Source organism: Buchananella sp. 103232, from assembly GCF_058725725.1.
This window is the reverse complement of the sequence record NZ_JBZXJM010000012.1, coordinates 1-57,671: the sequence shown is the minus strand read 5'-3', so window position 1 is coordinate 57,671 and position 57,671 is coordinate 1. Positions and strand designations below refer to the sequence as shown.

Sequence of the window (57,671 nt, the reverse complement as noted above, 5' to 3'; positions counted from 1 at the left end):
GGCTCGTCCATGAGGAAGACCTGCGGCTTGCGCACGATCGCGCGGCCCATGGCGACGCGCTGACGCTGACCACCGGAGAGGGCCTTCGGCTTGCGGTCCAGGTACTGGGTCAGGTCCAGGATCTCCGCAGCTTCCTTCACGCGGCGGGTGATCTCTTCCTTCGGGGTGCCGGCGATCTTCAGGGCGAAGCCCATGTTGTCGTGCACAGACATGTGCGGGTAGAGCGCGTAGTTCTGGAACACCATGGCGATGTCACGGTCCTTGGGCTGGACGTCAGTGACGTCGCGGTCGCCAATGAAGATGCGACCGGCGTTGACGTCCTCCAGGCCCGCGAGCATGCGCAGAGAGGTGGACTTACCACAGCCGGACGGGCCGACCAGCACTAGGAACTCGCCGTCGGCGATCTCCAGGTCCAGGGCGTCAACGGCGGGGCGCTCGGCGCCGGGGTAGACGCGCGTGGCCTTGTCATAAGTTACGGTTGCCATTTTTCGGTTTCCCTTCACGGGCAGGTACGTGCCCGACGATCCGAGTGAAGGTGTCAAACGTGTCCACGTTGACACTCGTGGCGGTTGCCACTTGAAGCAGTCTGCCACATCAGCCTGCCTGGAAGGTAGAGATTGTGTGAAAAATTGCTGGAATCTTTTCCGGCAGTGTTTGCCACGGGGTGTGGACCCACTTAGCCTGGCTCCATGTCGGGGCAAAGGGTGCGTGTGGTTGGCGGCTACCAACTGGGCGCCTGCTTGGGGTCCGGAGGAAGTGGCACTGTATACCGGGCGCTCGCTCCCAGCGGCCAAGAGGTCGCGTTGAAACTGTTGCATCCCCACGTCGCCAGTGACCCCGTGGCCCGGGAGCGGCTCAAGCGGGAAGCCCATATAACCCAGTTGGATGCCCGTTCCATCGCGGGAGTCTTGGATTTTGAGATTGACGGGGACGAGCCGTTCATTGTTTCCCGGCTGGTGGAGGGGCCCACTCTGGCCGCTTTCGTTGACACACATGGCCCGTTGGGGCCAGTGGAGTTGGCCAACCTGGCGGAGGATCTTGCTGCCGGGCTGCACCTGGTGCACGCCGCCGGGGCAGTTCACCGCGATGTCTCGCCGCGCAACGTGATCATGTCAGCGTCAGGTCCCGTACTGATCGACTTTGGTATTGCGCAGTGGGTGGGTTCAGAGCGCGTCACCGGAGCCGGCCTGGTAATAGGAACAGCCGGCTATTTCCCGCCCGAGTATTGGCGTGGTAGCGCGCAAGAGATGACGCCAGCTTTCGACTGGTGGGGTTGGGCTGGCGTGCTGACGTTTGCCGCTACGGGGAGGCCGCCGTTTGGATCTGGTAACCCGGTGGCGATTTTGGAGCGGGCTGAGCGCGGGCAGGTTGACGTGGCCGGGCTGGGCCACGACCTAGCCGAGCTGCTGCGCGCTGCCCTCCATCCTGACCCGGCACGCAGGGGGCAGCCGACGCAGACGCTGCAGGGTCTTTCTGACCTGGCAGATGCCGCGTTTGCACCCACCGAGGTTGTTCCCGCTGGCAGCCCTGTGGAGACCGACTGGTTGGTGCACGGCCAGGCGGCGGCCAACACCGAGATTCTGGGGGAGTGGCTGCCTGCCCAGGGCGCCCTGCCAACAGCGCCGGTCCCCGAGTTTTCAGCGGACGCCGGCCAGACGGATTTGCTCTCAAGTGCTGCCAGGGGAGAGTTGGCGCAGGAAGCGATTCCCACGGCCGTGCTGGGCAGCTGGGTAGGTGAGCAATTGCACGACGTCGCTCCCGCCACCTCGCCGCCGAAGGCCTGTGATCTACCCACCCAAGTTTTAGGCGTGGGCCGGGGGGACGACGTCGGCCACTACTACCAATCCGAAAACCGGCCGCAGTTTGACCAGGCGGCGCGCGACGGACTGACCGCCGCCATGCCCGCTGCCCCCGGCAGGTACGCGAACGCCGCGCCCTTCCCTCAGCAGGCCCAAGTGGAGCAGCCAACCAACCTACCTAACGCGTCTGCCTACTGGAATGGGCAGCCCATCGCCCCGGTTCCCGGTGCCCTGGGCGCCCCGCCGCCAATTCCTACCCCACCGGGCTTCCCACTGGGCGTGCCCAGTAAATCGGCACTGTTCCAAGCGGCTATGCAGCCGCCGTCTCACGCCACGCCGGGGCAGTACGCGCCGCAGCCGGGGGAGCAACTCGCGCAGTCGGTGCCCCCCGTGCACTGGGCGTCTCCAGCTCAGGCTGGCCAGTGGCAGGGAACGCAACCGGCGGCCTGGCAGGGCCCGGTAGGCACCTCCACCGGCCCGGCCCTGGCTCCCGCGTGGGTGCGCACGGTCTTTGCCCTGGCTGTGGGCGCAGTGCTGGCAGTCATGAGCCTAGGAGCGTATGCCGGCTACGCCGCCATATGCGCGGCCACCCTGGCCCTACTCACCGCAGTGGTGGGAGAAAGCGTGGCCCGCCAGCAGCCCTGGTGGCGCGCCGCGCTGAACGTCCCGCTCTACCTGGTGCGCCAAGCAGTAATGCTGGCGCCGGTCGGAGCAGCTATATGGCTCGCCTGGCGTGGCGGGGCGTGGCTGAGCGCCTCCACGCACCTCTCCCACGTGCAGCTGACGGCACTGGGAGAAAGCGGCGCGAAAGCAGCCCTCGTCTTCCTGGTGTGGGTGGGGCTGTGGCACACGCCCCTGGCCCGCCACTCGCGGGTGGGCACCGCCGCCCTGCTGGCAGAGCTTCCCCGCCGGGCGGTGGTCACCCTCAGCTTCCTCCTGGTCCTCCTGGCCGCCTACGCCCTAACGCAGAGCGGTACCAGCGCATAGCCGGCGCGAAAGGCGACAACGACAACGGGGCGGCGCCGGGGCGGCGTCGGCCACCAGTACATTCCCAGCCAAAGCCGCTAGAGTGATCGCGTTTGACCGCGAAATCGTAAGGGAAGAAAACATGGCGAAAGAGTCTCGACCCACAAGCAACGAGCGCCGCGAAGCAGCCCGCAACCAGGCTGCGCAGCGCAGGGCAGAACAGCTCAAGCGAGACTCGCGCAACCGCATGCTCATGATCATCGCCATCGCCACCAGCCTGGTGGTCGCGGTCGGTGCCATCGTGTTCGCCGTCTACAAGAAGAACGCCAACGCGGGCAAGGTGGACCAGCCCGCGATCGTCACCGACAACGGCGGCGTGTCCTTCGCCGGGCCGGCCAAGAAGGCCGGCACCAGCAGCGACGGCAAGCCGGTCCTGGACGTCTACTTCGACTACTCCTGCGGCGCCTGCGCCCACTTCGAGCTGGCCCAGCGCGAGACCCTCGCCAAGCTGCTGGACGACGATGCCGTGAACGTGGTGCTCCACCCCGTTTCCATCCTGGGCTCCACCTTCACCGACGCCGCCGCCAACGCCTTCTACGAGGTGGTGGACAAGAACCCGGAGCTGGCCTACCAGTTCCACGAGAAGCTGTTCACCGTGTTCCTGGAGGCCAACCAGGCCCAGGACGCCAGCAAGCTGAGCTTCGAGGCGATCCAGAACACCGCCAAGGAGCTGGGCGTGCCCCAGTCCACCATCGACGCGTTCTCCAAGAACACCTACGCCCCGCTGGTGTCCGCCTCCACCACTGACTTCGTTACCCGCTCCAACAGCGGCGAGCTCAGCGAGGACAAGCGCGCCGCCACGCCCACCGTGGTCAAGGACGGCAAGCCCTCTGACTTCGCGCTGATCATGCAGCCCGGCGGGCTGGACCAGTGGGTGCGCACCAACACATACCCGACCCCGGCGGCCACGGAGACCACCAAGTAAGGCGGTAAGGCTCCCTCCACCGCCGGGCCCGCCCGATGGGTGCAGGTCCGCCAAAGCACTGGGCCCGCAGCGCGTGCGCTGCGGGCCCTCCGCTATACTCGGCGCTGGCGTTTCAGCGCCGCGCCACCTTAGCTCAGTTGGTAGAGCGCCCGCCTTGTAAGCGGACGGTCGCGGGTTCGAGTCCCGCAGGTGGCTCCGCCCCCTAATTCCCCGGAGGAATTAGGGGGCTTTGTTTTCCGCTAGTCCAGGAACCCTGAGCTGGGCACCTCAACGTATTGTGCAAACTTGGGGGCGAGGCCGTCGCCGCTAGAGCGTCCGTTAATGTGGCGCCCAATCCAGGGCAGGACATCTCTTTGGAACCAGGCAATGTTTTGGCGCAGGGTCAGCTTTTTTACCGCCGACGCGGGCCGCGGAGCCCACTGAGTGCGGTCGGTGGGCATGCCGAGTGCCTCCAGTGCCGCCTGGGTGACGATCTGATGCCCAGAAGATGACAAGTGGATGTGGTCGGGGGCCCAGGCGTTCCAATCCTTCAACGAGGGAATGCGGAATTGATCGATTACTCGCGAGCCACGCCGCTGCGCGATCACGCGCACCCCCTCGTTGAACTCCATCATGCGCGGACTGATCGCCTTCAAGAGAGGGGAATCTGAGCAGTCGACAAAGGTGGAGGTGAGCACCTCTGCGCCCGTGTCGCGGGCGCGCGCAACGGCCTTGTCCAGCGCTTGTAGAAGCCCACGGACGTCGGCTTGCAGGCGCATGACGTCGTTTCCGCCGCCCCAAATGGAGATCAGGTTTGGGCGCATCGCCAACGCCTGCTCCAGTTGGTCACCCAGGATGTTGCCCAGCAACCGGCCGCGAATGGCGAGATTGGCATACCGCAGTGGCGCCATGCCGCCCTCCTGCCGGGCGGCAGAAAGCTCCACGGCTAGGCGGTCTGCCCACCCGATCATGCGGCCCGCACGGCGTGGATCTTCCAGCCCCTCACTGATTGAGTCACCCACCGCCACGTACCGCTCCACCGCAGACAGTTCCAAGGGGAGGGCGGTGCGGCCAAAGTGCTCCCGCCCCCCTCGCAGCGGAGCCCCCCAGTAGAGGTCTGGGTGGGACGACGCTCCTCCCGCCGGTGTGCTTGTGTGGGCGGATGAGGTGGAGCCGGGGTGAGCTGAGGGCATGAATCCTCCTTGCGCGATCAGAGCAGTCAAGCTTGCGTCTGCCCTCACACAGCATAGGGGGAGGAAGCCTCCGTTATGCGTGCCTACCGGCGGGTGTGGTTGAAACAGCGTGGGCCGCCCAGACCTATCGGTGCTCGGGCGACCCACGCTGTGCTTAACGGTCTTTCAGCAGCCTCTCCAATGCGCTTTGGACCGCCGGGTGCAGGGTGGTTGTGCCTCCCAGCAGCTCTACCCGCCGCACCGTGGAGGTGGCAGTCAGGTAGCTGGCCACCTCCGGGCTGAGAGCGGTCTGGCGGCTGAGTAGTAGCGGCGCACGCAGGTTTGCGGCCAACGCGGTCCCGGGGAGACCATCTGCAAAGGTGGCCCCGCTTGCTACCACCAGAGCAGAGGGAGCGGAGTGGAAACGTTGGGCTAGCAGCGCAGCGGTGGCGTATCGATCCGCCCCCACTACCGGCATGAGATTGATTCCCGACACGTAGTGAGAACCGCGCAAGGACTGCGCAGGCAGCCCACCTACGGCCACAACAGGCAGTGAGTCGTGAGCCGCCAGGTAGGCCCTAGTCGCAGGCGGAAGCTGGGCTGCCCGTGTCAGCAGCACGATGCCACCGTGACGGGCGGCAGTTGGTCCTGCCGCTAGAGAGTCCGCGTAGTCCATCCCGTTGGCCAGGAAGACTCGTTCCACCGTACTGATGCGGGCCACCTCTGCGGCCACAGCTGTGGCGGTGGAGAACCGATCCGGACCGGCCAAGCGGCGCACGGAGAAGCCCGCTCGGCGCAGCTGTGTTTCCTTCAGCGAGGACACCGTGCCGGTGCCGCCAACCAGGTAAACCTCCGTGACCTGCATGTTGTGCAGCTCGGCCAGGACTCCGGGTTCCACCGTGCTCGCCGTAGTTAGTAGCAGTGGACCGTCAATCGCGGCGGCCAACGGCCCTGCCGTGACTGCGTCCGCGAAACCCAGCCCGCTTGTTACTACCGCAGTAGTGCCACTAAAACGACCGGCACGCGCTGCCGCCAAGGCGGTTTCGACTCGGTCGGCTCCCCAAACGCGGTGCACGATAGCCGGGCCGGGAGAGGGGATGGCGGATATCGACGTGCTCGGTGTGGAGCTCGGCGTCTGCGTTGGGGGTGGTGCGACCGTTGGCGTCTGCGTCGGGGTCTGCGTCGGCGTCTGCGTTGGGGGTGGCGCGACCGTTGGCGTCTGCGTCGGCGTCTGCGTCGGGGGTGGCGCGACCGTTGGCGTCTGCGTCGGCGTCTGCGTCGGGGGTGGCGCGACCGTTGGCGTCTGCGTCGGCGTCTGCGTCGGGGTCTGCGTCGGGGGTGGCGCGACCGTTGGCGTCTGCGTCGGCGTCTGCGTCGGGGGTGGCGCGACCGTTGGCGTCTGCGTTGGGGTCTGCGTCGGGGTCTGCGTCGGGGGTGGCGCGACCGTTGGCGTCTGCGTCGGCGGCGTCGGAATCTGCTCAAGTTCGTGCAGCACAGCCACGGTGCGGGGCGGAATAATAACCGTGCCGCTATTCGCGTCCCACTTGGTCTGTTTGACTACTTGATCCACTCCCTCAGCCTGGATAGCGGAGAGCGCAAAGCGGCGGCCAGCAAGGGAATCAACCCGCTGAGTGAGCTGCTGTGGAGAAGCGTTAAATACCGTCAACACGCCGTCGAGCTTGGCATCGACGTCAGCGCCTGCGGTGTCGTCGATCAGCATCATCAGCAGACCGGGCTGGGCGTTAGGGCCACCGGCCGGGAAGGAGACCTTTTCCTGGATGGCCTGTGCGCTACCCAACCGCATCAGGGGTGTGGCGTAGCGCAACCGCACTAGCTCTAGGGAGAGCTGACGGGAGAACTCCAAGTCCGCCGGCTGAGCGCGTAACTCCGGGTTACGCAGTAGTGGAGCCTGCTGCTCCCACAGCTGTTGATTCTTCTCCGCCGGGGGAAGCCCCACTCCGAAGTTGTGCTGCTGCCCGCTCCAATCGATCGCGTTGAAGTGGTCGCCGGAGTTGTAGGAGTCACGGTCCAGGGACTTGGAACGCAACAGGTCCGTGCCGCCGTGCCAGAAGGCAGGTGACTGCCCAAGGGCAACGGTGGCTAGTTGCAGGTTGTTCATGCGCACACGGTCGGCACGCGAGGTGGAAACCGGCAGCTGCAAGACAGAGAGGTCATACAGTGTCTGGTTGTCGTGGGCGTCCACGTAGTTGACGCTCTCCCCTGGCTGGCTGGCATACCCGGCAGGCCCGGAACCGTAGCTGAGCTCGGCCCCGGATTTTACGCCGTCCTTGGTCTCAAAGGAGTAACTGGCCAGGTTGCCTGCCATGCCCAGGCGCACCAAGTCTGTGAGATAGCGCAGGTGCTCCACGCCCTGCTGTGGGTGGCCGTTTGGATCAGTCACCAGCCCGGTTCCAAAAGCCTGGGTGTGGCCCTCGTGGCCGTGTACCCCGTCGCGAAGGCGGTCGTTGAAGGTGGCGATGCCTGTGCCATTCAGCTGGCCCTGGGTGGCCTGGTAGAAGCGGGCGTTGTTGGCTACCTCGCCAAAGTTCCAGCCCTCGCCGTAGAGGTGGATGGTTGCTCCGTCTATTCCGTCCTTGTCTAGGGTGAGTTGACGCAGACCGGCCTGAACTGCCTCCAGGTTGGCCCGGGAGGAGTGCCCCATTAGATCGAAACGGAAGCCGGAAACCTTGTAGTCGCGTGCCCAGGTGGTGACTGCGTCCACCATTAGCTGCTCGGCCAAGGCGTTCTCCGTGGCCAGGTTCTCGCAGCAGGTGGAGTTCTCCACCTTTCCGTCAGCGTTTAGGCGGTGGTAGTAGCCCGGTACCACCTTATCCAGAACGCTTGTGCCGCCCTGCCCGGAGGATGCCGTGTGGTTGAAGACCTGATCCGCCACCACTCGCATGCCGGCATGGCCTATGGCGGCCACCATTTCACGGTATTCACGTACGCGTCCGGCGGCGCTGGGGTCGGAGGCGTAGGAGCCTTCCGGTGCGAAGTAGTGGTAGGGATCGTAGCCCCAGTTGAATCCGTCGAGGTCCTTCACGGCAGCCACTGCGGCCTGCTGCTCGGTAGAGTCCGGCGCAGCGGCAGGAATGCTAGCCACTGCCTGCTCGGAGGCAGGCTCCGGGATGGTGGCGATGTCGTTGGTGGGGAGCAAATGGATGGAGTTGACCCCGGCCTGCCCCAGTTCACGCAGATGGCGCATACCGGCGGAGTCGCTCACTGTGAAGGCCTTGTATGTGCCGCGTAGCGCAGCCGGGACGCTCTGGTCGGTGATCGAGAAGTCGCGCACGTGCAGCTCGTAGATCATCTGGTCCACCGAGCGCTTCACCTCCGGGACGCGTAGATCCTGCCACTGCGGCGGGGCGAGGGCCGGATCTGCCATGTCTAGCAGCACAGAGTGGGTTGAGGCCGTGGTTAGGCCCAACGAGTAGGGGTCGGTTACCGCGTTCGTGACTACCTTCGCCTCGCTGGGGACGTATACGTCCACCAGGTAGCGATACGCCCGGTTCTTCCACTCTCGGCTGCCCTCCACACTCCACGTTCCGCTCGCCTCGTCGCGCGTGGCGGAATATTGCGTGGGCTCGCCGGTGCCTTCGGGATTGTCCCAGAGCTGGAGGCGGACCTGCTTGGCGGTGGGTGCCCACAGGCGCAGGGTGGGCGAGGCCTGCTGGGTGCCGGGAGCGGTCCAGGTCACGCCTAGCCGGGTCTGTGCTGCAGCGGGTGCGTACAGCGCGTCGAGCGCGCCAGCAATCTGCACGCCGGTCAGAGTCAGTGGCGTCTGCCCCTGGGAAACGAGCACCGCCATGCTGCCGGTGAGCAGTTGCCCCAGCCTGGCAGCGTCTGCGTCACTGAGCGTGTAGATGGAGTATCCGCGCAGGTGCGGGTACTTGGCGAGCTGAGCGGCTGTGGGGGTGGCGCCTGCACGGGTCAATGGTAGGGACGACGCCTCGCCGTCCGCAGCGTGGGGACGCCCGCCGCGCAACTCAACCTGCGTGGTGGGGGAGACCAACAAAGCCACCTCGACCTGGGCGGGATTGTGGCCGTCGAATTGGCTGGTTGGTAGCGCCAAGGTGCGTCCGTCTACCCAGATGGCCCGGGCGGCGGTGGACTGCATGCTGCCCAGGTCGGTGAAGGTTATCTCCAGGCGGTGGGTGTCCGGGCTGTAGGTGAAGACCGGGGCCTGGCCGGCAGGAAGGGTAAAACGGTAGTTCTGCCCGCCGTCCCCGTAGTTCTCTGCCCAAGATAGGCCGTGGGCCACCTTGACCTCGTGCTCTCCGGCAGGAATCCGCTTGGAGGTGAAGTGGAATTTGCCGTCCTGCCCCGGCCACATTAGCCCTGCTAGGCAGGCCGGGGCCCAGTTTCCTTCCAGGTCCCCCTGCGTGCAGCCAAGCGCTGCACCGAAGGTACCGGGCAGGGTGACGAGCGGGAAGGGAGGAGAGGTGAAGAAGGCATGGGAGGAGTGATCGTAGATGAAGGTCACCTCCGTGGCTTGGGGCAAAGATAGGGAGACGTTTTCCCCGGTGGGCGTGCCATAGTTCTCTTCCCAAGATCCGCCCACGGCGATCTTGTATTGGTGCTCGCCTGCGGGGAGGGACAACTTGCCCACGTATAGTCCTGATTCTGGGTCTTTGCTTAGCTTCGTGTGCAGGCAGGCCGGATCCCAGTCCCCGTCCACGCCCCCGGTGCAGCCCAACTCGGAGTTGAAGGTTCCGGGAACTGTGACCAGCACTCCGGTTTGTTGCACCTGTGTCCCTGTAGTCAGGTCAACGCCCACCACGCCGTAGCCAGCAGAGGCATGCCGGTTCCCGTTGGCGTCCACAGTTACAGTTCGGTATTCCACAACGGTGCCCGCGCTAAGCGCGGAGACGTCGTGAAAGACACGCGCGTCCTGTCCGGTGTCTACCCCGAGAGGGTGCCATTGTTCCTCGCCTGCCAGCCGGTATGAGAAGGAGGTCTCAGACCACTCTAGGCCGCTCATGTCTGTGCCTACCGGAGCCAGCCCGGTCAGGCGGTGGCCTGCGAGTGTAAGACCACCTGTGACTCGGGTGGGCTGTCCGGCCGGGGCCGCGCCGACCTCGGTGAGAGGAGCATCGGCGCGATAGACGACGGCACCGAAGGGCGGCACGGTGATCTCCACCCGTCCGTCGGCATCGGAACGGACAGAGGGACCGCTAGCGCCCACCGGGGCGAAGGTGGCGTCCTTGGACAAGGCCGTGACTGAATTGGTGACAGGGGCGGCGGAGTTGTTCACAGCTACCAGGTACTCCACTTTCTCGGCGCGCTCCACCCGGGAGAAGGCGTACATGCCGGAGCCGGAACTGGACCAGCGCTCTATCTGCGCGCCGGCGCTCAAGGCTGGATGATCCTGGCGCAACTTGGCTAGGGCGGAGATATGGCGGTAGAGCTGCGCGGACTGGTCGTAACGATCGGAGCTGCCCAGTTGAGTGCCGTCCAGTAGCGGTTGTTCGGCGTACTCTGTGGTGGCGGTGGCAAACATGTCCTGGCGGGCATGCTTGTCAGTGCCGTTGCCTACTCCAACAAAGCCTTGCTCGTCTCCGTAGTAGATCACCGGTTGGCCGCGCGTGAGGTAGAGCAGGCTGTGAGCCAACTCGGCCCGTGCCATTGCGTTGTCTGATTCGCGGAGTAGGAATCCTACCCGGCCCATGTCGTGGTTGCCCAGGAAGGTCGGCAAGACGATAGCGGAGGAAGTGGGGGTGGTGTAGTAGTCGTCGTCTGCGAATAGGCGCTTGAGGGTGGCATCGCCTCCCTTGCCGCGCGCGAACTCCGTGGCTCGGTGCTGGTAGCCGAAGTCCAGTACCGCAGACATGTCCGTGCCGCGCACGTAGGCTGCCAAGAGGTGGGCCGGTCGGTCATATACCTCGCCGAAGGTGAAGAAGTCGGGGCGCCCGGCTTCGTTGGCGTGCTGATGGACCAGCTTGGTCCAATCCCGCCAGAACTCCATGTTGACGTGTTTGACCGTGTCAATGCGGAAGCCGTCCAGGCCCATGTCCACCCAAGTGTTGTAGATGTCAGCCATTCCCCGTACCACGCGGGGATGCTCGGTCATCAGGTCATCAAGGTTGCCGAAGTCCCCCAGCAGGGCGCTCTCCCCCTGACCGCTCGGGTCCATCGCCCCGCGGTTGTGGTAGAGGGTGACGTCGTTGAGCCAGTCCGGCACTAGACGAGGAGACTCTCGACGTGTAGGCCGGTGGGGGAAGGAGATGGTGGCGTCCAGAGCCGGAAAATCGGGACTCGAGGCGAGTGCTGAGATATCTATTTCCGCCCCGGTTGCGTCCCTGTAGGGGCGGGTGGCCAGGTCAATGTACTGCTCTGTGTTGTCCTCGTAGCTGATGAGGTCAGCGGTGTGGTTGACGACGATGTCAAAGTAGACCTTCATCCCACGCGAGTGGGCCTGGGCGATGAGTTCGCGCATGTCTTCGTTGCTGCCCAGGTGCGGGTCGATGCGAGTGAAGTCGGTGATCCAGTAACCGTGATACCCGGCAGAAGCCTGCTCCGCCTCGCCCTGCACAGCCTGGTTCTGGAATGAAGGGGTGAGCCAGATGGCGGTGGTGCCCAAGTTTTGGATGTAGTCAAGTTGGGCGATGATTCCGCGGAGGTCCCCACCGTGGAAGAACGCCTTGTCGGTGGGGTCGAAGCCGGTGGTCAAGCGATCGCCGGTGGCACCACCGCGGTCGTTCGTGGGGTCGCCGTTATGGAACCTGTCCGTTAGGACAAAATAGAAGCGCTGACCTGCGCCGGGGTGGGTTGCTGGGGCCTGAATGAGGGCCGAATCGGCTTCCGTTAGGGCAGGCTCCTGGTCGGGCAGACGCAGCCCGATGTGCTTGGCGGTGTAGTCGAAGGTGATGGAAATCTGTGTGGGGCCAGCTAGGCGCAGAGGAATGTTGGAGTTGGTAAAGCCCTCTTTGCCGTAGGTCTCGTTCCAGGTGCCGTCCATGGCCACCTTGAACTGGTAAGAGCCGGCTGGAAGCTGCCCCCGGAATTCGTACTGGTTGGGGTTGGTGGCAGATTGCTGCATGAGCGTGCTAGCACAGCCCGGATCCCAGTCGGATGCACAACCAAGCTGGGTCTGGAGGTCTCCAACCAGTGTGGCGGTGCGAGCAGGGGCGGCAGCAGCGGGAGTGGATGCGGTGAACAGGCCGGCCACAAGGCCGGAAGTGGCTAGCGCAATCGCGCAGAGGGTGGCCACAACACGCCGTCGTACTGAAAACATTGCAGTCCATTCTCTGAAACGTTGCAATAGATGCTACGTGAGCAAGATCGCAAAGTACAGAGTGGAAAAGTAGGCGACGTCGGCGAACACGGTTGGACCGCCGTCGGCGAGCCGGGCAGAAGCACAAGCAATCGGTAGTGGCAGAGGGAGTGAAGGCAGCGAGGGTGCCAGGTGCAGGAAACGAAGAACAAACCCCCAAACGCCAGGGCAGGCAGGAGGGCTGCCTGCCCTGGCTGACCCAGGCAAGCCAAGGGGCGAAATATTCAAGTAAGCAGAATGCAAATGTGGCGCTGCTGATACAGTCCGTAGCAGCCGCCCAAGCTCTGCTGGGCGCAGTTCGATCTGGAATGGAGCTGGTCACATGAAAACTAAGCATCCCGCGCGGTCAGTGGCGCTGTCCGCCTCATTTGGGGTCCTTCTATCCTCCATCTTCACCCTGTCCAGTCCAGCAATGGCCGACCTCGAGGCGAATCCAAACCGGGCCGCACCGGCCAGTTCCGTCGCCTCCTCCACCGTAGTGATGGCAGGAAAGGCCGCCCTGGGAGATGGCATCAATGAGGACCTGACCCTGACTGACCTGGCGGTGCGCGGGCAGGGGGGATGGATGCGCTACCGGATCCCTGCCCTGACTCAGTTAAACAACGGGGACCTGCTTGCCGTATTCGACGGCCGACCCACCATGCGTGACCTGCCCAGTAACATCACGCTACTGATGCGCCGCTCCACTGACGGCGGAAAGACTTGGCAAGGCGCCCAAGTAATCCGCCAAGAGTCGGCACCGAATGGTTTTGGGGACCCCTCTTTGCTCGTGGACCGCCAAACCGGAAAGGTTTTCGTCTTCTACGCAGCCTCCATCAACGCAGGCTTCGCCAATTCCACCACTGGAGCCGGTGCAACCGACCCGAACGTGCTGCACGCCGACTATTCCGTCAGTGAGGACAACGGAGTCTCCTGGAGCCATCACCGCATCACGGCTGACATCAAAGCCGGCAGCACGGACATGGCGGGCATGTTCGCTGCCTCGGGTGAAGGCCTCCAACTACGCCAAGGGGAAAAGGCCGGCCGCCTGATCCAGCAGTACACGGTGCGCAAGGGCGCAGGCAATTACGCTCTGTCCGTCTACTCCGATGACCACGGCGCCACTTGGCACGCCGGTGGGCTTGTGGGACCCGGGGCAGATGAGAACAAGGTGGTTGAGCTTTCCGACGGCACAGTGCTGCTGTCTTCGCGCGCTGCCCCAGCCCGCAAGATTGCCCGCTCTAACGACGCAGGACTGACCTACAGCCCCTTCGAGACTGACCCTAACCTGCCCGATCCGGGCAACAACGGCAGCATCATCCGGGCCTTCCCCGACGCCGCGCCCAACAGTCCCCAGGCGCGCATGCTACTGATGAGCAACACTGCCAACTCCAACGTACGTCGCAACCTGACAGTACGAATGTCATGCGATGACGGCCAGACCTGGCCGGTCTCCAAGGTAGTGCAGTCGGGCGCTTCGGCGTACTCCACCCTCACCGCGCTCAAGGAGGGCAGCGGAGAACGGGGTGGGAAGTACGGGCTCTTCTACGAGCGTGACGGTTACCGATACTTGTCTTACACGAGCTTTGACTTGGAGTGGCTAGGCGGTGTTTGCGCCTCCATGGGGCAGACCAGTGAGGTGACTGGAACCCAGGGGGCTCAGGTCACGGTGCCGGTAGAAATAACCAACCAGTCAGGGGCTGACCTGGCGGCCGGTCAACTGGAGGTAGTCACCCCGGGCTGGGCCGCCGCTCCCGTAAACGTTGCCCAAATCTTGGCCGGTGGCAAGGCCACCGCCAACGTCCAGCTGACCATTCCAGCTGGGGCGGACCAACGTAGACACCCGGTTACGGTTCGTTTCACCAATGCAGCCGGAAGTGCCCAGTTCAACGCGGTCGTGGAAGTAAACTCCCCCCTTCCTGCCGAGGCGGCAGCTCCCAACGTGGAGATAAGGCCCGTGCTGGATGCTATCTACCCAGGCGGAGTGGACGGCATAGTAGGCGACAAGATTCAACCCTGGGTCGAGGTGGTAAACTCCGGCAACGTAGCGGTCAACGTGGCTTTCAGCGCCCCGGCCGGTGCCGCGAACTGCAACGTCAACAACCTGGCCCCGGGGGCCACCAGCGTATGCCGAAACAACAGCCCCTCCCACGTGGTGACACAGGAAGACGTGATTGCTGGCGACTGGAGCACCACCTACACCGCCACAGCTACCGGAGGGGGAAAGAGCGTGGAGGCTAGCGCAAAATTGGTGCCGGTCAACGTACAGGATTCCGTAAGCTTCAGCACCGAGGTGGGAGTGTGGACTCCGATCAACACCACCTTCGCCACCTCATCCTTTACTCGTGTGCCATTGGTGGGGGCAATCGGTGACGAGGCGCCCCCCGGCACGCCGTTGAAGCTGACCGTACCGGCCAACTCCCGCTCTTCGGCGCAGCTGGTGGTTACGCCCCAAAAGGACGTAGCTAAGCTTCAAGTGGAGGTCTCTGCCCTGAAGCAAGCAGAGCACGACCTGGGCCAGATTGTGCAGGTGCGCTACCCGCTTTACATCCCTGACCTGAACAACCCGGGCCAGCTAGTTGCCGATCCGCTCAGCAGCGAAAACACGATTGAGGTGGGCGCCAACTACAACCAGCCGGTGTGGTTCACGGTCCGCATGCCCGAGAACGCCAAGGAGGGCACCTACCGCGCCACCGTGCAGGTGAAAGCCGATGACAAGCTTGTTGCAAGCTACCCGTTGGAAGTCACGGTCCCCAAGGCCAAATTGCGTCCAGTGGCCAAGCGCCCCTTCATCCTGGACATGTGGTTCCACCCCGACGCAGTGGCGGACTACAACGAGCTGCAGCCGTGGTCAGACGCGCACTTCGCGGCTCTGGTCCCCTACTGGAAGGAGCAGGCAGAGGCAGGTCAAGACGTCCTGGACCTGGCGGTGGTGGAGGATCCCTGGTTGGTCCAGCTCAACACTGGGACAATCCATGCTCAGACTGCCTTCCCATACCGTTCCACGGTGGAGTGGAAGTTTGATGGGACCAGCTGGTCATTCGACTACACGGTATTTGACCGTTTGGTCACCGAGGCTCGGTCCAATGGAATCGGCAAACGCATCCACGCCTTTGCGCCCCTCCAGTTCCAGTCCCGGGACCGCCTCTACTACCTGGACACCACCACCGGGAAGCACGTGTCGGTGTCCATGGGTATCACGGACCAGCGCTACCGGGCGGCGTGGGTTGCCTTCCTGCGCGACTTCAAGCGCCACCTGATTCAGCAAGGTTGGTTCGATGACACGTCGTTGGCCTTCGACGAGCAGCCGGCTGCCCGCATGGAACAGGCCTTTTCGTTCATAAAGGAGGCCGACCCCGCTTGGGAACCCAAGATCGCGCTGGCCGCAAACACTCTGGCGGAAGCCGATTTGGCTAACTTCATCTCCTTCAACTACACGTTCCTGGATCAGGTTTCTCAGGACTTGATTGAGCGACGCCGCAGGGCGGGAGAACCGACTTTGTTCTACACATGGAACGAGCCGGCCAAACCGAACACGGTGGTCAAGACCCCGCCCTTCAACGCCCGCACCATTGGTTGGGTTGTGGAGCAACGCAACTTGGACGGCTACCTGCGGTGGACCTTCAACTCATGGCCCTTAGACGTTTATAACAACCCCAGCTTCCGCTACGGGCAGGGCGATGAGTACGTGATTTATCCCGGTGAGCAGGGGCCGGTTTCTTCCATTCGGTGGGAGGTCTTCAAGGACGGCCTAGAGGATGCCGAGCTGCTGAACTTGGCGAAGGAGAAACTAGGGCAGGGCAACGCCACGCTGCGCCTTGCACTAAGCAGCGTGCGGGCGGAGGACGATGCCACGCGCACCAACTTCGACAAGCTCAACGGATTGCGCGACGCTCTGCTCGCGGCTTTGGGGGACGAGAACCTTACTTCCGTGACGGTGGGGAAGGTGCAACTCGATCGCACGGCGGTAGAGGATCCGAGCAATCCGATTACCGCCAGCGTGGAGCTGCGCAACATCACCGACCAGGAGCGCACAGTGACCGTCAATGTGGTTGGCGAACTGTTTGCGGCGGCTCCTACCACGGTAACGCTGGCCCCACTGGAGGCAAAGACCGCCCAAGTCGAATTCTCCACCCGGGGCAAGGTGGGCATCGATACCGTCCAGATCAGAGTGAGTGCGGGGCCAAGCGAGCTGGTTTCTCAGTCATTCCCGGTGGTGGCGGGTGGTTTCTACCTCTCTGACCAGACCTGGACCCAGGTGAGCAATGGGTGGGGACCGGTGGAGAAGGACCGCTCCAATGGAGAGGACCAGGCCGGTGACGGCGGCCCGTTGCGGATGGGCGGCAAGCTTTATTCCAAGGGGCTGGGGACACACGCGGCCTCCCAGGTGGACGTGACCGTGCCGGCTCACTGCAAGGAGCTGATCTTCGACTACGGCATTGATGATGTGCAGCGCAGGCCTGGTTCCGCAGCCTCCGTGGTGTTTGAGGTCAAGTCCGGTGCCACGAGCTTGTGGCGCTCTGGCTTGATGACGGCTTCGACTCCTACGGGGAGTGCCAGGGTTGCCCTCAATGGGCAGACGCAGCTTTCCCTGCTGGTGGATCCGCAGGGACGCAACGGACAAGACCACGCCGATTGGGCCGGGATGTGGGTGCGTTGTTCAGACAACGTGGAGATCCCGACCACGGCTCCGACCTCGGCTCCGACCTCGGCTCCGCCTACGACGGCTCCGCCTACGACGGCTCCGCCTACGACGGCTCCGCCTACGACGGCTCCGCCTACGACGGCTCCGCCTACGACGGCTCCGCCTACGACGGCTCCGCCTACGACGGCTCCGCCTACGGTTCCAACTGTCCCTGCGCAAGTACGCCGTTTGAGCGGTGTCGATCGAGTCAAGACCGCTATCGAGGTCGCCCGTGCGGAAAAGTGGGGGAGAACTGCGATCCTGGCCTCTGGAAACAACTACGCAGATGCGTTGGCGGCCGGTCCGCTGGCGGCAGCCCACAACGCCCCGGTCTTGTTGACCACCGGCGCCCAACTCGAATCCGAGGTGCTCGGCGTGCTGCGAGAAAAGGGCATCACCAAGGTGATTGTCGTAGGCGGCTCCGGTTCCGTCTCTCCCGGCAAGCTGGCTGCTTTGCAGCGCGCTGGTCATGGAGTTGAGCGCGTGTTTGGTGTAGACCGTTACGACACTGCCGTGCAGGTGGCCAAAGCCACCGAGCGCGTGACCGGCTCTAAGAAGATGGTCTACGTCGTTGACGGCACCAACTTTCCTGACGGTGTGGCGGCGGGGGCCTTGGCTGGCCGTACCGGTGGGGTAGTGGTGTTCAGTGCGGGCAAGGCATTGCCGCAGGTGACCGATGGGTACTTGAACGCGGGTTTACGCGTGGTAGGAGTCGGTGCGGCGGCACACGCCCTGAGCAAGAACGGTTTCATCGCGGGCCTCACGATGGAGACTGTGGTGGGTGCCACCCGCTACGAGACGGCAGCCGATCTTGTCAGTACATATGCCCCGGCGGGTACACGAGTGGTGGTGGTTTCGGGCGCTACGTACGCTGACACCCTGGCAGGCGGGGCCCTGGCGGCTAGCCATGACGGCGTGCTGCTTCTCAGCCGCGCCTCGACGCTGCCTGCTGCGGCGAGCGCGGTGATAACTGAACGCAAGCCACGCTTCGTTGACATCGTTGGCGGTATGGCTTCGGTCAACGCCGGCGTGGAACGCGCGCTGCGCCAGTTGCTGCGCTAACTAAGCGGCGAGGGGCGGGCTTACTTCGGTGAGCCCGCCCCTTCTTTTCCGCGTGTTTCCGTACTGCCAGGCAGAGGCGAATGCCGCGCTCTCCAGGTGGGGCGGCGGTGAAGGGGCTCAGGTAAGGAAACCGGGCTACCTAGGGCAGACGCCAGTCGATCGGGGCGGCCCCTTGGGCCTGAAGGGCCGAGTTAACCCGGGAGAAGGGGCGGGAGCCAAAGAAGCCGCGTGAGGCAGAAAGTGGGCTGGGGTGGGGGGAGGCGATGATCGGGGTGCTGCCCAGCAGCGGGGCCAGGCTTTGCGCCTTGGCTCCCCACAGGACCGCCACCAGCGGGCCGCCGCGCGCTATCAGCGCCCGGATGGCAGCCTCCGTGATTGCCTCCCAGCCGCGCCCCTGGTGCGATCCGGGCTCGCCCACCCCCACACTCAGCACCCGGTTGAGCAGCAAAACGCCTTGCTCGGTCCACGGCGTGAGGTCTCCGGTGGTGGGCAGCGCCACCCCTAGGTCGTCTTGCAGCTCCCGGTAGATGTTGACCAGGCTGCGTGGTGGGGCCACACCGGGGGCGACGGAGAAGGCCAGGCCTACCGCGTGCCCCGGCGTGGGGTAGGGGTCCTGCCCGACGATCAGCACGCGCACGTCCCGCAGCGGCTGGGAAAAGGCTCGCAAGATGTGCTGCCCGGCCGGCAGGTAGGGGCGCCCGGCGGCGCGCTCGGCGTGCAGGAAGTCACCCAGCGCAGCCAGTGCCTCCTCCTGCGGGGCCAATGCGCGTGCCCAGTCGGGCGCCATTATCTGGGTCAGGGGCGGGAAATGACTCACCCCACCACCCTAAGCGCTTGCGGGTGCCCCCGGATGCCCCTTGGGGCCGGCGTCGGTGGGAGCGGTCCGAGCGGGGGCGGTGTCGCCTGGAGGGGCGCGGGCGGGACGTCGTCCGTACTCGCCACGGAAGGGGGTCCGTAAGGTTCGCCGGGGCGGGTGAAAGCGGCGCGAAGTGCCCGGATTTAATCAACACGCGCGGGCAGCACCGTGCGGTAGGTAACGCGGCGCGGTAATCTGCGAACGTGAGTAAGTATCCAGAGGACGAGTTCGATCGCGCCGCAGAAGGCGTGCCGGAGGGCGTGCACCGCGCCCCTGAGCCGTGGTGGCGCGGGCTGCTGCCCTATCTGGTCGTGATCGTGGCCGTGCCGCTGGTGGCGTGGGCGGGCGTGGCGCTGCTGTCCAAGATGGGGGCCACCAACCCGACCACCCCCACCACGCCGTCGGCCGTGGCGCCGGCTGTTCCCACGCAGCAGTCCAACGAGGAGGCCGCGGCGCAGGCCCCGGAGGAGACCACCGCCCCGGCGGAGACGCAGGCACCGCCGGCCGAGCCGACTGAGGAGGCAGCGCCCGCAGAGGAGCCCGCTGACCGCAGTATCAACGTGGTGGTCTACAACGCCACTGACGTGGCGGGCCTGGCTGGTGGAGCCGCCGACAAGGCCAAGGCGGCTGGATACACCAACGCTGCGGCCAAGAACTTTGAGGGCACCGCCCCGAGTGAGAACACCGTCTACTACGCCGGTGAGGCCAACGCCGTTGAGGCGAAGGAGGTGGCCGCCGCGCTCGGTATCACCGCAGTGGTGGACGACGCTGCCGCCGCGCAGTCGGCTCCCGTTGTCGTTGTGTTGGTTACACAGTAGGGAGAAACTGCGGCTTGAAACGGGTGTGCCCCTCGCGAACAACGCGAGGGGCACACTTGCACTCTCGGGGGCAGAGTGCCAGAGTTGGGTTAGCACTCCCCAGGTGGGAGTGACAAGACAACCCGGTTGAGCCGCGAGGTAAGGCGGGGCGCCGCAATCGCGTGGCGGCCCAAGAGATCGTCCGTCGCGGGCGTGGCCAACCACCCACACGTATTCGTGAAGGAACGTAAATGGCCAAGATCATTGCTTTCAACGAGGAGGCCCGCCGCGGCATGGAGCGCGGCCTGAACATCCTCGCCGACACCGTCAAGGTCACCCTTGGCCCCAAGGGCCGCAACGTCGTCCTGGAGAAGAAGTGGGGCGCCCCCACGATCACCAACGATGGTGTGTCCATCGCCAAGGAGATCGAGCTGGACGAGCCGTTCGAGAAGATCGGTGCCGAGCTGGTCAAGGAGGTCGCCAAGAAGACCGACGACGTCGCTGGTGACGGCACCACCACCGCCACCGTGCTGGCCCAGGCCCTGGTCCGTGAGGGCCTGCGCAACGTGGCCGCTGGTGCCAACCCGATCGCGCTGCGTAAGGGCATCGAGAAGGCCGTTGAGCGCGTCGTGGCCCAGCTGCTGTCTGACGCCAAGGAGGTCGAGACCACCGAGGAGATCGCCGCCACCGCCGCCATCTCCGCCGGCGACGTCGAGATCGGCGCCAAGATCGCCGAGGCTCTGGACCGCGTTGGCAAGGAGGGCGTGATCACCGTCGAGGAGTCCAACACCTTCGGCCTGTCCCTGGACGTCACCGAGGGTATGCGCTTCGACAAGGGATTCATCTCCCCCTACTTCGTCACCGACGCCGAGCGCCAGGAGGCCGTCCTGGAGGACGCCTTCGTGCTGCTGGTGGAGTCCAAGGTCTCCAACATCAAGGACCTGCTGCCGCTGCTGGAGAAGGTCATGCAGGCCGGTAAGCCGCTGGCCATCATCGCCGAGGACATCGAGGGCGAGGCCCTGACCACCCTGGTGCTGAACAAGATCCGCGGCACCTTCAAGTCCGTGGCCGTCAAGGCCCCGGGCTTCGGCGACCGCCGCAAGGCGATGCTGCAGGACATGGCGATCCTGACCGGCGGCCAGGTCATCTCCGAAACCGTTGGTCTGAAGCTGGACAACGCCGACCTGGAGCACCTGGGCACCGCCGCCAAGGTGGTTGTCACCAAGGATGAGACCACCATCGTTGGTGGTGGCGGCGACGCCGAGGCCATCGCTGCCCGCGTGGCCCAGATCCGCGCCGAGATCGAGAACACCGACTCCGACTACGACCGCGAGAAGCTGCAGGAGCGCCTGGCCAAGCTCTCCGGTGGTGTGGCCGTGCTGCGCTCCGGCGCCGCGACCGAGGTGGAGCTCAAGGAGCGCAAGCACCGCATCGAGGACGCCGTACGCAACGCTAAGGCCGCCGTCGAAGAGGGCATCGTTGCCGGTGGTGGTGTGGCCCTGATTCAGGCCGCCACCAAGGCTTTCGAGGGCCTGAACCTGGAGGGTGACGAGGCCACCGGTGCCGCCATCGTCAAGGTGGCTGTGGAGGCACCGCTGAAGCAGATCGCCGTCAACGCCGGCCTCGAGGGCGGCGTCGTGGCTGAGAAGGTGCGCCACCTGCCCGTGGGCCACGGCCTGAACGCCGCCACCGGCGAGTACCAGGACCTCATGGCTGCCGGCATCAACGACCCGGTGAAGGTGACCCGCTCTGCGCTGCAGAACGCCGCCTCCATCGCCGGTCTGTTCCTGACCACCGAGGCCGTCGTGGCCGACAAGCCGGAGCCGGAGGCCCCGGCTGCTGGTCACGGCGCCGACATGGGTGGCATGGGCGGCTTCTGATCGCCCTCTAGCGGAGGCTCGCGCGGTTCCCGGTAGGGGTGCGGGCGGACGCAAACGACGGAGCTAGGTTCTCCGCAGGAGGCTTTGGCCCCGGCAGCAGTAGCTGCCGGGGCCAAAGCCGCATTGGCGCGGCGTGCCGGGGCGGGGCGCTACCTTCCGCCGAACATGCCTGCGGCCTGGGACTCGGCGGCCGAGTAGGTGTTGGCGGCGGCGTCCAGCTGAAGGCCGATCATCTCGAGGTTGGACTCCACCACCGCCTGGGTTGCCCGCCATTCCTCCGCCACCGCAGCGAAGGCAGCGGAGGCGGAGCCGGTCCACGAAGACTGCAAGGCGGTCAGGTGGGACATCATTGCCGAGACCTCGGCAGAGATGGAGCCCATTGAGGCGCGCGTGCGGGCGGCAGCGGCCGCCACTTCTGCAGAATCAACTTGGAAACGCATTGGATTTCCTTCCGTCTCGTTAGGGGATTGCCCCCAAAGCTAAGCAGGGGAGGAGGGGCCCCAGAAGGGGGAGCGCGCGGAGTGCGGGAAGCAGCGGGCTGGGGCGTGCCTGTGGATAGCGCCCGTCCACAGGAAGCGTTGGATCGGTCACCTGACGCCCATTGCGCAGAGCGCATTCGCGCGCGGTGTTAGCCTGGCAATAGTTTCAAGGTGTAATCCGTGCGGGCATCGGAGGAAAAAGTGAGGCTCAAAGAGGTTGTCAAGTCGGACAATGGTGTCTGGGCGAGCTACCACTTCTACGGTACGTGGCGCTCCACGTGGGACTTCATCCTGGAGACAGCACAGTTGATTCTCTACACGGAGTTCGACCCAACCCACCTGGTGGAAGTGGGGTTGAGAGGCGAGGAGAACCGCAGGATCACGGAGGAACTCGCAAGGGTAAACGGAGACCTGAGAAGGAGCGTTGCAGCCACGGAGCACGACATCCTGGTCGTCGCCGGTGACAGCAAATCAATGGGTTTCCCTGTGAGATTCACGTTCTTCAACAATACGGACCGCATCATCCTGGACGCCAAACTGGAGTCTTTAAGGGAACAGGACCGGGAGAACCCGGAAGTCTTCACCCAGTACCTTTCCTCTCTCGAGATTTCAGGGTACGCCGCCATGGCCCGCAAGGGAATGTTCTAGTGGGAACCGGTGTGGACCAGAAGCCTCGCCTCCCTCTGTCCAATGCCACGATGAGCCAATGAGCGGGCGTCCAACAGATTGGAGCGCCGTTGGTCTGCCCGCCGACCCCACTCCGGGAGACCCAGCGGTTGTTCGAGATGGCGCGCAGCGCTACCTGGGGGTCGCTGATGCGATAAAGGCGTGCGCGGCTAATCTGCGTGCCCTAGACGCGGGGGACTCCAGCCAGGCCGAGAGTGTGCGGGCGCTCATGGAAACGCGGGACACGATCGTGGACGGCGTAAACGCCGCAGAGGCGCGCTATAGGAGCGCCGGTAGTGCGCTCGAAACCTACGCGTTTCGGCTAGACCAGGTGCAGTCTGACACTCTCCTTGCGCTCTACGCTGCTCAGAACGCTGTGGCGGTGCGGGAGGATGCCACACGCCGTAGGCGCCAGTTCGAGGAACTTGCCGAGGACTACGAGGCGGCAGCCGATGAGCACGGGCAAGACCAGTACGCCCTTTACACGCGGCTTGCCGGCTGGGCGGACGAGGACGTTGCGGACGCGGAAGCGGAGATTGGGCGTCAGGTTGAGGCGATCCAGACTGCTGTAAGCGAACGCGATCAGGCGGCACAGAACGCGATCGATGCGATCAAGGGGGCTGTGGAAGCGGATGGTCTTTCAGATTCCTTGTGGGATGACTGGGGCTCCAAGGTCATCGGCTGGATATCTGCCGTAGCGGGCGCAATCTCAAAGTTTGCCGGCATTCTCGCGTTGGTCTTTGCGTTTATTCCAGTTGTAGGGCCGGTACTTGCGGCAGGGTTCGGGGCGATTGCCGCGGTTACTGGGGTGGTGGCGGCCATGGCCGACATTGTGTTGTATGTGGCGGGAGAAAAAACGCTGCTCGAGGTGGTTGTGTCGGTAGGTTTTGCCGCGCTTGGCTGCGTGGGGCTTGGTGGACTGCGGGGGGCTGCAGGAGCCGTCAAGAACATGTCTCCCAAGGTTCTCTTCGCGATGGGAAAAGCCACAAAGGGAGCGAGCCTCAAGGGGTTTGTGTTCGGCTACGGAAGAAATGTCCGCAAGGCAGGCGCGGCCCTTGCTGTGGGTGGATTGAACGCAGTGCGTATGCTACCAAAAGCGTTGCGCCATCCAGTTCAGACTGTGCGCAGAATGCATGCCTCCGTAATGGAAATTCGCAAACGCATGATTGACATGACGAAGCCTCGCGAAGGTCGCGCGATGATGACGCCGGGCGAGCGGGAAGCATCGCGCGCAAAGTTCAAGTATCCGGAAGGAAAAACAACTCACTGGGATAATTTTGAGCAGCATCAATGGGATTCGGAATCTAGTATTCACCTTGTCGAGGACCTTGAATTCAGGTACGGGGCGAAGGCGGACGGAACGCCCAGGTCGCAGGTTGAATGGGAGAATGAGTTCCTCGTGTGGAATATAAAAGACAACTCCCTGATTCCAGATCTTCCGCCAAATAATGGTTTTGTTCCAGGTACGGAGAGATTCTATAACTCCCTGGAGGAGTATCTGGCGGCGGGGCACGACCTTCACCTAGATAGGATTGGCCATCCAGGTGGGAAGTTCTTTGCTGAGGCGCCCGGCGGTGTGCCCATCTCGGCTGAGAAACGAGGAATCGATCCGCGCGGCTACGATCACCCCCATTATTCGTATCAGATAACTGGCTCGCTAGACGGGTTTATGATCAAAGTCGGGGAAATCGCCCCCGCTCTGGGTTCTCCAGGTGGTGGGATTCAGGTCCAGTTCATTGAAACGGCTAAGGGTATCGTCTGGACCGGGGCTGACCTGAAGGGGGGAGGTGTGCTGAAGTAACGATGTGGAGGAGTCTCAACCGCTACACGCAAGAGTTGGTCCGAGTTTCGGGTTGCGAGTTCAGGTCGACAAACATCACGTTCGGTGGCGGGTACTCGTTCGGGTACGCCGGAGATTTGTCTATCCATATATTTAAAGAGAAGGGGCTGTATAAGGTCGGGACGTCGGAGCGTTATGAAGATGTGTTTGTTGACCTTGTGAGCCGGAGACTTGATGCCGCCGAGCGGTGGTTTGTGAAGTGTGTGGGGGATGTGCGGCGTGCCTATTATGATGGGTCTCCCACTATTGAATTGCCCGCAGGTTTAAAAGATGTGCGTGCGGGGTATCAAGTTCGCGGGCTCGAGGGTGCTTGGTCCACTCTGGTCAGGAGCGACGGGACCGAGGTGCCGGTGGCGATTCTAGGTACTGTTTGGGAGGACTATTCCAACATTGCTAAGTATTCCCACATTGCCGACCTGCCGGTGGGTGAGCTGGCCCAGTCCTACATGGACCCGGCGGGCGCACCGCTCCTCAAAGACTATTTGCGCAGATGACCCATTGCCAGGATTAGGTCTGACGATGAAGCGTACGCGAAGGCGGTGTTGAGATAACGATGTGGAGGACTCTCAACCGTTACACACAAGAGTTGGCGCGAATTTCGAATTGCGAATTCAAGTCGACAAACATCACGTTCGGTGGCGGGTACTCGTTCGGGTACGCCGGAGATTTGTATATCCATATATATAAAGAGAAGGGGCTCTATAAGGTTGGTACGGCGTCACGTGATCGTTCAGTCTTTCCATACGTGGTCAGTCGGAGACTTGATGCCGCCGAGCGGTGGTTTGTGAAGTGTGTGGGGGATGTACGGCGTACGTACGACGGGTCTCCCACTATTAGATTGCCCGCAGGTTTAAGCGATGTCCGTGCGGGGTATCAAGTTCGCAGGCTCGAGGGTGCTTGGTCCACTCTGGTCAGGAGCGACGGGACCGAGGTGCCGGTGGCGATTCTAGGTACTGTTTGGGAGGACTATTCCGACATTGCTAAGTATTCCCACATTGCCGACCTGCCGGTGGATGATCTGGCCCAGTCCTACATGGACCCGGCGGGCGCACCGCTCCTCAGCGACTATGTGCGCAGATGACGAATTGCCAGGATTGGGCGTGACGGCGAGGTCTACGCGTGAGGAGTGCTGAAGTGGTCTTGTGGAGGATTTTGAATCGCTACACGCAAGAATTGGCGCGGGTGCAGGGTTGCAGCCTGGGGGTGACCGGCAAGACTGGCGGCTACATGTTTGGTTTCGGGGACTATATTTATTTCCACATATATAAAGAGAGAGGGGTGTATAAGGTCGGTAAGTCCTCACGTGGCGGCGGTGTGTTTGCCGAGCTTTGCAGTTCTCGATTTGATGCCGCCGAGAGATGGTTTATAAAACGCGTGGGCGAGATTCATAGGAACTACAGGGGCCTACCGGAGATTAAGTTGCCAGGCGATGCGGCCGAGGTGAGTAGCGGTTACGAGGTGCGTGCGCTTGGCGCGGCCTGGTCCACCTTGGACAGGAGTGATGGAACAACGGTCCCCATCACAATGTCGGGAGATTTTACTGGGAGATACTGTCGCATTGTCCAGTACTCCCACATTGCCGACCTGCCGGTGGGTGAGCTGGCTCGGTCCTACATGGACCCGGCGGGCGCACCGCTCCTCAGTGACTATTTGCGCAGATGACCCATTGCCAGGATTAGGTCTGACGATGAAGCGTACGCGAAGGGGGTGTTGAGATAACGGTGTGGAGAAGTCTCAACCGCTACACACAAGAGTTGGGGCGCGTGCACGGTTGTGACCTGAGGTGGTCGAGCCGAACTGGTGGGTATGTGTTTGAATACGCAGACTATGTATATCTTCACATATTTAGAGAGAAGAGGAGGTATAAGGTTGGGAAGTCGTCGCGCGACGGTGACGTGTTTGTCGAGTTTGTCAGTCCGCAGTTTGACGCGGCTGAGAGATGGTTTGTAATGCGCATGGGGGAGATTTGCAGAAGCTATAGAGGCCTGCGGATGATTAAATTGCCTCGCAGTTTAAGTGATGTGCGTGCGGGGTATCAAGTTCACAGGCTCGAGGGTGCTTGGTCCACTCTGGTCAGGAGTGATGGGGCCGAGGTGCCGGTAGCGGTACTAGGGACTGTTACCGAGCGGCACTCCGACATTGCTGAGTATTCCCACATTGCCGACCTGCCGGTGGGTGATCTGGCCCTGTCCTACATGGACCCGGCGGGCGCACCGCTCCTCAGCAACTATGTGCGCAGATGACGCATTGCCAGGATTAGGTCTGACGATGAAACGTACGCGAAGGGGGTGTTGAGATAACGATGTGGAGGATTCTCAACCGCCACACGGAAGAGTTAGCGCGGATGCAAACGTGCTCGTTTAGGTCGACAAACATGGAGTCCGGCAGCGGGTATGCGTTCGGCTTCGCCGGCGATTTGTATATTCACATTTATAAAGAGCGGGGGCTATATAAGGTGGGAGGCTCCGAGCGCGCCAGCAGCATTTGGGCCGAGCTTTTCAGTTCTCGGCTAGATGCAGCTGAGAGATGGTTCATTAAGCGTGTTGGAGAGATTCATAGGCACTTTATGAGTTTGCCGGAGATTAAGTTGCCAGGCGGCGCGGCCGAGGTGAATAGCGGTTACGAGGTGCGTGCGCTTGGCGCGGCCTGGTCCACCTTGGACAGGAGTGATGGAACAACGGTCCCCATTACAATGTCGGGAGATTTTACTGGGAAATACTGTCGCATTGTCCAGTACTCCCACATTGCCGACCTGCCGGTGGGTGAGCTGGCCCAGTCCTACATGGACCCGGCGGGCGCACCGCTGCTCAGCGACTACGTGGTCAAACGAGCCGACTAGCGGGACACGGCTGCGGCACCTGACTTTTGACACCGTTAGTGACCCATTTTGTTGGTGAGGCTGGCCAGGATGTTGGCGGCTTGGCCTTGGGGTTGGCTGGTGGCTGTGAGTTCGTGTCCGTTGATGTTGATGGTGACGTCAATGACGGGCCTGAGGGCCTGGATGATCTTCTTGATGGACAGGCCGGTTCGGGTCTGTAGGTGGCGGGCTATGGCCAGGGCAGCGGTTACCACGGTCAGGTGAGCCTGGATGGATTGGTGGGTGTGGTGGAAGACCGGGCGGGCGCGTAGATCGTGTTTGGACATGCGAAAGGACTGTTCCACCTTCCACAGATCGTGGTAGTCAGCCACAATTTCGGCCGCGCTCATGGCCTGGGCTGGGATGTTGGTGACATAGCCCTTAAGCCCGACTAGACGCCGCGCCCTGGCCAGGGCCTTTTCATCCAGGCCCCTTCCCGAGGAGTTAGTGGTGACGAACCTGGCTGAGCGCATAGCTTTTTCCCCAGCAACGATGGCTCTAGCTCGGTTCTCCTGGAGAGTAAGGGTCTTGTTGTCCCTGGCGGCACGCTTTGATGAGTAGACCCAGATCGCCCGCCACGAGCCCGGGTGTGTTTGTGGGTGCCAGACCGGTTCGGCCTTGCGGCGCTGATCGCGTTCTTGTTTGCCGGCGTGGCGTGGGGTGATGGTCTCAATGATCTGCCCATCAGTGAAGTAGTCCCCGTGCCAGAAGAAATGCGCTTGGAGGTCCAGGGGCGCTTTGGTCTGTCTGGCCCCGACAATGAAGCCGTAGCCAGCCTCGTTGAGGGCTTGCAAGTTAGCCCGAGAGAGCATGCCAGCATCAGCTACCACCACCAGGTTTTCCACCCCAGCGCGTTGCTTGAAGGCCTCGATGGTGGGGATGAGGGTATGGGTTTCGCACTTGTTGCCCTCCCAACAGGAGGCCTCTAGGGGAAACCCGTTGCGGTCTACCAGCAGGCCGACCAGGATCTGGGGATCGACGCGGCGTTCTTTGGAGTAACCGACCTTGCGTAGCGCGTCTTCTTCCTCGACTTCGAAGTACAAGGTAGTCACGTCGTACAACACCAAGGACACATCCCCATACGCCAGGCAATGCGCCAAAGCCGCGCGAGCCAAAGCGCAGCGGTAATCACGCTCCACACAACGGGCCAGGGCACGAAAGTGGGTGCGTGAGTCAAAGGATTCCAGCCCCAGGCTGGTCAACATTGCTGCTATAGCGCTCTTGCTGGTGGGTTCGATCAGCCGGGCCAGGACAATCTGTTTGAAGGCCTCATCGCCTACCGCTTGGTCAAAGCCAAGATCCCGCCAAGCATCGCAAAGGATCTGCCACAACAAGCCGCTACGGTGGCCAACCACGCGCGCTGCGCTACTGGCCGCCTGCCGGTAGTCCTCCAGGCCACCCGGCGCGGAGTCTGCCCACCCCGATGAAAGGTCCAGGTCTAGCTCGAGCTGGCCAGGATGGAGCTTTTCCCGTGCGATCTGGACCAAGGCAGCAAGCTCGCCAGGCGTACGAGCCGAACCAATGTGCTCAACAATCCTGTTACGCCGGCCTTCCTTGATCACGATCTGCACAGCCGTGGCCCCCGAGGCAGTACGCACTTGACGGATGAACGGGCTCACAAACCCTCATCATAGCCACCCCCTTAGTGACCCAAACCAACCCCCATGGACTGACCCCTGTTTGTTAGACAGTGAGTTTGTAGTGTTGTTGCCGGTAGTTTACCGGACTTGTGTGTAGTTTGCTTACGATTCGTTCTTCGTTCCACCATGTGATGTATTGGCTGATTAGTTCCTCCAGGCTTTCATAGTCGTCGTGGGGGTTTGAGTTGAGGTTTAGTTCGGTTTTCAGGCGGGCGAAGAATGCTTCGGCGGGGGAATTGTCCAAGCAGTTGCCTTTACGAGACATTGACTGGCAAGCGCCTAGGGATTCAATCAGCTCGCGGTAGTCGTATGAGAAGTATTGCCCGCCCTGGTCGGTGTGGATCACTGTCCCGGTCAAGTCTGCTTTTTGGGCATACTGTTTGATCATGTTGGTAACTAGTTGTGTGGTGGCGCTTTTGCCTAGCTGCCAGGCCACGATCTCGTTGTTGTACAGGTCCAGCAAGGGCGAGAAGTAGTACCAGGAGCCCGCCCAGGAAATCTGGGTGATATCAGTAACCAGGCATTTACCGGGCTTGTCGGCATGGAACCGACGTTGGAGACGGTTAGGGATTTTGGCTTGAGTGCCAGCAAACGAACGGTAGTGCTTACGACGCGGGCAGGCCCCCTTCAGTCCGGCCATCCTCATCAGTCTGGCGACCTTCTTGTGGTTGAACACCTGGGGTGGGTAGTTGCCAAAGCCCTGAGCGATCAACGCGGTGATGCGCTTACACCCATAGCGGCCTTGGGCGTAGTCAAAGGCTGCCTTGACTACCTCTAGGTCCGGGTTGGGCTGGTTCGAGCGTTTCCGGGCCCAGTAGTAGGTCGAGCGAGCAAGCCCCACGATCGCGCACAGTCTTGATACCGGGTGTATGGCTTTGAGGGTAGTGACCAAGAGGATCAAGAGCTCTTGCCACGTATCAACCTCATCCCTCAAAGCACAAGATTTTTCCAGCAGCTCCACGTGTAGCGCGTCCAAAGCCTGGCGTTTTTCTTCGTTGGGGGCTTGAGCCTTGGCTGTTTCGATGTGGTGGCGCATTTCTTGCAGCCATTTACCCCAATGCTCGAATCGGTATCCTGCTTTCTGGGCGCGGTTAATGCGCTCGTATGCGGCTTTAGCGCTTGTTTCAGGGTCGACCATTTTTCTGTCCTCTAGCCAGCGTCCGAAAATGATCGGGTAAGAACCGGCCGGTAGTCCGTACTCGCGAGTGAGTTTGCCCGCGTTTTCACCAGCAAGCCATCTCATCCCGATCTCGGTCTTTAATTCTACCGGCCAGAAACGCGGCACGCGTTCTTGACGGGCTAGGTCAAAACCATCACGATCAGCTTCCCGACAAATCCGGCGTGCTGTCTCATACGACACGCCCGCACGCGCAGCACACTGACTAACCCGCAAGCCCTGCTCATACAAATCCAGCACCATCAAACGACGCTGAAAACGCTCCTCTATCGACACAATCCCTCCCAAGACCAGGACTGTCCAACAACAAGGGTTCGGTCCACCACACCCGCAGAAAATCAACGAAAACCCGACCCAAACCACCCAGCTCCATACCAAGTGTCAAAAGTCAGGTCAAACGAGCCGACTAGCGGGACACGGCTGCGGCACGGACGCCCGCCCCTCGCTTCCTAGAGATCTGGCCCGTCAGTGGCGGCACCAAGGCCCTCGCCGCCCGCCGCAGGCACTCCGGCGTTACCCACCTCCACCGCTGCCGGCTCGGCAGCGGTCACGGGCGCTGCGGGACGCTTCGCGGCAACCGGCGCTGCGGGGCGCGGGTCAAAGGCGTCCAGGTCCTCCAGGCAGGTCTCCAGGGTGGAGAAGTCGTCCTCGGCCGCGCGCGGACAGTCCAGGGCCGCCATCAGCTCGGCCACGCTGCGCCGCTGCGGGGCGGGCGCAACCACGGGCGCCAGCGCCTGGGTGCTGTCGATCTCCAGACCCGGCACCGGCTCGATCCGCTGCGTCACCTCCATGCGGTGCACGCCATCACTGCCGTCGGCGGCAACCGGCTTAGCAGTGCCGGCAACCGGCTTTGCGGCACCGGCCGCCGGGTTAGCAGCGCTTACCACCGGCTTAGCAGCTCCGGCCACCGCCTTCTCACCGCCCAGGAGTTCGGCGGACTTGGCGGTCGGCCGGGCGGCAGCGTCGTCCACCGGGGGACTCACGACGGCCGGGTGGGCGCCCCGCCCGCCGGGAATAGGCGTCGCCACGGCAGCGGGGGCGACCGGTTGGGGGAGGGGGGCAACGATCAGACGCGGCGTAGTAGCCTCCGGCACGCCCGGCGCCGGCACCTCCCCGGCGGCGTCCACCTCGGCGTGCGCCAAGAGCTCGGCGCGCAGGCTGCCGTCGGGGTCCAGCTCGGCAAGCTCGGCCTCCAGGCGGGCCTGCTCGGAGGCAAGGTTCTGCCTGGCGGCCTCCTCCCACTGCTTCCCGGCCGAGGTGCGGAAGATCGCGGGGCGCGCCAACAGCCGCTCCAGCGCGGCCAGGCGGCCCACCACGTAGGTGAGCGGGTCCAGCTCGCGGTACTCCTCACGGATCTTGGTGCGGTAGTCGCGATACTTCTGCGGGGTGGCGCCCAGGATCGCCAGGTCGGCGTCGCACAGCACCGCGCAGTCCACGTCGCGCGGGCCTGCCCCGCCGATGTTCATCACCATCTTCTCGACGTAGTCGATCATGGCGGGCGGCACGCGCAGCTCGGTCAGCTCCAGGCGGGCCCGCACGGCGCCGGCCTGGGTGTCCTCCCCGAACTTGCGGGGGTCGAGCCCGGGGGCCGGGGTGCGGTAGATGGCGCCGTGGTACCAGGCGGCCACGCGCAGCGCGTCGGGGTGGTGGGAGGCGATGGCCAGAATGTCCAGGCGCTCCAGCACCGCCACCAGGTGCTTGACGGAGTGGAAGGTGCGTTCGGGAGATTGCCACGAATCGATGAGGGCCCGACCAATCCTGCTGATCTTCTCCTCATCGGCCTGTGCTCCGAGCGCTTGCACCGAGCGAATGAACGCCGGCAGCAACCACGCGGCAATAGTCACTGCGTACTCCCTTGCTTGCCTATCAGCGTTAAAGAATGGTCCGCTTGCCGCGACTTGTCCAGTTCGTTTTGCCTGGCTGGGGACCGATTCACGTCCCGTCTGCGTGTTTTAGCGCCGCTTTTTGGCTTCCGCTGGGGCCGACGTCCCACCCTCGTCCCCGCTGACGGCGGCCTTCGTGCGGGCGGCCTTGGGGCCAGAGAGGGGTACCTCGATCCGCATGGTGGCGCCACCGCCGGGGGTGTCCAGCACCCGGATGGTGCCCTCGTGCTTGGCCATGATCGCGGAGACGATCGCCAGGCCCAGGCCAGAACCGCCCGTGGCGCGGGCCCGGGAGGTGTCCGTGCGGAAGAAGCGCTCGAAAATTCGGGAGGATGCCTCTGGGGGAATACCAGGGCCGTGGTCGCGCACCTCGATGGCCCCCATCCCGCCGCGCCTGCCCACGGCGATCTCCACCGGGGAGCCGGGGGGCGTGTGGCGTTGGATGTTGCCGAGCAGGTTTGTGACCACCTGAGTGATCCGGTCGGCGTCCGCCACCGCCAGGAGCGGGGCGGGCTGGCTGGGGCTGACCGGGGCTATCTGGCCGAGGGCGGTCGGGTGCGCGTCGGCGCCGTTCTGCGCGGGCAGCCGGGTGAAGTCGGTGGGATCGGCCGGGGTGCCGTCGCCCAGCTGAGGGGCGTTGTCTGCCAGTAGCAGCAGGCTCACCTCGCGGTCCGGGGCTAGGGCACGCAGGTCCTCCACGCCCCGGGCCGCCACGCGCCTCAGGTCCACGTTGCTGAACTGCAGGGGGCGGCCCTCGTCCAGGCGGGCCAGCTGCAGCAGGTCCTCCACCAGGCCCCCCATGCGCTTGGACTCGGACTCGATGCGGCGCATCGTGGAGCCCACCTGATCGGCGGGAATACCGCCCATGCGGTAGAGCTCGGCGTAGCCCCGCACGGCCGCCAAGGGTGTGCGCAGCTCGTGTGAGGCGTCAGAGACGAAGCGCTGCATGTTCTCCCGCAGCTCCTGCTCGCGCGCAAAGGACTGCTCGATGCGCGCCAGCATGAGGTTCAGGGAACCGGCCAGGGAGCCCACCTCGGTGGAGGGCGGCTCAGCGTGGATACGCACGGCCAGGTCACCGCCGGCGATCTGCCCGGCCACCTGCTCGATCTCTCGCAGCGGCCGCAGGGCGCGTCGGACCAGGTAACTAGCCCCCACCACGGAGATAAGCAGGATCACGGTGGCCACCACGATCATCACGCCCACGGTGCGCAGGATCGTCGCCTTCAGCGGCTCGGTGGACAACGCCACGATCGCAACGCCCCGCGCCTGGGAGGTGGTGCGAGGGGAGATAGGGATCATCACCGCGCGCCACGTCTTGCCGGGAATGTTGGACGCCAGGGTGAAGGGGACCGGGTCCCCGGACTCCGACAGGCGTACCACCGCGTCCGCGTAGCTCACCCCCAGGTCCACCGGCCGCCCGGAGGACTTCTCCAGCTCAGACCACAGCAGGGTGGTGGCGTCGTAGCCGTCGAACTTGATGTGAACGTAGTAGTCGCCCACGAAGTTGAAGTCACCGGGCGTGGACTGGAGCGAAAGCTGCAGGGCGCGCGTGGCGATCACCGGCGCGGTCCCGGTCAGCTTCTGGTCCAGCTGCTCCATCAGGTGGTTGTTCAGCAGGGTGACGGTCACCATCGAGGCGATCGCCAGGCCAAGCGTCAGTAGCGCCGTGGTGAGCACCACCAGCCGCTGCGTCAGCGGCGCCGCGTGCCAACTGTCGTGAAAGCGCGCCTTGATCCCAGCGCGCCCGCCCCCCTGCTGCCTTGCCACGCGGTTACTGGCGCGGAGCGCGGATCATGTAGCCCACCCCGCGGCGGGTCTGGATCAGCTCGGTGGCGGGCACGTCGCCCTCCGGGGCAACGGAGTCGATCTTGCGGCGCAGGTAGGAGATGTAGGACTCGATGATGTTGGCCTCGCCCTCCCAGTCGTACTCCCACACGTGGTCCAGGATCTGGCTCTTGGAGACCACGCGGCCCTCGTTGAGCATGAGGTAGCGCAGCAGCTTGAACTCGGTGGGGGAGAGCTCGATGGACTTGCCGGCGCGGCGCACCTCGTGTGCGTCCTCGTCCAGTTCGATGTCGGCCACGCGCAACACGCCGTCGTCGCCGCCGTCGTCCTTCTTGGTGCGGCGCAGCACCGCGCGGATGCGGGCCACCACCTCTTCCAGGCCGAAGGGCTTGGTGATGTAGTCGTCGCCGCCCACGGTCAGGCCCTGGACCTTGTCTTGCATGTCGTCGCGCGCGGTGAGGAACACGACGGGGGTGAGGATGCCGCGCTCGCGCAGCCGGCGCGTGACGGAGAACCCGTCCATGTCGGGCATCATCACGTCCAGGACCAGTAGGTCCAGGTTCTCGTTGAGTGCGGCAGTGACCGCCTCGGTGCCGTTGGAGGCGGTGATCACCTCGAAGCCCGCGAAGCGGAGGGACGACGCCAGCAGGTCGCGGATGTTCGGCTCGTCATCCACTACCAGCAGGCGAGCCTCAGGGGTTGAAGCGTTCATAAATCAATTATTCCCCCTTTTGTCTGGAGGTTGGCTGGAAGTTGAGTGGGCTGTGGATGGAGAGTCGCCCGGAGGAGCCTCGATTTTTCCCCAGTCCTCCCTCGGGGCGAGCTTGGAGTTGACCCGAGCAGCGATAATTCTCAAAGCCCGTCCTGAACCGAGGAGTTATCAATGCCCACCGCCGACCCGTTCAACCCGCCAGGCGTGGTCTTCCAGCCGGTATCGCCCAAGCTCGCACCGGTGCGCCTGGCAGGCACCTGGATCACCTGCGGAATCGGGGCGATCGCCTTCGCCATCCCCGCCGTGCTGGTCAGCCCCTGGTTCTACATCGGCACGGGCTTCTTCGCTGTGATCGCGCTGTGGGTGAGCCTGCTGGTCTCCCGCCAGGTCAAGGCGATGGGATACGCGGAAAGCGCCGAGGAGCTGCTGTGGCGCAAGGGCGTCATGTTCAAGCAACTGACCGTGGTGCCCTACGGTCGCATGCAGTACGTGGACGTCTCCGCCGGCCCCATCGCCCGCGCCTTCGGGATCGCGGAGCTGAAGATGCACACCGCCGCCATGGAGGGCGACGTGGTCATCAACGGCCTGCCCCTGGAGGAGGCCAACCGGTTGCGCGCCCGCTTGACCGCGCTCGGCGAGGCGAAGTTGGCGGGCCTGTGAGCGCGCCCATGATGCCCGACGTTCCGCCCGCACCCCCCACCGCCGCGCCCCTGTCCTTCGCCGGCGAGGTCAAGGGCGAGGTGGGCACGGTGATGCTGGAGCGCGGCCCGGAGCAGGTCATCTGGCGCCGCGTGCACGGTGTCACCCCCATCGTGCGCTCCTGGCAGGCAGTGGTGGCGCTGGCCGCAGTTCTCTTCGCTGTCTTTGTGGAGCTCATGTCCGACTTCCGCAGCACCGGCTTCTTCGGCACCCTGGCCGGAGTCGTGGAGGACTACACCCTCCACGCGCTGGGCGGGGCCGGACTGCTACTGGGGCTGGTGGCCTTGGGCTTCTTCCTGCAATGGCGGGCTATCCGCTACACGGTCTCCTCCGACGGCGTCCATCTGAACACCGGCGTGCTGATGAAGCAGCAGCGCGTGCTGCGCCTGACGCGCATCCAGACGGTAGACATCACCCGGCCGCTGCTGGGCCGCATCCTGGGGCTCGGCGAGCTCACCGTGGAGGCGGCCGGTGGCGCCGACTCCAGCGTCAAGATCGGCTTCCTCCCCGAGCGCGAGCTCAACGAGCTGCGCGCGGAGGTGCTGGCCCGCGCCGCCGGCGTCAAGGTGGGCCAGGGCGTTGGCCTGGCCCAGCCCGTCGCGCCGGGAGCGCCCACCCAGTTCGTCCCAGCCGCTCAGCCTGGACAGGTGGGGGCGGCCGGGACGGCAGCGTCGGCCATGGCAATGCCGGCGGCAGGGCCGGCAATCGCGGTGGGCCCGCCAGCCGCGCAGACGGGCGCGCACCCGGTGGCGCCGGCTCCGCACGGGCAGCAGACTGCCCCAGCGGCTCTGAGCGGTTTCCAGGGCGGCCAGCGCGTGGACATGTCCATGGAGGCACGGCGCTCCCCGGTGGCGCCCGAGCGGCTCATCTACCGCGTCCCGCCCAGCAACCTCATCGGCGCGCTCATGCGCAACCTCGCCGTCTGGGTCGCGGCGCTCGCCCTGCTGGGGGTCGTGACCGCCACCCTGGTGCTGACCGCGCTCGGGCACATCGAGGTGCTGCTGGCCGGCCCCGCCTACCTGCTGCCCATGGTGATCGCCTTCGCGGGCTTCCTGTGGCAGCGCTTCGCCGGCGAATACAACTTCCGGGCCGCGCTGTCCGCCGACGGCGTGCGCATCCACCGGGGCCTGACCCAGACCGTGGCGCAGACCATCCCGCCCGGGCGCATCCAGGCCGTCACCCTCACCCAGCCGCTGTTGTGGCGAGGCAAGGACTGGTGGCGCGTCACCGTGCAGGTGGCCGGCCAAAGCCGCCAAGACGGCAACAACCAGAAGCTGGAGAACGACATCACGCTGCTGCCCGTCGGCTCGCGAGAGGAAGCGCTCTACGCGCTCTGGCTGGCCGTGCCGGAGCTGGGGCTGCTGCCCGGCGAGAGCCCGGCAGAGGTGCTGGCAGCCGGCCTGACCGGGCAGGGCGAGGCCGCAGGATTCGTGGTCAGCCCACGTGGCGCCCGCTGGTTCAACCCCATCGAGTTCCGCCGCCTGGGCGTGCGCCTAGCCGAGCGCACCACCCTCTACCGCAGCGGCCGCATCAGGCGCTCCCTGCGGGTGGTGCCTCATGTGCGCCTGCAGGGCGTCACGGCAAAGGCCGGCCCACTCGATCGTGCCGCCGGGGTGGCCTGCCTGACCCTCGCGGTGGCAAACACCGCCCCCGTGCGCGTCCAGCACGTCGAGGCCGGCTACGCCGCCTACCTGCAGGAAAACCTGGTGCGCCTGTCCCGGGAGGACCGCCACCGCGAGGCCCCCGAGCAGTGGATGACCCGCGTAGGCGTGGAGGTCCCCGCCGCGCCCGCGCCGGGTGGCGTGCCTGCGCCGGTGCCGGTTGGCGGGGGCGGGGCTGCGTCTGCATCTGTTGGCGTGGCCGGGGCGTCGGTCGCCCCGGTGGGCGTGCCCGGGGCACCGGTCGCCCCGGCAGGGCCCGGTCAGGGGTCCGCGCAGTTTGGCGGGGGCGGGTGGAACGTCGGCCACCAAGAGCCCGGTCAGGGGGCCGCGCAGTGATCGCCACCGGCCGGCTCGGCATCGGCATCGTCGGGGCCGGTCGCGTGGGCGCCGTGCTGGGCAGTGCGTGGCGCGCCACCGGGCACGACGTCGTAGCGGTATCCGCCTCCTCCGAGGCCAGCCGGGAGCGCGCCGACGTGATGCTGCCCGGCGTGCCCGTGCTGGAAGTGGAAGAGGTGGTGGGGCGCAGCGAACTGGTGCTGCTCGCCGTGCCCGACGACGCCCTGCCCGGCATGGTCTCCGGCCTGGCCCAGCTGGGCTGCTTCAAACCGGGACAGATCGTGGTGCACCCCGCCGGGCGATTCGGGGTGGAGGTCCTGGCCCCCGCCACCGCCGCCGGGGCGATCGGGGTGGCGCTGCACCCGGCCATGACGTTCTCCGGCACCTCCCTGGACCTGCCGCGCCTGACCGGCTGCCCCATAGCGGTGACCGCCGCCCCCGGGATCCTGCCGATCGGGCAGGCGCTCGCGGTGGAGCTGGGCGGCGAACCCTTCGTGGTCGCCGAGGAGGCGCGGCTGCTCTACCACGCGGCCCTGGCGCACGGCGCCAACCACCTGGTGACGCTGGTGAACCAGGCGGTGCGGCTGGCGCAGGCCGCTGGGGTGAGGGACGCTGGGGCGCTGCGCCCGCTGCTGGAAACGGCTCTAGACCGAGCCCTGCGGGAGAGCGACGCGGCCCTGACCGGGCCAGTTTCACGAGGAGATTCGGGAACCGTGCGTGGACACCTGGAGGCCATTGAGGCCGCGGCCGTGGGGGCGCGGGTGGACGACGAACCGGCCGTCGCCGCCGAACTCGCCTCCGCCGCGCGCACCTACCGGCACCTGGCCACCGCGACGGTGGAGCGCTGCGAGGCGCTGGGGCGGCTCAACCCCGAGCAGGTGCGCCAGTTAGGGCAGGCGCTGGCCGGTTGAGGGGTGCCCGGTGGGGTGGCCCGGGTTTGGCCCGGGTTTGGCCCGGGTTTGGCCCGGGCGTTTGTTTCAAATTCGTACGGCCTAGACCTTATGCAGCCGACCTAGACCTGAGAACGCCACGCAAGGTCTAGGTCGAGTGCACAAGGTCTAGGTCGAGCGGTTTAGTGGGCGGGCGGGCCGGGGTGTGGGCTCGGGGTGCAGCCGCGCCCGGTCTCGGGTGGGGACCCGGGGTGCCGCCGCGCCCGGTCTCGGGCGGGGACCCGGGGTGCCGCCGCGCCCGGTCTCGGGTGGGGACCCGGGGCGCCGACGCGCCCCTGCGGTGACGCAGCAGCACATCCGTGGTGACGCAGCAGTGTGACGTTTCCCGGCACGGGTCGCCCGGGGTGGAGCCCGGCCGGGCCAGGCGCCTACGCTGGAAGGCGTGAAAATCCTTGCTCGCACGCGCGCTGAACTGGCCGACGCTCTCTCCCGCCTGGAGGGGCGCCGGGGCGTCGTCATGACCATGGGCGCGATCCACGAGGGCCACCTGGACCTGGTGCGCGCCGCCGCGAAGGTGTGCGACCACCTGGTGGCCACCGTGTTCGTCAACCCGCTGCAGTTCGGGCCCAGCGAGGATCTGGACGCCTACCCGCGCGACCTGGAGGGCGACTTCGCCAAGCTGACGGGCGCCGGGGCCGCCGTGGTGTTTGCGCCCAGCGTGGCGGAGATGTACCCGCACGGGGCGCCCACCACCACGATCCAGCCCGGGAGCGCGGGCGCCCCGCTGGAGGGGGCGCGCAGGCCTGGCCACTTTGCGGGCGTGTGCACGGTGGTGATCAAGCTGCTGGGCTTGACCCGTCCGGATGTGGCGGCGTTTGGTCGCAAGGACGCCCAGCAGCTGGCCGTGATCGGGCAGCTGGTGGAGGACCTGGACCTGCCCGTGGAGGTTTTGCCGGTGCCGATTCGCCGCGAGGAGGACGGGCTGGCGATGAGCTCGCGCAATGCCTACCTGAGCGAGGTGGAGCGCCAGCAGGCGTTGGCGCTGTCCGCTTCCTTGCGCTTGGCGCAGCAGGCCGCCGCGCGTGGTGAGCAGGCGGACGACGTTGCCGCAGCGGCCCGTTCGTTCCTGCAGGTGGCCCCCGGTGTGGAGCTGGAGTACGCCGAGCTGGTGGACCCCAAGAGCTTTGAGCCGTTCCCGGCAGATGGGGCGGGAGCCGCCCTGCTGGTGCTGGCCGCCCGGGTGGGCACCACCCGTCTGATCGACAACGCAGAGATAGAGGTAATGGCCCGATGACTACCCCCGCCTCCCTGCAGCGCACGATGATGATCGGCAAGATTCATCGGGCCACGGTGACGCAGGCAGACCTGAACTACGTAGGTTCGATCACGATCGACGCGGACCTGTGCGACGCGGTGGACTTCCTGCCGGGTCAGCAGGTTGACGTGGTCAACTGCACCAACGGCAACCGCCTGACCACGTACGTGATCCGGGGCGAGGCTGGCAGCGGTGTCATCGGTATCAACGGCGCGGCCGCTCACCTGGTGGGGCCGGGTGACGTGGTCATCATCATCTCTTACGGTGTGATGAGCGACGCCGACGCGCGTACCTACCAGCCGCACGTGGCCTTTGTGGACGCGGACAACCGCCTGGTGGAGGCCGGGGCCCACCCGGGTGCCGCCCCCGCCGGCGCTACCACCCCCGACACGGGAGCTGAGCTGATCAGCGCCTCCCTGCCCTTCCGAGACTAGGATTTCGCCCTGTGACTGAGAACCAGGCCCCCGCGGCTACCCCCGAGAGTGACGTTCCCGAGCAGGTGCGGGTGCGCGCTGACAAGCGTGCCCGGCTCCTGGAGTCCGGCCAGGAGGCCTACCCGGTAGTCCTGCCGATCACCACCACGATCGCGCAGGTGCGCCAGCAGTACGCCCACCTGGAGACCGGTGAGGAGACCGAGGACCTGGTGGGTATCGCCGGGCGCGTGGTGCTCTCTCGCAACACGGGCAAGCTGTGCTTCGCCACCCTGATGGACGGCGCGGGCGAGCGCATCCAGGTGATGCTCTCTGCCGCCGAGGTGGGCGCGGAGTCCCTGGCGGAGTACAAGACGGACGTGGACCTGGGCGACCACCTGTTTGTGCACGGCCGCGTGATCAGCTCCCGCCGTGGCGAGCTGTCCATCATGGCCCGTCCGGGCGTTGCCCCGGCCGGCCTGTTCACCCCGGGGATCGCCGAGGGCGACCCGGTGCCGGCGTGGCAGATCGCGGCCAAGACGCTGCGCCCGCTGCCCAAGAGCTACACCGCCGAGGACGGCACCGAGATGTCGCTGTCCGAGGACATGCGGGTGCGCCGCCGCTACCTGGACATGATCGTGCGCCCGGCGGCACGCGACATGGTGCGCATGCGCGCCAAGGTGGTCAAGTCCCTGCGCGAGTACTTTGACCAGGCCGGCTTCATCGAGATCGAGACGCCGATGCTGCAGACCATCCACGGTGGCGCGGCCGCCCGCCCGTTCTCTACGCACATGAACGCTTACGACACGGAGCTGTTCTTGCGCATCGCCCCGGAGCTGTTCCTCAAGCGCGCCGTGGTGGGCGGCGTGGATAAGGTCTTTGAGATCAACCGCAACTTCCGCAACGAGGGCGCGGACTCCTCCCACTCCCCGGAGTTCACCATGCTGGAGGCCTACGAGGCCTACGGCTCCTACGACACGATGGCCCGCCGCACTCGCGAGTTCGTGCAAAAGGCCGCCCGTGACGCGTTCGGCACCGAGGTGGTCACGCTGGCCGACGGCTCCAGCTACGACCTGTCCGGTACCTGGCGCGAGATCTCCATGTTCGAGGCGACCGCGCAGAAGCTGGGCCGCGAGTTCACCGCCGCCACCCCGCGCGATGAGCTGGTCAAGATCGCTGAGGAACTGGGCGAGGACGTGGCCGACCACTGGGGTCCGGGCAAGATCGCGGAGGTCATCTTCGAGGCCGCCGTGGGGGATGACCTGTGGGAGCCCACGTTTGTACGCGACTACCCGGAGGACTCCAGCCCGCTCACCCGTGGGCACCGCTCCAAGCCGGGTGTGGTGGAGAAGTGGGACCTGTACGTGCGTGGTTTTGAGCTGGCCACGGCCTACTCTGAGCTGGTTGACCCGGTCATTCAGCGCCAGCGCTTCGAGGCGCAGGCTTTGGCGGCCGCCAACGGCGACCCGGAGGCCATGGTGCTGGACGAGGACTTCCTGATGGCCATGGAGTACGGCATGCCGCCGGCCGGCGGCATGGGCATGGGCCTGGACCGCTTGCTGATGGCGCTGACGGGCCTGGGCATCCGCGAGACCATCACCTTCCCGCTGGTGAAGTCGCTCTAGGCGAGCAACGTCAAGCGGGGTGGGGACGCTGGTAGCGTCCCCACCCCGCTTGGGTTTCGGGCCACGGTTCGTGGCGCTCTGGTGACACGGCATCCCGGTGAGCCCGTGGAGGTGCCCCGGTGGCCCCATGGGGGCCCTGTGGCTCGGTGGCTTAGTGGACTGGGCCAGTGCGGTGAATCTCGACGTTTGCCTTTGAGTCTTGACGAACTGGTTTGTATCTCGACGTTTGCCGGGGTGCAAACGTCGAGATACGGCGGGCAACGTCGAGTTGAAGGCTCAAACGTCGAGTCTCGCGAACGTTCGAGCTGCCCGCCCGGGGCCTAGAGCAGTGCCAGGCCTTGCTCGTGCAGGATCTCCAGCATGGGGGAGGCCTCCGCCGGGCCCTTGCCAGGCTTGACCCGAATCTGGTTGGTGAAGGAGTCCAGGCGCCCGCCGCCCTCGCGCAGCTCGTAGTACTCCTGGATCACGGCGTCGTACTCCGCCAGCGCCTCGGCGTAGGAGTCCACGAATGGGTAGGAGTCCACCCCGCTGGTGATCTCCAGCGGCAGGCGCGGTTTGAACTGCGGCTCCTGCGCGCGGTGACCCACCAGCAGGCCGAACAGGGGATAGGTGAGCTTGGGCAGACCCAGGGCTGCGATCACGCGGCGCGGGTCGGCATTGATGGAGCCCAGGTAGCAGGTGCCCAGCCCCATGGACTCGGCAGCCACCACCATGTTCTGCGCCGCCAGCGTGGTGTCCTCCACCGCCTCCAGGAACAGATTCATGCGAGAAAGCGGCTCGTTGCCCAGCCCCGCCTCGGCGCGGATACGCGAGTTGCGGTAGAGATCCACCACGAACACGAACAGCTCGCCCTTGTCCCCGCCCACGTACGGCTGGCCGGAGGCGCCGTGCAGCTCGGCGCGCACCTCCGGGTCCACCACGTGGATGACGGTGCACTGCTGCAGGAACGCCGCGCTGGCAGTGTGGCGGGCCACCTCTAGCAGGGTGCGCACCTCCTGATCAGTGAGCTTCTGCCCGGTAAAGGCCCGGATGGTGCGGTGATTCATCTGGACACTGATGGTCTGGTTGGTCACCGGGGTGGACTCCGGGGTGTTCAGCTTTTCTAGAGACATTTGCCCTCCTCGCGCACCATTTTGCCCGTCTGGCGCAGGCAGCGGGCGTGATTGGCGCCTCCCAACGGAGGAGATTGCAACTGCCGAAGCCCCGGTGTGGTCAAAACTAGCCGAGTTAGCCGCGACAATCCCGGCGGGGAAATATAGGAACTCGAGTATTTACCCAACGGGTGTGGGGCCATAGCATCCAAATGGGTTGTCCCGCATTTCCTGCGCCTGCCCGATTGCTGCTATTTGATCTGGTTGGTCCCGGTTTTCCTAGGGCTGTGGAGCCCGTCAAACACGGGCCAGGGCTAGCCGATTTCAAGGAGGATGTTGTGACAAACATTCAAGGGAAGCTGAAGAATCAGCTCCTCAAGACGCTTGCAGCCTTCGTGGCTGTAACGGCGATGGTGCTGGGGGCGCTTGTCGGTTCCCCCGCTGCCTTTGCTGCTGACGGGCCCCGTCTCGGGACTGCTGGTGAGCCTCGCGCCGGGGCTTCTGTCACTCTGCCGGAGGATTGCAAGATCCTGCCGGGGGGGTTCGATAAGCTCAAGATCCACCCTGAACTCGTCGGTCGCGACCAGGAGATCCTGGCAAAGATCTGCGAGCCTGGTTATCCAGGCTTCTACAGCATTGACAGCGTATATCTTGTCGAGGACGACCAGGGTCGTCAGTGGTATGAAATTGTCCATTCGGTCAAGTTCATCAATGACCCTGGTGTTGATGACTACGCGCAGGGGGCGATCAGGCTTCCTGTCGGTGACGCACCGACGCCGACTCCGCTGCCCACTCAGGGCGGTGAAGTAACGCCAACACCGGCCCCCGACCCGAGCACCACCGCGCCGCAGCAGCCGAGCAATCCCTCCGTGCAGCGGGTAGCCGGCAAGGATCGGGTGGCGACCGCGATTGCGGCCTACCGGGCCGGTGACTTCCAGGGTGACGCGGTCGTGCTCGTTTCGGGCAAGACCTACCCCGATGCCTTGGCGGCAGCGCCCCTGGCGGCTCAGCGCAAGGCGCCGATCCTGGTGACGACATCCCCGCAGCTGGAGCCGTCGATCCTGCAGGTGTTGCAGGAGAAGCGGGTTGCCCGTGTGGTGATTGTTGGCGGCGAGCGTTCTGTTCCTGCGGCGGTCGCCAACCGCCTACAGGGTGAAGGCTTCAAGGTCGAGCGCGTGGCGGGAAATAACCGTTCTGCAACGGCCGTGGAGGTTGCGAAGGCGGTTGGCGCCCTCCGGCCCAACCAGAAGCTGTTCGTGGTTGACGGCACCAACTTTGCCGACGCACTGGCAGTTGGTGCGGTGGCGAACAAGCACGGCGGCGCAATCCTGCTGTCTAACGGCAAGCAGCTGCCGTCGGAGACCTTGAACTACCTCAAGGCCACCAAGGTTGGTGTGGTCGCCGTTGGTGGCAACGCCGCTGCTTCCCTCAAGGGTTACGGTGAGATCACCACGGTGGTCGGAGTTAACCGCCACCAGACTGCGGTCAAGGTTGCGGAGCAGTTCGCCCCCGAGGCGAAGTATGCGGCTGTTGTCAGCGCCATTGAGTTCGCCGATGCTCTGGGGGCCGGCGCGCTAGCCGCAGACAACGGCGGAGTACTGCTGCTTTCGCCGAAGTCCGCCTTGGACAAGGACACCGCCACCTACCTGCGTGGATCCCAGATCGAGCAGGTGAGCGTGATCGGCGGCCCGAACACGGTCAACGAGGCTGTCTTGCAGGCAATTAAGTAGCCCGATACGGCGCTGAGATCAAGGTGGCTTGCCCGTCCCGCCGACGGGCGAGCCACCTTGTTGTTGCAGCCGCACCGTTCTGCCCGTGGGATGACGCCGCGCCGCTCGCGCCCATCACTGCGGCCACAATGTGTTCTGCTCGTGGGCCGACGACGCCGCGCCGCTCGCCCCCATTACTGCGGCCACGCGGATCGGCAGGCGGGCGGGACGTCGGCCAGAAAGAAAACGCGGTGGGCCGGCAACGACGCCGCCCTCCGACGCCGGTGCCGGGCGAGCCGGCCCCTAGCCGCCTGCGGGGTGGGTGGCGTGCTGCCTAATGCGCGCCTCGGCCTGCGGCACATCCATCGGCTCACAGCCGTCGGCCATCCAGGCGCGAATGAAGGAGGGCTCCAGCCGCAGCAGCCTGAAGCCGCGCCGCAAAATCACTGGCAGCGACTTGCGGCCCTCGGCCACGTCCCGCAGCAGGCGGAACCAGAAATTCTTCCAGCGCGGCCGCTTGATGCAGATAGCGTCGGCCAGGATCCCGGCCTTGCGGGCGTGAGAAACCATGTGGGAGGCAAACACGCCCTCCGCGATGAACACGCGGTGCTCACCCAGGGACATCTGCGCAAACCCCGTGCGGCGGTTGAGGGGGATCGAATACACCGGCAGCTCGCAGCTGCCGTGGAAGGCCAGCTCCACCAGGGCCGCCAGCGCCTCCTCGGTGTTCCACGCCTCCGGCGAGTCCCAGTCCACCAGCGACCCGCTCAACATCGGCAGGCCCGGCGCCGTGTCGTCCTTGTAGAACTCATCCAGGTTCACCACCGGCAGGCCCAGCCGCCTAGTCATGGACGTCTTGCCGCACCCGGACGGGCCGGCCAGCAAGACCACGCGAGCCGGAGGCTGCGGCACTACCCCGGGCGGCAAATCAAAGAGCGGCTCCTGGTCGCTGCGGTAGGGCACAGCGTCGTCCAACCTGAACTGGTCGGTGGAATCGTCAGCACTTGGGGACGGCGGGAGGGAGGGCACCCGCCAATGCTAAGCGAGCGGCCCGGCACGCAACGCGCACCGGGCCACCCAGCAAGAACCGCTAGATGAACTGCAGCGGGTCGAACTCCGCCAGCGGGATGATGCGAACGCGCGGCAGCGGCTCGCGGAAGGCGTGGATGTCGTGCTCGATGTCGTAGACCTTCAGGCCACGGTCCTGCAGCGCCGCCAGGTGCGAGTTCAGGTACTCGCGGAAGCAGATCACGCTCACCTTGCGGCCCTGGCCCAGCAGGCGCTCCAGCTGCGGGATGAAGTCGCCGTCGTGGCTGGCCAGGATCACATCGCCCTCGGGCAGGTCAGCGATCGCGTTCAAGGTGCGCTGGATACCGATGTCCACCACCTTCTCCGGGCCCACGCCGGAAAGGGGGATCGGGCGGTAGTCCATCGCCAGCAGCGCCTGCACAAAGTTCATCGGCAGGGAGCCGTTAGAGGCGTTCAGGAAGAACAGAGCCGCCGAGCGCGTGGAGCGCAGCGTGGGAGCCTCCTCCTCGCCGTCCTCATCCACGCTGACCTTCGGGGCACCCGCGCAGTCCTCGTCCACGAAGGCGCGCACGCGGTCCCAGCGGGGACGCTCAGCCGGTTCGGGCCTGCGCCCCAGAACACTTAAACCCAAAGTAGCGTCGATGTTTTCACCATCGACTAATAAATACGTAAAAGCCATGTGATTACTGTAAGCCCCACCCCTCGCAGGAGGGAATGGATTTCACAAGGCGGGCAGTGGGCCCACGCGTTGAACGGCGCGGATTCCCGGCCGCCACGGTCCGGGGTGGGGCGGCCGGCCTGCCCTGTGGTTCTGCGCACGTCCCGCCGGGGAAGTGACGCAAACGGCCCGGCCCCCGCCTGGCCCATCGGGTGGGGCACGGGTTATGCTGGGTGACCCTGTAATTTTCCGGGTTGGGCCCGGCAAGATTGGGAAAAGAAAGGGAAAATCGATGCCTACCGGCAAGGTAAAGCGCTTCTTTACGGACAAGGGCTTTGGCTTTGTGGCCGACGACGAGGGCCGCGAGGCGTTCCTGCACGCCACCGCGCTGCCGGCCGGCGTGGACGACATCGCCCCGGGCACGCGCATCGAATACTCGATCGCCGAGGGCCGGCGCGGCCCCCAGGTGCTCTCCCTGACCATCCTGGAGGCCCCCAAGCGCTCGCGCCGCCTGGCCCCGGCGGAGATGGCCGAGCGCATCGAGACCCTCATCAAGGTCCTGGACGACGCCGCCACCTCCCTGCAGGCCGGCCGCTACCCGGACAACTCCCGCAAGATCGCCTCCGTGCTGCGCGCGGTGGCCGCCGACTTTGACTAAGGTCTGACGCGTGGCAACTACCAGTCGACCCGATGCAAACCTGGCGAGCGCCGTTGACGTAGCGCGCGCCGCCGCCCTGGAAATCGCCTCCCCCGACGAAGTGGGGGAGGCCGCCGGGGTGCGCGCCGAGGGCGAACGGCTGGTGACGCACCTCTTTACCTGCCTCAAGCCCGGATACGCCGGCTGGAACTGGGCGGTGAGCCTGGCCCGCGCGCCCCGCTCGCGCCGCGCCACCGTCTGCGAGGTCAGCCTGGCCCCCGGTGAGGGCGCCCTGCTTGCCCCCGAGTGGGTGCCGTGGAAGGACCGCCTGCGCCCCGGCGACCTTGGCCGCAGCGACATCATGCCGCCTGCGGTGGACGACGCTCGCCTTGAGCTAGTAGACACCGAGGCGGAGCGTGCTGCGCTGGACGACGTTGCGCTGGACGTGCCCGAAGGGATGGAGGAGACGCTGGGACGCCACCGCGTCCTGTCCCCCGAGGGGCGGGCGCAGGCCGCGCAGCGCTGGTACGACTCCGACAAGGGCCCGAGCGGCCGGCCGCGCGGCGTGCCCTCCTGCGGCACCTGCGGCTTCCTGCTCCCCATGGAGGGCGCCGTGGGCAGCGTGTTCGGCGTGTGCGCCAACGAGTGGGCTAGCGACGACGGCAGCGCCGTGGCCCTGGACCACGGCTGCGGGCAGCACTCCCAGATCAAGGCCCCCGCGCAGGAAGAGGAATGGCCCCTCACCCCCACGCGCGTCAACGAGTCCGACATCGAGGTGGTCGAGCTCCAGCGGTGAGCCCGGTCGGCACCGAAGGGCGTGGCTAATCCGGGCGGCGCGGCGGCAACGTCGTCCCGCCACCGTGCCCGCGTGAATCTGCCCACGAATGGCGGCCCGGCCTGGGAATAACCTGAATGCGGGTGGAAGAATTACCGGGTGAGCAACACCAAGCAGGCGCGAGAGTCGCGCGCCACCACCAAGGCCGGCCTCGCTGGCGTCCTCGACTCCTTCTTCCGCATCTCTGAGCGTGGCTCCACCATCCCGCAGGAAATCCGCGGCGGCCTGGTCACGTTCTTCGCGATGAGCTACATCCTCATCCTCAACCCGATCATCCTGTCCGGCCCGGACGCCTCCGGCGGCTTCCTGGGTGGCGGCGAGTCCGCCAACATCCCCGCCATCGCGGCCGGCACCGCCCTCATCGCGGGCATCATGACCATCCTCATGGGTGTGGTCGCCAACTTCCCGCTGGCCCTGGCTGCGGGTCTGGGCATCAACGCCATGGTCGCCTACGGCATCACCACGATGCCGAACATGACCTGGGCCGACGCCATGGGCCTGGTGGTCCTGGAGGGTGTCATCATCCTGGTCCTGGTGCTGACCGGCTTCCGCGAGGCCGTGTTCAAGGCCGTCCCGGCCCAGCTGAAGGTCGCCATCTCCGTCGGTATCGGCCTGTTCATCGCGTTCATCGGCCTCGTCGACGCCGGCATCGTGCGCCAGTCCATCCCCGTGGTCCAGTTCGGTATCGGCGGCTCCCTGCGCGGCTGGCCGGCCGTCGTGTTCGTGGTCGGCCTGTTCCTCATCATCGTGCTCATGGTCCGCAAGGTTCGTGGCGCCATGCTGATCGGTATCGCCGTGGCCACCGCCCTGGCCATCGCCGTCGAGCGCATCTACCACGTTGGCCCCAAGGGCGTGGACGGCACCAACCCCGGCGGTTGGGGCCTGGCCGTGCCCAGCCTGAACGGCTCCCCGGTGCAGGTGCCCGACCTGTCCACCCTGGGCCAGTTCTCCCTGCTTGGCTCCTTCGAGAAGATCGGCGTGGTGGCCGTTGTTCTGACCGTCTTCACCCTCATGCTGGCCGACTTCTTCGACACCATGGGCACCATGGTCGCCATCGGCGCCGAGGGCAACCTGCTGGACAAGGACGGCAACCCACCGCGCACCCGCCAGATCCTGGTGGTTGACTCCCTGGCCGCCGCCGCCGGTGGTATGGGTGGTGTCTCCTCCAACACCTCCTACATCGAGTCCGCCTCCGGCGTTGGCGACGGTGCCCGCACCGGTCTGGCCTCCGTGGTCACCGGTGTGCTGTTCCTGCTGTCCATGTTCATCGCCCCGGTCGTGGAGATGGTGCCCTACGAGGCCGCCACCCCGGCCCTGGTGATCGTCGGTTACCTGATGATGACCCAGGTCGTTGAGATCGACTGGAAGAAGCTCGAGATCGCCATCCCGGCCTTCCTCACCATCATCCTGATGCCGTTCACCTACTCCATCACCGTGGGTATCGGTGCCGGCTTCGTCACCTACGTGGTCATCCGCATCGCCCAGGGTGCCGTGAAGAAGATCCACCCGCTCATGTGGCTGATCTCCTTCATCTTCCTGATCTACTTCACCCTTGGCCCGATCCGCGACCTGCTGAACGTCTGATCCAAGGGCCCGGGGCCTAAGGCTGCCCGGGAGTAAAGGAGCGGGGGCGCTGCCTGGCGGCAGCGCCCCCGCTTCCGTTTACTCGGTGAGGCGGTGCGGCGCGGGTGGGCTATCGCGGCGCGGACGCGCCCCGGCGGTGCCCGTAGACCTCCGCGCGGGAAAGCCTTGCGTCCCGTCGATGGGGATGGCCGGATCGAGCGCGCCGGTGAGCGGCCCGATGACCGCGCCGTTGCCTCGCCCGATGGCCGGGCCCGGGTGACGGCCAAGACCACCGCGTTCACGCCGCAAATGTTGCAACGGGGTACATTCGACCGCTCGGTGCCACGCCCCCGAGCGGTCGAATGTACCCCGACCGCACTCTTGTGCGCTCGGGGGCAAAACGACGCCGCCCATCGCCTAAGTGGCAGCGCCGCCACGGCCATGTGCCCCGCAGCGCAATCAGGGACGCCTGCTGCCCGGGGCGTGCAGCAGGAGCGTGCGTGCTGCCCGGGCTCTTGGTCGCTGCGGCGTGCCTGCTGCCCGGGGCACTTGGTCGCTGCGGCGTGCGTGCCGACCGGGCAGCGGAGGCCCGATCAGGCCAGCGCCTCCACCACGTAATCGATCGAGGCGGTGAGGGCGGCAGCGTCGTCCACCGAAGCGGCCGGGAAGGTAGCCACGCGCAACTGGTTGCGTCCCAGCGAGCGGTACGGGAACACGTCCAGAACGCCGTTGGCGCGCAGGGCGGCCTGGATGTCGGTGGCGTCCACGCCCTCGAAATCGATCGTTGCCACCACGGGGGAACGCCACTCCGGGCGCTCCACGAACGGGGAAGCGAAGGCACGCTCCTGCGCCCAGGTGTAGATGTGCCCGGAGGCGGCGGCGGCACGCGCCGCGCTGGCAGACAGGCCGCCCGAGGCAAGCAGCTCGCGCACCTGGGCGCGCAGCAGGATCAGGGTGGCAAGCGCCGGGGTGTTGAAGGTCTGATCCTTGCGGGAATTGTCCAGGGCGATCGGCAGGGACAAGAAGTCCGGCACCCACCGGCCCGCCCCAGCCAGCTCCTCCACACGAGCAACAGCGCGCGGAGACATCACGGCGATCCACAGGCCGCCGTCGGAGGCAAAGGCCTTCTGGGGGGAGAAGTAGTAGACGTCGATCCCCGCGAAATCCACCTCCACCGCGCCGGCGCTAGAAGTGGCGTCCACGATCGTCAACGCCTCCGGGGCCGCGCCCGCCACCGGGGCAACCGGGGAGATCACGCCCGTAGAGGTCTCGTTCTGCGGCCAGCAGTAGGCGTCGGCGCCCTCTACGGCCTCCACCACCGCCAGCTGGCCTGGCTCCGCCCTGAACACCGTCGAGGGGGCAAGGAACGGGGCCCGGTCCGTCTCCTTAGCGAACTTGGCACCAAACTCGCCAAAGACCGCGTGGGCGGCGTGGTTGCGCACCAGGCCGACCGTGGCCAGCGCCCAGAAAGCCGAGGCGCCGCCGTTACCCAGCACCACCTCGTAGCCGGCAGGAATGCCCAATAAGTCAGCCAACCCTTCCCGAATCTCGCGCACCAAGGCGCGCACCGGGGCCTGCCGGTGGGAAGTTCCCATCAAGTTGCAGGAAGCAATTTCCGCCACGTGCGCGGCCGGGATCCTGGACGGGCCGGCCCCGAAACGGCCGTCGGAAGGCAGCAGATTGGCGGGAATCTTGATGTCACGGGCAGCGAAGTCAACCATGGCGCAATTCTTTCACCTCACCAATGCCCGCCAACAGGGCGCGCCGCGTCGAGTAAGTCGCACTATCGGCACCAAACCAAGGGTAGAAAGGACACCAAAGCACCTGGCCAGCGAGGAACTGACACGATGAGCGATCTGATCGACACCACAGAGATGTACCTCAAGACCATCTACGAGATGGAGGAGGACGGCGTCCCGCCGCTGCGCGCCCGGATCGTCGAGCGCCTGGGGCACTCCGGCCCCACCGTCTCCCAGACCGTGGCGCGCATGGAACGCGACGGCCTGCTGGTCGTGGCCGGCGACCGGCGCATCCAGCTCACCGACCGGGGCCGCGAGGTTGCCCGCGAGGTCATGCTCAAGCACCGCGTGGCCGAGCGTCTGCTGCTCGACGTCATCGGGATGCCCTGGGAGCTAGTCCACGACGAGGCCTGCCGCTGGGAGCACGTCATGAGCGACCAGGTGCGCGCCCGCCTAGACGTGCTGTTGAAGAACCCCCTGACCGACCCCTACGGCAACCCGCTGCCCGGCCACGAGTCCGCTCCGCTGGTGGCGCTGCCCGACGCCCTTGAGATCGCCGGTGAGCGGGTGCGCGTGCGCCTGGCCCGCCTGGGCGAGCCCGTGCAGGCCGAGCCCGGACTGCTGCGCGAGTTCCTGGCCGCCGGCATCCTGCCCGGTACCGACGTCACCCTGATGGGCGAGCGCCACGGCGGGGTGATCGTGGGAGGCCTCAACGGTCAGGTCACCCTGAACTCGACGCTGGCCAAGCACGTGTTCGCCGAATCCCTGGACGGCTGAGCTCGAAACTGAGGTTGGGGCCGGCCCGAAGGGCCGGGCTGGCCCGGAAGGCTGGGGCGGGTGGCCCGTCGCGTTAGCGCGACGGGCCACCCGCTCGTTTTCTCGCCGTGTTGGGCGTGCGCCCGGTGGCGCGGGCCGCGAAGGGCGTGTGATCGGGGCGGCCGGAGGAGCGTCGTCCACGATGTGAGACAGGGGGCGGCGGCCCCGCGTCGCGGAATTGTCACGAAACGGTCACGGGAAATGTGAGGTGCACCCCAAAGTGGGCTGTTACATTCCCGTAACAAAGCGGGGTGGGTTAGCGTTTTCCTCGTGGTTGGACATCCTCAAGTCCGGCCGCCGCGCGAAGGGCGTCTAGTCCTGCCGCCTTCGCGTGACTAGCTCAGAGACCGCAAACGGCAGGAGCGGGGGAACCAAATCGGTTCGCGCAAGCGGACCTTGGGGTGAAGGGTAGCTAGCTGCCCCGGGCGATTCCTCGGCCCGAACCCGACAGCTCACCTCGCAAGCGCAAAGGAGAGGTACTCATATGACTTCGCAGACCCGGAAGGCGCGTCACCGCGCCGCCTGCCGTCCCGCCACGGTCTTCACCCCGCTGGCTCAGCAGGCCGCCAAGTCGGGCCGCGCCACCCTCGCTGTGGTCGCCTCCGGTGGACTCGCGCTTTCGCTGTCCTCCGTCCCGGCCTTCGCCGCTCCGGCTGACGTTCAGCCCGTTGACTTTTCCGCCCTGACCCGCGACGCGCGCCGTGCGCTGGCCACCAACCCCACGGTGACCGTCGCCCCGGACGCCGCCTTCTCCCTGGACGACGCCGTCGTCGAGGCCGCTGCGGCCCCGGTCGTCGAGGCCCCCGTCGAGGAGGCTGCCTCCCGTGACTCTGAGCGCGAGGAGGTGCAGGCCGAGGAGGCGCCCGAGGAGGCGCCCGAGGTCGCCGAGGAAGTTGCGCAGGAGACCACCTACCAGGCTCCCGCCGTCAACGCCGCCGCCGGCTCCATCGTCGAGATCGCCCAGCGCTACCTGGGCGTGCCCTACGTGTGGGGCGGCTCCGACCCGAACGGCTTCGACTGCTCCGGCTTCGTTCAGTACGTCTACGCCCAGGCCGGCATTGGCCTGCCGCGCACCTCTTATGGCCAGGGCGGCGCCGGCACCATCGTCTCCTACGCCGAGGCGCAGCCGGGCGACATCGTGGCCTGGGGTGGTCACGTGGCGATCTACCTGGGTGACGGCATGATCATTCACGCCCCCGACTTCGGTCGCAGCGTGGAGATCGCCTCCATCTACGGCTCTCCGTGGTTCGTGCGCGTGGGCTGAGCTAGCGCGTGAGGCAGAAGCGGGGTCGCAGCATCGAGCTGCGGCCCCGCTTTGCTGTGCGCCAACGCGTGGCGCCACACTTAACCGCTAAACCACCACCCGCGAAACTGTGTTGTAGGGCACAATTGAGGTGACCCAAGCGCAAGGAGGCGGCAATGGTGAGCAAGGAAATCGTCGTAGGGGTTGACGGCTCGGTGGAGAGCAAGGATGCGCTCCAGTGGGCCATCGACGTCGCCAAGGCGCACGAGGCGCCGCTCCGGCTCGTGTGTGCCTATTCGTTGCCCTCATTCACCGCAGCCTCCCTGGACGGCGGGTTCGCGATCGCCGACGACGCCGCGATCGAGTCCGGTGCGCGGGCCGTCATCGACGAGGCGATGGCGCGCGTACGCGACGCCGGGATCGAGGCGGAGGCTGACCTGGAGACGGGCGACCCGGCCGGCGTGCTGGTGGATCGCTCCAAGCACGCCTGGCTGGTGGTGGTCGGCACGCGCGGTGGCGGCGGGTTCGCCGACCGGCTGCTGGGCGCGGTTTCCTCCGCCGTGCCCGCGCACGCCCACTGTCCCGTCGTGGTGGTGCCGCGCCACGAGTCCGGCAGCGAGTTCACGCCGATCCGCCGCATCGTGGTGGGCGTGGATGGGTCCGACGTTGCCGCCCGCGCCCTCTCCCTGGCGATCGACGAAGCGATGCTGTGGAACGCCGAGCTGACCGCCGTGGCGGCCGTGCCCATGACCACCGGGATGGGCACGCTGTCCTGGATCCCGACCTCCGTGGACCGCGAGACGGTGGTGGCCGACGCTCGCGCCGGCCTGGACGCCACCATCGAGAGCGTGCTGGGCGGGCGGGACGTGAACGTGCGGCGCCACGCCCTGGACGGCAACCCGGCCGCCCTGCTGGCCGAGTTCTCCACCGCCGTGGACCTGGTGGTGGTCGGTACCCGTGGGCGGGGCGGCTTTGCCGGGCTCCTGCTGGGCTCCACCAGCCAGGCGCTGCTGAACCACACCACCTGCCCGGTCATGGTGGTGCCGGGGCCGAACAAGAAGAAGGAAGGCGAGCCGTCGTACACGGGCCGCTGGAGTCGGCGCTAGGACGGGTGTGATGGACGCGGGGGTGCGGGAGTTTCCCGCACCCCCGCTTTCCCGGTAGGCTACCGGGGTACTTCCTTGGTGCCCCCGGGCGCCGGGGTGGGCCCTCGTAGCTCAGTGGATAGAGCACCGCTCTCCTAAAGCGGGTGTCGGACGTTCGAATCGTCTCGGGGGCACTTCTCTTGGCCGGCGCTGCGGCCGTGCATCTGACCCGCAGTCTTAAACCCGGGAGTAGGGTTCCTCGCAAAGCCCCGTCCCCACCGGCAGCCGCCCCGCGCGAGTGCAGCGAGCAGCTGCAGGAAAGGGGCTTGACCTCGCCAAACGTGAGCGACGCCGGAGACGAGAGGGAGGGTGCAGATGGCCAACCAGAAGGACAGCGCTCAAAACGTACCCCGGGGCCGCGCGCAGGCCGGCGCCCACGGCCACGCCCACTCCCACGCCCACTCCCACCGCTGACCACGGCGGTGCTGGTGCCGGTGGCGGTGTTGACGCACCTGGGGATGAGCACGTCGTGGTGGGTCGCACTGGCGTTGGCGCCGTTCCTGGTGCTGGCCGGCGCGGTGGTGCCTGCCCTGGGTGGGCGCGCCAGCGAGGCCGCGGCGGTGCGGATCAGGCGGGCGCGCGGGGCGCTGTCCCACCAGGTCACCGACTCGGTGCAGGGCGTGCGCGAGGTCCTGGCCTTTGGCGCCCAACAGCGCCGTCTGGACCAGATGGCGAGCCACGAGGAGCAGATCGGCGCCGGGCTGCGCACGGCGGGCGGCTGGGTGGCGGCCCGGCGCGGCCTGAACCAGGCGCTACTCGAGCGGGCCGTGGTGGCTATGACGGGCGTGGCCGGGCACCTGTGGCTGGCCGGCGAGCTCAGCGCGGGGCAGCTGGGCATGGCGGTCGGCGTGGCGCTGGCGGCGTTCGCGCCAGTGCTGGCCGTGGAGGACTTCGCGGTGGACCTGGACCAGGCGTGGGCAAGCGCCCGGCGCATCTTCGAGGCCTCGACCGCGCCCCGCTGGTGGCGCAGCCCGACTCCCCGCTGGAGCTGGCCACCGGCGGCGCGGTTGACGGTGGCGGCTCGTCCGAGGGCGACGCCGCTGAGGGCGGCGGCGCTAACGGCGGCGCGGTGGGCACTGCTAACGGCGGCGCGGTGGGCGTGCGCGTGCGCGGCGTGGACTTCACCCACCCCGCCCTGCGTGAGGCGCTTACCACCCCCACGCCCACTGGCAGCGGGGACGACGTTCCCGCCCGCCGCCCCAAGCACCGGGCCCGGTGCCGCTCCGGCCGCCCAGCGACCCCAGGTGTTGCACGGCGTGGACCTGGACATCCCGGCGGGGAAGGTGACAGCGATCGTGGGGGCGTCGGGCTCGGGTAAGTCCACGCTCGCCTCCCTGCTGACGCGCACGTGGGACACGGATGCGGGCAGCGTGGAGCTGGTGGGCGCTAACGGGCAGGCGGTGGATGTGCGCCGCCTGGACCTGGCCCGCCTACGCGAGGTGGTGGCCTACGCCCCGCAGCGGCCGCACGTGTTCAACATGAGCGTGCGGGAAAACCTGCGCCTGGCCGCGCCGGGGGCGTCGGAGGAGGCGGTGGCGGCCGCGTGCAGCGCCGCAGCCCTGGACGAATGGCTGGCCACCGAGCCGGCCGGCCTGGACACCAAGGTGGGCGAGATGGGCGAGCGCGTCTCGGGCGGGCAGCGCCAGCGCTTGGCGCTGGCGCAGACCCTGCTGCGCGCCGCCCCGGTCACCGTGCTGGATGAGGCCACCAGCCAGCTCGATGCCGCCACGGAGGCGCGCGTGCTGGACGGGATCACCCGGGCCGCCCGGGGCCGCACCCTGGTGGTGATCGCGCACCGGATCTCCACGGTGAGGTACGCCGACCAGATCGTGGTCATGGATCGCGGCCGCGTTGTCGAGGTGGGCCGGTGGGACGAGCTCATGGCGAAGCCGGACGGCGCCCTGGCGGCGCTGGCCGCGCGGACCACGGGCGCCTGACCCTGCCGCAAAGCAGAGGGGGCGGGCGGACACGTTGCGTGTCCGCCCGCCCTTTGCGTTGCCCCGCAGGCTTGCCTTCCCCGTCCGGCCGGCGCGGCCCGGCTCCCTCCCGGGCGGGGCGGCCTTCCCGCCCCGCCCGGGTGCTTGCCTTACAGCGTGGTGAGCCTGATCTTGCGCCCCCAGGCGACGCTGGCGGCGACCAACACCGCCCCGACCAGCGGGGCGCCCCAGCGCGGCAGCTGCAGGAAGTCGCCCACCGAGGCCTGCCCGTACATGGGCACGAAGAACAGCACCACCACGGCCGCCAGCGCCAGCCAGGGGACGATGAGCGCCACCCCTGCGGTCCAGTGGAGCCTGACGAAGCCGATGCCGATCAGGCGCCCGGCCGCCGCTAGGGCCACGATGGCAAACACCATCGCCAGGCCGTGCCAGACGGGCTCTGCACTGTAGAGCTCGTACCCGGCCCGGGAGGCCCCGGGGAAGAGCATTCGCGCCACTGCGGGGAGGATGAAGACCAGCGGAACGACGGTCCTAGCGCCAGGTCCGCCGTCCAAGACGCTGCGATCTGGCGCAGCCTCGATGCCCCGCTAGTCGAGGCGACCGAAGGCACCGCGTACTCCAGGACGCCCATGACCAGCACGAAGCCCCACGCCACGGTCATCATCCCGAAAATCAGTAGCTCAGGGCTGGTGGGCTTGTAGCCGGCGATCAGCCTCACGGCGACGTTGATGGCAAAGTTCCCCACCACGATCACGGGGACCGTGAGAAGAAATCCCTTGCTCATCTTTAGGTTTGCCTTGGCCAGGTCCCAGAACCTGGGCGGTGCGGGCAAAGCCGGCACACCAGAACCAGCCGGACCGGCCGGACCCCGGACGACCCTGGCCGCCGGGCGCCGCCGCAGCCGCCGAGGGGATCGAGTGGGTCAGTTTCGCAGCCATTTCAGTTCTCCTCCTGGATCAAGTGGACAAAGGCGTCCTGGAAGGGGACGGGGCTTATCTGCACGCCCTGGGCGGCGAGCCCAGCCAGCAGGGAGCGCTCCGGATGGCAGTCCAACACCACTTCCCGGGTGGGCCCGAGTTCGCGGGAGCTGACCACCTTCCAGGCGTTTTCCCGCACTGCGGCCGACAGGACGTCGGCGGGGCCAACCAGCGCGGTCAGGCGGGAGCGCAGCTCCTCCGCAGGCCCGGCGGAGAGCAGCTTGCCTTCCTTGAGGATCACCACGTCCTCCACCAGGTTTTCCAGTTCGGAGACCAGGTGGGCGACGATGATGGTGCGCTCGCCCTGCGCGGCGATCCTGGTGATCTCCTCGTAGAGGGCGTAGCGGTTGGGGACGTCCATGGTGGCCTGGACCTCGTCCAGCAGCACTACCGGCGCCCCGCTGGCCAGCGCGCCGGCGGCCACCAGCATGGTGGACTGGCCGCGCGAGTACTTGGTCACCTTGTCCTTCAGGGAGAGCCCGAAGCGGGACAGCAGGCGGTCGAACATTCCCTGGTCCCAGGTGGGACGGCAGGCGGCGTAGCCGGCGTAGTACCCCAGCATGCCGGTGGAGGTTTCCGCGATCTGGCCGGCGTATGCACACCATGCCAGGCGCGCGTCCACGTCTACCTCCCGCCCGTTCAGGGTGAACTGACCGCTGATTTATACAGCAGGTAACCGGCCATCGACTTCATCAGGGTGGTCTTGCCCGAGCCGTTGGGGCCGATCAGCCCCGTAACTACGCCCGGCCGCAGGGCCACGTTCAGCCCGTCCAGGGCGGTCTTGCGCCCGTAGCGGTGGCTGAGGTTATTCAGGGTGAACATGTCATTCCTTCCCGGGGGTCGCCCAGCCGGAGAACTGGGTGGCAACGAACGTTTGGATTTCGG

Annotated in this window: 43 protein-coding genes, 2 tRNA genes and 1 riboswitch (1 of these 46 running past the window's edge); of the genes, 28 read left to right on the top strand and 17 right to left on the bottom strand. The window is 66.0% G+C overall.

What is annotated here, in order from left to right:
- Positions 1-485: the 5' end (the start) of an ABC transporter ATP-binding protein gene (locus AC4PWQ_RS01870; RefSeq protein WP_371151487.1), read on the bottom strand. It extends 634 nt beyond the left edge of the window; 485 of the gene's 1,119 nt are visible here — the first part of the coding sequence; its start codon is at positions 483-485; its stop codon lies beyond the left edge, outside the window.
- 204 nt (positions 486-689) lie between these two features.
- Here AC4PWQ_RS01870 and AC4PWQ_RS01865 point away from each other — a divergent pair, with 204 nt between their 5' ends.
- From AC4PWQ_RS01865 to AC4PWQ_RS01855, 3 genes are all read left to right on the top strand, one after another.
- Positions 690-2,786, top strand: coding sequence for a serine/threonine-protein kinase (locus AC4PWQ_RS01865; protein WP_492089613.1), 2,097 nt, complete (start codon positions 690-692; stop codon positions 2,784-2,786).
- 121 nt (positions 2,787-2,907) lie between these two features.
- Complete coding sequence (locus AC4PWQ_RS01860; RefSeq protein WP_371151489.1) at positions 2,908-3,750, top strand: DsbA family protein; 843 nt, start codon at positions 2,908-2,910, stop codon at positions 3,748-3,750.
- A gap of 122 nt (positions 3,751-3,872) precedes the next feature.
- Positions 3,873-3,945 (top strand) — tRNA-Thr (locus AC4PWQ_RS01855).
- Positions 3,946-3,989: 44 nt separating this feature from the next.
- Here the strand turns inward: AC4PWQ_RS01855 and AC4PWQ_RS01850 are convergent.
- Entirely contained in the window at positions 3,990-4,922 is a 933-nt protein-coding gene (locus AC4PWQ_RS01850; RefSeq protein ID WP_492089612.1) for an SGNH/GDSL hydrolase family protein, read from the bottom strand.
- A gap of 154 nt (positions 4,923-5,076) precedes the next feature.
- Positions 5,077-12,111 (bottom strand): pullulanase-type alpha-1,6-glucosidase, encoded by a 7,035-nt coding sequence (pulA, locus tag AC4PWQ_RS01845; protein WP_492089611.1) that lies wholly within the window; start codon positions 12,109-12,111, stop codon positions 5,077-5,079.
- Positions 12,112-12,496: 385 nt separating this feature from the next.
- Between pulA and AC4PWQ_RS01840 the strand changes: the two genes are divergently transcribed.
- Positions 12,497-17,899 carry a glycoside hydrolase domain-containing protein gene (locus tag AC4PWQ_RS01840; RefSeq protein WP_492089610.1) on the top strand — a complete coding sequence of 1,801 codons (5,403 nt, stop codon included), beginning with the start codon at positions 12,497-12,499 and terminating at the stop codon, positions 17,897-17,899.
- A 139-nt stretch (positions 17,900-18,038) separates the two neighbouring features.
- On the opposite strand, the gene AC4PWQ_RS01835 is transcribed toward AC4PWQ_RS01840, so the two are convergent.
- A complete protein-coding gene (locus AC4PWQ_RS01835) occupies positions 18,039-18,716 on the bottom strand; it encodes a uracil-DNA glycosylase (RefSeq protein WP_371151493.1) in 678 nt (225 codons plus the stop codon).
- Between the two features lie 242 nt (positions 18,717-18,958).
- On the opposite strand from AC4PWQ_RS01835, the gene AC4PWQ_RS01830 reads away from it, so the two are divergent.
- Positions 18,959-19,573, top strand: coding sequence for a LytR C-terminal domain-containing protein (locus AC4PWQ_RS01830; RefSeq protein ID WP_371164168.1), 615 nt, complete (start codon positions 18,959-18,961; stop codon positions 19,571-19,573).
- 230 nt (positions 19,574-19,803) lie between these two features.
- Positions 19,804-21,432, top strand: coding sequence for a chaperonin GroEL (gene groL, locus AC4PWQ_RS01825; protein ID WP_371151495.1), 1,629 nt, complete (start codon positions 19,804-19,806; stop codon positions 21,430-21,432).
- 149 nt (positions 21,433-21,581) lie between these two features.
- Here the strand turns inward: groL and AC4PWQ_RS01820 are convergent, their stop codons facing one another.
- Complete coding sequence (locus AC4PWQ_RS01820; protein ID WP_371151496.1) at positions 21,582-21,872, bottom strand: WXG100 family type VII secretion target; 291 nt, start codon at positions 21,870-21,872, stop codon at positions 21,582-21,584.
- 240 nt (positions 21,873-22,112) lie between these two features.
- Between AC4PWQ_RS01820 and AC4PWQ_RS01815 the strand changes: the two genes are divergently transcribed.
- The 7 genes from AC4PWQ_RS01815 (at position 22,113) to AC4PWQ_RS01785 (ending at position 27,256) form a co-directional block, all read left to right on the top strand.
- A complete protein-coding gene (locus tag AC4PWQ_RS01815; protein ID WP_492089608.1) occupies positions 22,113-22,559 on the top strand; it encodes a hypothetical protein in 447 nt (148 codons plus the stop codon).
- A gap of 247 nt (positions 22,560-22,806) precedes the next feature.
- Entirely contained in the window at positions 22,807-24,378 is a 1,572-nt protein-coding gene (locus AC4PWQ_RS01810) for a TNT domain-containing protein (RefSeq protein ID WP_492089607.1), read from the top strand.
- 116 nt (positions 24,379-24,494) lie between these two features.
- Positions 24,495-24,911: an Imm61 family immunity protein gene (locus AC4PWQ_RS01805; protein WP_492089606.1), complete on the top strand. Its 417-nt coding sequence runs from the start codon at positions 24,495-24,497 to the stop codon at positions 24,909-24,911.
- Between the two features lie 59 nt (positions 24,912-24,970).
- Positions 24,971-25,498, top strand: coding sequence for an Imm61 family immunity protein (locus AC4PWQ_RS01800; protein WP_492089605.1), 528 nt, complete (start codon positions 24,971-24,973; stop codon positions 25,496-25,498).
- 38 nt (positions 25,499-25,536) lie between these two features.
- Positions 25,537-26,079, top strand: coding sequence for an Imm61 family immunity protein (locus tag AC4PWQ_RS01795; protein WP_492089604.1), 543 nt, complete (start codon positions 25,537-25,539; stop codon positions 26,077-26,079).
- A 59-nt stretch (positions 26,080-26,138) separates the two neighbouring features.
- Positions 26,139-26,660: an Imm61 family immunity protein gene (locus AC4PWQ_RS01790; RefSeq protein WP_492089603.1), complete on the top strand. Its 522-nt coding sequence runs from the start codon at positions 26,139-26,141 to the stop codon at positions 26,658-26,660.
- Between the two features lie 59 nt (positions 26,661-26,719).
- The gene (locus tag AC4PWQ_RS01785; RefSeq protein ID WP_492089602.1) at positions 26,720-27,256 is read left to right on the top strand and encodes an Imm61 family immunity protein; all 537 of its coding nucleotides are present in this window, start codon (positions 26,720-26,722) and stop codon (positions 27,254-27,256) included.
- Between the two features lie 35 nt (positions 27,257-27,291).
- Here the strand turns inward: AC4PWQ_RS01785 and AC4PWQ_RS01780 are convergent, their stop codons facing one another.
- The 5 genes from AC4PWQ_RS01780 to AC4PWQ_RS01760 form a co-directional block, all read right to left on the bottom strand.
- Complete coding sequence (locus tag AC4PWQ_RS01780) at positions 27,292-28,893, bottom strand: IS1634 family transposase (protein WP_492089601.1); 1,602 nt, start codon at positions 28,891-28,893, stop codon at positions 27,292-27,294.
- 64 nt (positions 28,894-28,957) lie between these two features.
- Positions 28,958-30,367 carry an IS3 family transposase gene (locus AC4PWQ_RS01775; protein ID WP_371164501.1) on the bottom strand — a complete coding sequence of 470 codons (1,410 nt, stop codon included), beginning with the start codon at positions 30,365-30,367 and terminating at the stop codon, positions 28,958-28,960.
- Between the two features lie 173 nt (positions 30,368-30,540).
- On the bottom strand, positions 30,541-31,935 hold the full coding sequence (locus AC4PWQ_RS01770) for an HD domain-containing protein (RefSeq protein ID WP_492089600.1): 1,395 nt from the start codon (positions 31,933-31,935) through the stop codon (positions 30,541-30,543).
- A 108-nt stretch (positions 31,936-32,043) separates the two neighbouring features.
- On the bottom strand, positions 32,044-33,741 hold the full coding sequence (locus AC4PWQ_RS01765; RefSeq protein ID WP_371164178.1) for a sensor histidine kinase: 1,698 nt from the start codon (positions 33,739-33,741) through the stop codon (positions 32,044-32,046).
- A 4-nt stretch (positions 33,742-33,745) separates the two neighbouring features.
- On the bottom strand, positions 33,746-34,471 hold the full coding sequence (locus tag AC4PWQ_RS01760; protein ID WP_371151507.1) for a response regulator transcription factor: 726 nt from the start codon (positions 34,469-34,471) through the stop codon (positions 33,746-33,748).
- 171 nt (positions 34,472-34,642) lie between these two features.
- Here AC4PWQ_RS01760 and AC4PWQ_RS01755 point away from each other — a divergent pair, with 171 nt between their 5' ends.
- From AC4PWQ_RS01755 to AC4PWQ_RS01730, 6 genes are all read left to right on the top strand, one after another.
- Positions 34,643-35,131 carry a PH domain-containing protein gene (locus tag AC4PWQ_RS01755; protein ID WP_371151508.1) on the top strand — a complete coding sequence of 163 codons (489 nt, stop codon included), beginning with the start codon at positions 34,643-34,645 and terminating at the stop codon, positions 35,129-35,131.
- Positions 35,128-37,167: a PH domain-containing protein gene (locus AC4PWQ_RS01750; RefSeq protein ID WP_492089599.1), complete on the top strand. Its 2,040-nt coding sequence runs from the start codon at positions 35,128-35,130 to the stop codon at positions 37,165-37,167. The genes AC4PWQ_RS01755 and AC4PWQ_RS01750 overlap by 4 nt, the downstream gene beginning before the upstream one ends.
- Positions 37,167-38,078, top strand: coding sequence for a Rossmann-like and DUF2520 domain-containing protein (locus AC4PWQ_RS01745; protein WP_492089624.1), 912 nt, complete (start codon positions 37,167-37,169; stop codon positions 38,076-38,078). The genes AC4PWQ_RS01750 and AC4PWQ_RS01745 overlap by 1 nt, the downstream gene beginning before the upstream one ends.
- Before the next feature lie 421 nt (positions 38,079-38,499).
- A complete protein-coding gene (gene panC / locus AC4PWQ_RS01740; protein ID WP_492089598.1) occupies positions 38,500-39,351 on the top strand; it encodes a pantoate--beta-alanine ligase in 852 nt (283 codons plus the stop codon).
- Positions 39,348-39,806, top strand: a complete 459-nt coding sequence (gene panD / locus AC4PWQ_RS01735) for an aspartate 1-decarboxylase (protein ID WP_492089597.1) — start codon at positions 39,348-39,350, stop codon at positions 39,804-39,806. Before panC ends, panD begins: the two co-directional genes overlap by 4 nt.
- A gap of 11 nt (positions 39,807-39,817) precedes the next feature.
- Entirely contained in the window at positions 39,818-41,407 is a 1,590-nt protein-coding gene (locus AC4PWQ_RS01730) for a lysine--tRNA ligase (protein ID WP_492089596.1), read from the top strand.
- 320 nt (positions 41,408-41,727) lie between these two features.
- On the opposite strand, the gene AC4PWQ_RS01725 is transcribed toward AC4PWQ_RS01730, so the two are convergent.
- Positions 41,728-42,519: an NADPH-dependent oxidoreductase gene (locus AC4PWQ_RS01725; RefSeq protein WP_492089595.1), complete on the bottom strand. Its 792-nt coding sequence runs from the start codon at positions 42,517-42,519 to the stop codon at positions 41,728-41,730.
- A gap of 317 nt (positions 42,520-42,836) precedes the next feature.
- Here AC4PWQ_RS01725 and AC4PWQ_RS01720 point away from each other — a divergent pair, with 317 nt between their 5' ends.
- The gene (locus tag AC4PWQ_RS01720; protein WP_492089594.1) at positions 42,837-44,228 is read left to right on the top strand and encodes a cell wall-binding repeat-containing protein; all 1,392 of its coding nucleotides are present in this window, start codon (positions 42,837-42,839) and stop codon (positions 44,226-44,228) included.
- A gap of 282 nt (positions 44,229-44,510) precedes the next feature.
- Here the strand turns inward: AC4PWQ_RS01720 and AC4PWQ_RS01715 are convergent, their stop codons facing one another.
- Positions 44,511-45,236, bottom strand: a complete 726-nt coding sequence (locus tag AC4PWQ_RS01715; RefSeq protein ID WP_371151514.1) for an ATP-binding protein — start codon at positions 45,234-45,236, stop codon at positions 44,511-44,513.
- Between the two features lie 61 nt (positions 45,237-45,297).
- Positions 45,298-45,915, bottom strand: coding sequence for a PIN domain-containing protein (locus tag AC4PWQ_RS01710; RefSeq protein WP_371151515.1), 618 nt, complete (start codon positions 45,913-45,915; stop codon positions 45,298-45,300).
- A 271-nt stretch (positions 45,916-46,186) separates the two neighbouring features.
- On the opposite strand from AC4PWQ_RS01710, the gene AC4PWQ_RS01705 reads away from it, so the two are divergent.
- The 3 genes from AC4PWQ_RS01705 (at position 46,187) to AC4PWQ_RS01695 (ending at position 48,950) form a co-directional block, all read left to right on the top strand.
- On the top strand, positions 46,187-46,552 hold the full coding sequence (locus AC4PWQ_RS01705; protein WP_371151516.1) for a cold-shock protein: 366 nt from the start codon (positions 46,187-46,189) through the stop codon (positions 46,550-46,552).
- 10 nt (positions 46,553-46,562) lie between these two features.
- Positions 46,563-47,327, top strand: a complete 765-nt coding sequence (locus AC4PWQ_RS01700; protein WP_371151517.1) for a DUF3027 domain-containing protein — start codon at positions 46,563-46,565, stop codon at positions 47,325-47,327.
- Between the two features lie 138 nt (positions 47,328-47,465).
- Complete coding sequence (locus AC4PWQ_RS01695; RefSeq protein ID WP_371151518.1) at positions 47,466-48,950, top strand: NCS2 family permease; 1,485 nt, start codon at positions 47,466-47,468, stop codon at positions 48,948-48,950.
- Between the two features lie 572 nt (positions 48,951-49,522).
- On the opposite strand, the gene serC is transcribed toward AC4PWQ_RS01695, so the two are convergent.
- Entirely contained in the window at positions 49,523-50,650 is a 1,128-nt protein-coding gene (serC, locus tag AC4PWQ_RS01690; protein WP_371164183.1) for a phosphoserine transaminase, read from the bottom strand.
- A 126-nt stretch (positions 50,651-50,776) separates the two neighbouring features.
- Here serC and AC4PWQ_RS01685 point away from each other — a divergent pair, with 126 nt between their 5' ends.
- The 5 genes from AC4PWQ_RS01685 (at position 50,777) to AC4PWQ_RS01665 (ending at position 55,809) form a co-directional block, all read left to right on the top strand.
- The gene (locus AC4PWQ_RS01685) at positions 50,777-51,445 is read left to right on the top strand and encodes a metal-dependent transcriptional regulator (protein WP_371164184.1); all 669 of its coding nucleotides are present in this window, start codon (positions 50,777-50,779) and stop codon (positions 51,443-51,445) included.
- A 366-nt stretch (positions 51,446-51,811) separates the two neighbouring features.
- Positions 51,812-51,965: riboswitch (cyclic di-AMP (ydaO/yuaA leader) on the top strand.
- Positions 51,966-51,968: 3 nt separating this feature from the next.
- Positions 51,969-52,748, top strand: coding sequence for a C40 family peptidase (locus tag AC4PWQ_RS01680; RefSeq protein ID WP_371151521.1), 780 nt, complete (start codon positions 51,969-51,971; stop codon positions 52,746-52,748).
- A 155-nt stretch (positions 52,749-52,903) separates the two neighbouring features.
- Positions 52,904-53,833 (top strand): universal stress protein, encoded by a 930-nt coding sequence (locus tag AC4PWQ_RS01675; RefSeq protein ID WP_371151522.1) that lies wholly within the window; start codon positions 52,904-52,906, stop codon positions 53,831-53,833.
- A 100-nt stretch (positions 53,834-53,933) separates the two neighbouring features.
- A tRNA-Arg gene (locus AC4PWQ_RS01670) sits at positions 53,934-54,006 on the top strand.
- A 288-nt stretch (positions 54,007-54,294) separates the two neighbouring features.
- Positions 54,295-55,809, top strand: a complete 1,515-nt coding sequence (locus AC4PWQ_RS01665; protein ID WP_492089593.1) for an ABC transporter ATP-binding protein — start codon at positions 54,295-54,297, stop codon at positions 55,807-55,809.
- A gap of 149 nt (positions 55,810-55,958) precedes the next feature.
- Here the strand turns inward: AC4PWQ_RS01665 and AC4PWQ_RS01660 are convergent, their stop codons facing one another.
- The 3 genes from AC4PWQ_RS01660 to AC4PWQ_RS01650 form a co-directional block, all read right to left on the bottom strand.
- Positions 55,959-56,306, bottom strand: coding sequence for a hypothetical protein (locus tag AC4PWQ_RS01660; RefSeq protein WP_492089592.1), 348 nt, complete (start codon positions 56,304-56,306; stop codon positions 55,959-55,961).
- Between the two features lie 442 nt (positions 56,307-56,748).
- Positions 56,749-57,408, bottom strand: a complete 660-nt coding sequence (locus tag AC4PWQ_RS01655) for an ATP-binding cassette domain-containing protein (protein ID WP_492089591.1) — start codon at positions 57,406-57,408, stop codon at positions 56,749-56,751.
- A gap of 17 nt (positions 57,409-57,425) precedes the next feature.
- A complete protein-coding gene (locus AC4PWQ_RS01650) occupies positions 57,426-57,608 on the bottom strand; it encodes an ATP-binding cassette domain-containing protein (RefSeq protein WP_492089590.1) in 183 nt (60 codons plus the stop codon).
- Between the last annotated feature and the right edge of the window lie 63 nt (positions 57,609-57,671).

Bases quoted from the DNA above. Each gene is read 5' to 3' on its own strand.
- AC4PWQ_RS01725 (WP_492089595.1), bottom strand. From the start codon at position 42,519: ATGTCTCTAGAAAAGCTGAACACCCCGGAGTCCACCCCGGTGACCAAC.
- AC4PWQ_RS01860 (WP_371151489.1), top strand. From the start codon at position 2,908: ATGGCGAAAGAGTCTCGACCCACAAGCAACGAGCGCCGCGAAGCAGCC.
- AC4PWQ_RS01675 (WP_371151522.1), top strand. From the start codon at position 52,904: ATGGTGAGCAAGGAAATCGTCGTAGGGGTTGACGGCTCGGTGGAGAGC.
- AC4PWQ_RS01840 (WP_492089610.1), top strand. From the start codon at position 12,497: ATGAAAACTAAGCATCCCGCGCGGTCAGTGGCGCTGTCCGCCTCATTT.
- AC4PWQ_RS01680 (WP_371151521.1), top strand. From the start codon at position 51,969: ATGACTTCGCAGACCCGGAAGGCGCGTCACCGCGCCGCCTGCCGTCCC.
- AC4PWQ_RS01820 (WP_371151496.1), bottom strand. From the start codon at position 21,872: ATGCGTTTCCAAGTTGATTCTGCAGAAGTGGCGGCCGCTGCCGCCCGC.
- AC4PWQ_RS01785 (WP_492089602.1), top strand. From the start codon at position 26,720: ATGTGGAGGATTCTCAACCGCCACACGGAAGAGTTAGCGCGGATGCAA.
- AC4PWQ_RS01865 (WP_492089613.1), top strand. From the start codon at position 690: ATGTCGGGGCAAAGGGTGCGTGTGGTTGGCGGCTACCAACTGGGCGCC.
- panD (WP_492089597.1), top strand. From the start codon at position 39,348: ATGACTACCCCCGCCTCCCTGCAGCGCACGATGATGATCGGCAAGATT.
- AC4PWQ_RS01760 (WP_371151507.1), bottom strand. From the start codon at position 34,471: ATGAACGCTTCAACCCCTGAGGCTCGCCTGCTGGTAGTGGATGACGAG.
- AC4PWQ_RS01705 (WP_371151516.1), top strand. From the start codon at position 46,187: ATGCCTACCGGCAAGGTAAAGCGCTTCTTTACGGACAAGGGCTTTGGC.
- AC4PWQ_RS01755 (WP_371151508.1), top strand. From the start codon at position 34,643: ATGCCCACCGCCGACCCGTTCAACCCGCCAGGCGTGGTCTTCCAGCCG.
- AC4PWQ_RS01710 (WP_371151515.1), bottom strand. From the start codon at position 45,915: ATGGCTTTTACGTATTTATTAGTCGATGGTGAAAACATCGACGCTACT.
- AC4PWQ_RS01685 (WP_371164184.1), top strand. From the start codon at position 50,777: ATGAGCGATCTGATCGACACCACAGAGATGTACCTCAAGACCATCTAC.
- AC4PWQ_RS01850 (WP_492089612.1), bottom strand. From the start codon at position 4,922: ATGCCCTCAGCTCACCCCGGCTCCACCTCATCCGCCCACACAAGCACA.
- serC (WP_371164183.1), bottom strand. From the start codon at position 50,650: ATGGTTGACTTCGCTGCCCGTGACATCAAGATTCCCGCCAATCTGCTG.
- groL (WP_371151495.1), top strand. From the start codon at position 19,804: ATGGCCAAGATCATTGCTTTCAACGAGGAGGCCCGCCGCGGCATGGAG.
- AC4PWQ_RS01800 (WP_492089605.1), top strand. From the start codon at position 24,971: ATGTGGAGGACTCTCAACCGTTACACACAAGAGTTGGCGCGAATTTCG.
- AC4PWQ_RS01650 (WP_492089590.1), bottom strand. From the start codon at position 57,608: ATGTTCACCCTGAATAACCTCAGCCACCGCTACGGGCGCAAGACCGCC.
- AC4PWQ_RS01810 (WP_492089607.1), top strand. From the start codon at position 22,807: ATGGAAACGCGGGACACGATCGTGGACGGCGTAAACGCCGCAGAGGCG.